This window comes from Nonomuraea sp. MG754425 (assembly GCF_021699195.1).
Taxonomy (GTDB): Bacteria; Actinomycetota; Actinomycetes; order Streptosporangiales; family Streptosporangiaceae; genus Nonomuraea.
In genome coordinates this window covers 1-54,989 of record NZ_SSXE01000029.1, presented here as the reverse complement: position 1 = coordinate 54,989, position 54,989 = coordinate 1, and the positions used below count along the sequence as shown (strand labels likewise).

The window sequence follows — 54,989 nt, the reverse complement described above, 5'->3', positions numbered from 1 at the left end:
GGCACTCATCGCCGGGCACTACGTCTTCGCCACCGACACCTTCCGCGACCTCAAGGAGGCCGCCCGGGACCGGGCGAGCAGGCTCGGCATCGACCTCGACGGCCGCCTGCGCGAAGCGGTGGCGGCGGCGATCGAGCACTACGTCGTGGCGATGCCCGACCTGCGCCCCGGCCAGACCATCGGCCTGGCCACCCCGGCCTGACGCCGGCCCGCACACCCCGTCGAAAGGATTTCCGCAGGTGAGCACCCAGCAAGAAATTCCTCCACTTCCGATCGGCTATGACGGTGTAGGCGAGGTGGAGGACCGGATCCTCGCCGACCTGACCGCCCGCCTGGACGGCTCGCTCGTCGAGGAGCTGACCGAAGGCGGCTCCCCGGCCCGGCTGCAGCGCGTCGAGCTGCCCGGCGGCGCCCACGTCATCAAGCTCCTGGTGGACCACCCCGGAGCCGTGGACGGCCACGACCTCGGCTCCTTCCATGTCAAGATCCGCCAGATCGAGAAGGTGCGCAGGGAGCGGGCCGTCCTGGGCGACGTCTACACCGAGTTGTCCCACGAGTTCTACGGCGACAACTGGGCGGCCTACACCATGCCGTTCTATCCCAACCACGACATCGCCCAGCCGCTGCGCGAGGACGAGGACCCGCGGCACAGGTACGTCCCGCAGGTGCGGACCATCCTGCTCGACCTCGTCGGGCGCGGCTACCTGAGCGAGCGCGTGCCCGCGCCGCCGGGCAACATCGCCGAGGTGCACGCCGACCGGCTGATCCGCCGGTTCCGGCTGCTGCGCGAGTACCTGCCGGCGGAGCTGACGGACGCCGAGCGGATCGTCGTCAACGGCGTGCCCTGCCGCAACCCGCTGCGCCTGGCCGAGACCATCGTGGCCGACCCCTCCCTGACGGCCGGCATCGACCCCGTGCACCTGCACTATCCCGTCCACGGGGACCTCAACACCCGCAACATCCTCGTGACGGACGAAGCCCGTCTGGCCGGCGGCGACGGCGGTTACCGCATCATCGACCCGCGGGGGACGCTGGACCCCTGGGACACCGCGTACGACCTGTCGAAGATCCTTTTCAGCTTCTCGGTCTGGGACGCGGGCCTGCGCAAGGGGTTCGCGCTCGGCTCCGTCCCCGGCGGCGAGTGGACGGTCGGGATCCGCGGCGGGAACTATCCGAACTACGTCACCGCCGCCCACGGCCTGTTGCCCCTGCTGCGCAGCCTGCCCGGCTTCGACGAGCTGACCGGGCAGGACCCGGGCTGGGAGAGCCGCTACCTGCTCGGCCATGCCTTCCACCTGCTGGCGGAGGCGGCGTGCCGGCTCTCCGACATCAAGAAACGCACCAACGAGAACGACAGTTTCCAGCTCAGCCCGATCGAGCTGGCCACCGGCCACTACCTGTACGGCGTGCTGTTCCTGGAGGACGCGGTGGCCCGGCTCCAGCGTGACGGGCGCGTCGACCATGACGCCGCCCTGGCCCACCTGACGTGACGCCGGTGGGCCGTGGCAGCGCGGCCACGGCCCACCCCCCAGACCGAAACGACGAAGGGAGCCGACATGAGTGAGGACCGTCTGGCCGACGCGGTGACAGGCGCGCGGGCGGTGCTGTTCGACCTCGATGGTGTCCTCGTGGACTCCTCGGCCGTCATCGACCGGGTGTGGCGGGCCTGGGCCGCGCGCCACGGCCTGGCCTGGGAGACGGTCGAGCCGCTGCTGCCCGGCCGCCGGGCGAGCGAGACCGTACGGCTGCTCGCCCCGTGGCTGGACGCGGCGGCCGAGGGAGCCGAGCTGGAGCGGATCCAGGCCGCCGACGAGGACGGCATCCGAGCCTGCCCCGGCGCGGTGCAGCTCACCGAGCAGCTCGGGCTGCCGTGGGCGATCGTCACCTCCGGCAGCCGCGCGACCGCGACGGCGCGGTTGCGCGTGACGGGGCTGCGCATCCCGGCGGTGCTGGTGACTGCCGACGACGTCCGGCACGGCAAGCCGGACCCGGAGGGTTATCGCCAGGCCGCGCTCAGGCTCGGCGTCGAACCGCGGCACTGCCTGGTGGTGGAGGACGCCGAGGTCGGCGTACGGGCGGCGCTGGCGGCCGGCGCGCCCGTGGCGGGCGTGGCCGGTAGCGGGCTGGGCTCGGCCGCCGGGCTGGTGGACCTGCTGATCGCCGGCCCGGCCGACCTCATCGGCCTGGTGGGCTCGGCTGCTCCTGGACCGCTTGTCGAAGAGAGCGCGTGACCGGCGGCACGTCGTCGCGCACCGCCTCTTCGAGGATCTCTCTGAGCACCTGCACGTAGGTGGCCCGCGCGGTCTCGACCGCCTCCCGGCCGGCGTCGGTGATCTGCGTGTAGACGCCGCGCCGGTCGTTGGGGCACACGTAGCGCTCCGTCAGCCCCAGTTTCTCCAGCCGGAGCACCAGGCGGCTGACGGAGCTCTGGTTGAGCGGGATCGCGTCGGCCAGGAACTGCTGGCGCAGGTGGCCTCCGTCGTCGGAGTAGGCCAGCGCCGCCAGCGCGTTGTACTCCGACAGCGACAGGCCGTGCTTGGCCTGCAGGGCGCGGCCGACGGCGTCGTCGGCGCGGGCCTGGAGGATGCGCTGCGCCTGCCAGTGCTGCTCCAGGGGCGTCGGGAGCTCGATATGCGGACTCGGCGCGGTGATCAGTGGCACGGCCGTCTCCTTGTTTCCGCACCGTTACAGCTAGGCGGCCACTTTATCATGCGTATACATTCCTTGCAGTTGCAAAACATGCATGGCGTTCTTATGCTTATACATAGATTCGAGTTTCCAGCCCATCACGCTTCGTGATCCGACCGCTGAGGCCCGCCATGGACACCCCCGCACCCGGCCCCACCGCGCTGCGCCGCATCGCCGCCGGCCCCGGAGAGCTCACCCTCGGGGTCGAGCTCCCCCTGGACAACGACTGGTCATCCGGCGGGCGGCGGGCCGCCGCCGTCGCCGGCCGGGCTCCCGGCGTACCGGACCTCACCCGGCACCACCAGCTCGCCCAGCTCGCCGACGGGCTCGGCTTCGCCGCGCTGTGGCTGCGCGACGTGCCCCTGTGGGACCCGTCCTTCGGCGACGCCGGGCAGGTCTTCGACCCCTTCCCGTACCTCGGGTACCTGGCGGCGGTCACCCGGCGCATCCAGCTCGGGACCGCGGCCGTCGCTCTGCCGCTGCGCCACCCCCTGCACGTGGCGAAGATGGCCGCCACCATCGACCGGCTCAGCCAGGGCCGGCTGATCCTCGGCATCGCCTCCGGCGACCGGCCGATCGAGTACCCCGTCTTCGGCGTGGACCACGAGCGCCGCGCGCAGGCCGTCCGCGACGGCGTCCAGATCATGCGCCGGGCCTGGGCCGAGGCCGGGACCGGCGGCGCCGACATCCAGGTGCTGCCCGCGCCCGCGAACGGCACGATCCCGCTGGTCATGGCAGGCAAGGGGCAGCAGACGCTCGACTGGCTGGCGGCCTGCCTCGACGGCCACTTCACCTACCACCGCCCCGGTCACGCCATGCGCCCGGTGGCCGAGCAGTGGCTGCGAGCCTGCGGCGGGGCGTACCGGCCGCTGCTGACCACCATGCTGGTCGACCTCCTCGACGACCCCGACGCCCCCGCCGAACCGATGCGGTTCGGCGCGCGGCTCGGCAGGCAGGCGTTGATCGACTACCTGGAGGAGCTGCGCGCCGCCCACGTGGCGCACGTCGCGCTCAACTTCCGCCCCAGCTCCCGGCCCGTCCAGGACGTGCTCCTCGAGATCGCCGGCCACGTGCTGCCGCGCTTCCCCTCACCGAGCCCGGTGGCGGCCGTCTGAGCCCGTCGTGCTCTCCGGCGGCCTCCGCCGCACCCCGCGAAACGTTCACGAAGGAGCATCCGAGATGCCATTGGCTCTGTTCGCGCTGATGATCAGCGCGTTCGGTATCGGCACCACCGAGTTCGTCGTCTCCGGCCTGCTGCCGGAGATCGGCCGCGACATGTCCGTCAGCCTCTCCACGGCCGGCCTGCTGATCTCCGGGTACGCGCTCGGCGTCGTGGTCGGCGGCCCGATCGCCACCGCGGCCGGCACGAAGCTGCCGCGCAAGGCCATGCTGCTGATCCTCATGCTGCTGTTCATCGCGGGCAACCTGCTCGCCGCCGTCGCCCCCGGCTACGGGATGCTCATGGCGGGCCGCATCCTGTCCGCGGTCTGTCACGGCGCGTTCTTCGGCATCGCCTCGGTCGTGGCGGCGGACCTGGTGGGGAGCGCCAAGCGCTCGCGGGCCATCTCCATGGTCTTCACCGGCCTGACCGTCGCCAACGTGGTCGGCTCGCCGCTGGGCACCTGGGTCGGCCAGGGCTACGGCTGGCGCGCCACGTTCGTCATGATCACTGCCATCGGCCTGGTCAGCCTGGCCGGCGTCGCCTTCCTGGTGCCCAGGCAGCCCCAGGCCGAAGGCGCCAGTCTCCGGCGCGAGCTGGCGGTGTTCGGCCGGTTGCAGGTGTGGCTCGCCTTCGGCACCGCGGCGATGAGCATCGGCGCGCTGTTCGCCGCCTACAGCTACGTCGCCCCGCTGATGACCGAGGTGGCCGGCTTCTCGCCCGGCTCGCTCACCCTGCTGCTGGTGCTGTTCGGCGTCGGGCTGGTCATCGGCAACCTGCTCGGCGGCCGGTACGCCGACCGCGCCCAGTTGCCCACCCTGTACGTCTCCATCGGCCTGCTGACGGTCGTCCTGGTCGCCTTCACGATGACCGCACACGCCCGGTTCCCCGCCGCGATCACGCTGATGCTGCTCGGCGGAGCCGGGTTCGCCACCGTTCCCGGGTTCATGACCCGGGCGATCGACAAGGCGGACGGGGCGCCCACCCTGGCCTCGGCCGCCGCCGCCTCGGGCGCGAACCTCGGCATCTCCATCGGGGCCTACCTCGGCGGGCTCACCATCGACGCGGGTCTCGGCTACACCTCGCCCGTCTGGGTCGGCGCCGGCATGGCCGCCCTGGCCCTGGTCATCACGGCCGCGTCGGGCGCGCTGGAGTCGCGCGACCGCCGCCGCCAGGGGGCGGCCCTCGCCCCGGCCGTACCGGCGCCGTGAACCCCGGGGCCGCCTCACGGGGCGGTCCCGGCTGAGCGTCAGTCGGTCGTGGCGGGCCGCCTGCACCGGTCGAGCGCCGCCGCGACCAGCTTGGCGACCTTGTCGGCGGTGGCGTACCCCCGGTCGCGGCCCTGCGAGGTGATCGACACCGAGACGTTCGCCAGGGTGAAGACGACCTTGGTGCTGTAGACCGGGGTGCCGCGCCAGACGATGCCCGTCCGGCCGGTCTGGCTGTAGGCGCCGTCGCCGATGTCCGGGCCCTCGCGGAGCTTGGTGCCGGGGGTGCGTTTGGGCTCGTCGCGCATGAACTTCACGGCCTGCTCGTGCATCATCGCGGCGGTGGACGCGCTCGGCGCCCGATACGCCATGATGGTCAGCACCGCGAAGTCGTCGCCGCGCCAGGAGCAGCTCGACTCCACCAGCCAGTGGCGCTTGGCCGACTGACCGACCAGCGAGCGGGCCTGCGCGGCGGTCAGCAGGTCGCACGCCTCGAACTCGCCGACGAGCGGCACCGCGCTCGGACTGCCGCTCGGACTGCCGCTGGGCGTGCCGACCGGCACGGACGGGGTGAAGGTGCTGCGGGGCGTCAGCGCGTAGCCGAGCAGCCGGGTGACGTTCGGGAAGAGCAACGGCACCACCACGACGCCCGCGGTCACGACCAGCACCACCGCCAGACCGGCGGCCAAGATGATCTTGGAGCGGCGGCGGCGCGGCCGGCTGTTGCGGGTGGTCGGCTCCGGCCGGCGGCCCGGCGCCGCCCATCCGGTGTTGACGACCTGGACGCCGCCCTCGGCGGCCGTCGCCGGGCCGCCTCCCTGGGCACCGGTCCGGTGCTCGCCCTGGGCGATGGCCGCCAGCAGGCCGCTCGCCTGGTCCGGCGGGCACCGGCGTCCCGGATCCTTGTCCAGGATCGCGGCCAGCACCGGCGCGAGCGGCCCCGCCAGCCGGAACGGGGCCGGTTCCTGCATCAGCACCGCCGCCAGCACGGCGGCCTCGTTGTGGCGGGAGAACGGCGGCGCGCCCTCGACCGCCGTGTAGAGCGTCGCGCCGAGCGACCACAGGTCGGCGGACGGGCCGTCGTTCTCGCCGCGCAGCCGCTCGGGGGCGATGTAGCCGGGCGAGCCGCTCAGCAGCCCGGTCTGGGTGAGCGCGACGTCACCGGCGATGGTCGCGATGCCGAAGTCGGTCAGCAGCACCCGGCCGTCGTCGGTGAGCATGACGTTGGCGGGTTTGACGTCGCGGTGCAGGATGCCCGACGCGTGCGCGGCCGACAGCGCCGCGATCATCCGCAGGCCGATCTCGGCGACCCGGCCGGGGGGCAGCGGGCCGTCGTCGCGGACGACCCGGTCGAGGGAGCGGCCCCGTACGAGCTCCATGACGATCCAGGGGCGGCCCTCGTCGAGCACCACGTCGTGGACGGTCACGATGGACGGGTGGTCGCGCAGCGCCGCCGCGGCCCGCGCCTCGCGCAGCGTACGGTCGGCCATCTCCGTCCGCTCCGCCTCGTCGAGCCCCGGCGGGAAGCGGACCTCCTTGATCGCGACCTCCTGGCGGAGCAGCTCGTCGGCGGCCCGCCAGACCGTGCCCATCCCGCCCTTGCCCAGCTCCGACAGCAGGCGGTAGCGCCCCGCGAGCAACGTCACCGCGTCGACTCCCCGATCAACCGTCGTCTCCTTGTCGCCGGTGCGTACGGGCAAATCAGATACTAAGCCGCAAGAGACAACAGCGTCACCGATTCATCACCAAAGGTCACCCCCAAAACGCGCCGAGGTCCCGCGCCCTGGCGGGCGCGGGACCTGAGCGGGAGGGGGTGGAGGGGGCTTACGGGGTGGATCCGGGCCGCGCGGCGGCGACCCTGCTCCATCCGTACTTTTCGTGTTGGCTCATGAGCGAAGAGTAAGCTCGCGGCCGGCCGGGAGTCACCAGGTCATGCGCTCTGGGTAGCGCACGTATTTGCAGGTCCGCGCGAGTGCTCAGGAAGAAGGCGCTCGCGGTGCGGCCGAGCCGGGGTCACTCCTTGAGGCTGCGGAGCATGGGGGGATGGAGCAGCTCGACGGGGCCCCGGCGGTAGAGCTTGGCGGGACGCCCCCCGTCGCGGGTCGTCGTGCCGCCCGTCTCCACCAGGAAGCCCTCCGCCTTGGTGACCTTGCGGTGGAAGTTGCGCGGGTCGAGCTGCCTGCCCCACACGATCTCGTACACCCGGCGCAGGTCGGCCACCGTGAACTCCGGCGCGCAGAACGCCGCGCCCAGCGGCGTGTACTCCAGCTTGGCCCTGGCCCGCTCGATGCCGTCGAGCATGATGCGCCGGTGGTCGAAGGCCATGACGGCCAGGGAGTCGATCGGCTGCCAGCTCATGTGGGCCTGCTCCGAGGCGGGCAGGTCGGGGGCCAGGCCCAGGTAGGCGACGCTGAGGACACGCTGGCGGGGGTCGCGGTCGGGGTAGCCGTACGTCTGGAGCTGCTCCAGGTGCACCGGCGCGCCCGGGAGACCGGCCCGTTCGGACAGGATGCGGTGGGCGGCGGCGGGGAGGTCCTCGTCGAGCTGGATGAAACCGCCGGACAGCGACCAGCGGCGCAGGAACGGCGGGTTGTCGCGGCGCCACACGAGGGCGCACAACGTCTGGTTGCGTACGGTGAGCACGACCAGGTCGACACTGACCGGGACGCTCGGAACCATGGGGGGCACGTTACACGCAGGAGGGGGCGGCCAGCGAACCACGCGCCGTGCCCGTCAGGTGACGACGCGCACGTGCAGCGGCGTCGTGGCCGACTGCCCCGCCGGCGTCTTGACGCCGATCCGCACCCACTCCCCCGGCGGCACCTGCGCCCAGTCGAACGGCACCCAGGCGGTCACCATGCCCTCGGGCAGCTCCTCGTCGATCGGGTCCTCGTCGAGCCAGCCCACGGCCGACACCACCATCTCCGTGCTCCCTCCCGACCAGGTGACGGTGACGGTGCCGTCCTTGAGGTGGTAGCCGCGCAGCTCCAGGCCGTCCTGGATGTCGCGGGCGCGGCGGATGGCGTCCACGGCGATCGGGCGCTTCCAGTCGCGCAGGATCTCCTTCTCCAGCGACGGCTCCCCGCAGGTCATGAAATCGCTCCACATGTAGGAGACGATCTTCTGCACGTACCGCCCGGCCATCGTGACCGCCTGGTCCAGGCGCTTCTTGTCGGTCTTGCCGCGCGTGCCCGACGGGGCGCAGGGCTGGTCGCCGGACGGCTCGAAAGCCTCCACGTTCGCCCACAGCTCCACGTGGAAGCCCTGGTCGATCAGCTCCTCGCGGGCCGTCGCCATCTCCCGGTAGTAGTCGCGGGTGGACCCGTGGTACGCCGTGTCGTACGACGCCTCCCCCACGGCGGAGCGCAGCCGCTCGTCCACCTCGCTCCTGCGCTCGTCCGGCCAGAACAGCCCGACCTTGCCCGTCCCCCGGCTGTCCTGCGGGGCGATGATCCCGACCCCGGTCTTCACCAGGGCCTTGAAGCCCTCGGCCACCTGCTTGGGCGTCTGCCCGAACGCGACCCGCTTGCGCGCGTCGAGGTAGGGGCTGATGAGGATGGGCTTGCCGAGTTCCTGCTCGACGATCGTGTGCTGGTCGGCGTACACCTCCAGCGTCGGGTTGCCAGCCAGCGTGTGCGACATCTGCACCTCGAACGGCTGGTAGACGCCACCCAGCGAGTCGCGGCCGGCGAAGCGCACGCCGTAGTCCTGGAGGATGCGCCGCGTCAGCGTGGTGAGCGTGCCGAGGTGCCGCTTCTCGGCCCGGATCTTCACCTTCGAGTCGCGCGGGGCGAGCGGCAGCGCGGGGAAGACCCGCATGCCGAACTGGTCGCCCAGGTCCAGCAGCTTCTTGAGGCTGTCCTGCGGCGAGCCGGCCACGAGGATCAGGTCGTACGACCTCGCCTTGCTGCTGAAGTCGCAGGTGGCGTCGTCGGAGCCGTCGGGCTGGGTGATGAGCCGGTAGTAGGTGCGCTTGCCGACCTCGATGGGGTGCTCCATCTGCGGGCAGCGGAACAGGTCCGGGCCGAACGACTCGTCGGTGCGGTAGGCGTACACGCGGCCGACGCGGTTGCCCGGGTTGGCCTCCCGCAGGTCGCGGAGGGCGGCGTCGTAGCAGGTCAGGCCGTCTTCCTCGCACGGCTCGTAGAGCGGGTCGGGCTCGCCGTCCTTGAGCACCTCGCCGGAGCCGGAGACGGTGCGGAACTGCAGGCCGTAGCCGATCCTGATGATCGTGTCGCCGCCGACGCGGTGGATCTCCTGGAGCTGCTTGCGCCAGGTGCAGGGGTTCGTCTTGGGGGTGATCCAGTAGCCGGTGACCGCGTACGGGGCCTTCTCGTCCGTGTCGAACGTTCCACACGGGTCGGTGAACTCGCTCACCATCGGCGTCGGGTCGGTGCGCGACGGCTTGGGCGCGGCCGACTTGGAGGCCACGGGATCGGGATCGCCGGACGGCAGGACGATGACCACGGCCGCGACCACGGCGACGATGGCAACGCCCACGACCAGGAAGAGCCAGCGCACGTTCAGGAACCTACTCCGCCTCGGTGATTACGGCTTGACCCCGGCCCAGGACTCCAACTGCGTGACGAACCGCTTGGCGGAGTTGGGCCAGTGGTGGTTCGCACGGGCCGCCGCGTAACCCCGCGCGCCCTGCGCCCGCCGCTCCCGTACGTCGTCGCGCAGGGTCAGCACGGCCTGCGCGACCGCCTTGGGATCCTCCCACGGCACCACGACGCCGCTGTCATACCGCTCGACCAGCTCGACCGCGCGCGGCGAGGGCGTCGTGATGACGGGGATGCCGTGCGCCATGTACTCGACGATCTTGGTGGGCATGGAGTGCCGGTAGTTCGGCTCGTCGTGCAGCAGTGACAGGCCGGCCAGCGCGCCGTCGAGCCGCTTGAGCGCCTCGTCGTTGGGCATGAAGTCGCGCCACTCCAGCAGCCCGTCGGTGACGGCCTGGTTGAGCATGGGCCGGCTCTGCGGGTCGGCGTACCCGATCAGCTCCACGGCGACCCGGTACGGCTGCAGCAGCTTGGCCACCTCGACCGCCTCGAACACGCCGCGGGCCCTGGACAGCCACCCGAGATAGACGATCCGGTCGTCCCCTGGCGGGCTGACGGAGTCGGGCACCCAGGTCTCGTTCGGCACGATCAGGTGGGCGTCCTTGAACCGGCCCGCGTACGCCGTCTCGGCCAGCAGCAGGTGCAGGTGCCGCTCGGCGGTGCCTTCGAGCACGCGGGCGAGGAAGCGCACCGGCGGGCGCAGCGGCGACGGCAGCCACGGCTTGAGCGAGAGCGTGGCCGGGGTGTCCTCGTGGACGTCCCACACCACGGGCGGCCGGTTGCGGACGCCCCACACCGCGAACAACAGCTCGGGGTCGTGGATGAGGACGAGGTCGACCTTGTGGCGCATGCGCTTGAACAGCCGCCGCGCGGCCCACACCGCGGACATCCGCTTGCGCTGGGCGGCCCGGGGCAGGTCCACTCCGTTGACCCACGGTCTGGGGACGACGCCGTGCGCGCTGAACGACGCGGCGTACGTGACCTCATGACCGGCATCCACAAGGGCACGAATCTGCCGATGCAGAATTCTCGCGTCCTCGGGGTTATGCACCACCGTCATGACGAGCACGTGCACTGCGCGCAGCCCTCCGTCGCTACAGCCGCTCGACGCGTTCACCCTCGGCGAGGACGCCGCGGGTGTCCAGCACGAGCGTGGCCTTCGCCTCGACCATGTCGAGGTCGAACGCGGCGTGCTGCTGAAGCAGCAGCGTCACGTCCGCGTTGATCACGGCCTCGGCCAGATCTTCCTCACGCGGCACCGGGGTGCCGTCCACCGCCCACTCCTTGACGTACGGGTCCGCGAAGGAGAGTTCCGCGCCCAGCTCCAGCAGCGCGCGCGCCACGGGAAGGGCCGGTGTCTCACGCTCGTCGGCGATATCCGGTTTGTAGGTGACGCCGAGCATAACCACTTTCGCGCCATTTACCGCCATCTTATGGCGATTGAGCAGACGCTGAACGCGGGCCACCACGTAGGACGGCATGCGCTCGTTGATCTCCTGCGCCAGCTCGACGAACCGGAACGGGTAACCGAGCTTGCGCACCGTGTACGACAGGTACGACGGGTCGACCGGAATGCAGTGCCCGCCGACGCCGGGACCGGGCAGGAACTTGTGGAAGCCGAACGGCTTGGTGGCCGCCGCGTCGATGGCCTCCCACAGGTCCACGCCGAGCTCGTCGCAGAAGATCGCCATCTCGTTGACGAGGGCGATGTTGACGTGGCGGTAGGTGTTCTCCAGCAGCTTGGCCATCTCGGCCTCGCGGGTGCCGCTGACCGGCACCACCTGCTCGATGAAGCGCCCGTAGAACGTCGTCGCGCGATCGCGGCAGGTCAGCGTGTAGCCGCCGACGACTTTGGGAGTGTTGCGCAGGCCGAACTTGGGGTTGCCCGGGTCGATCCGCTCCGGCGAGAAGGCCAGGTGGAAGTCCTCGCCCGCGGTCAGCCCGGAGGCTTCCAGCAGGGGCCTGGCCACCTCGTCGGTGGTGCCGGGCCACGTGGTGGACTCCAGCACGACGAGCGTGCCCTTGCTCAGGTTGCGCGCGACAGCCTTGGTGGCCCCTTCCACGGCGGACAGGTCCGGCCGGTGGTCCTCGTCGAGCGGGGTGGGGACGCAGATGACGATCGTGTTGCTCTTGGCCAGCACGGCCTCGTCGAGCGTGGCGCTGAACCCGTTGGCCAGCATGTGCTCGAGGTCGGCGTCGGTCAGGTCATCGATGTAGGACTGTCCGGCGTTGAGCGCGGCAACCTTGGCAGGATCCACGTCAAGGCCGACGACCCGCAGGCCAGCGCCCACAGCCTCCTTGGCGAGAGGCATGCCGACGTAGCCCAGGCCGATGACAGTCAAGTCGATTTCTGTCACAGCGGTGCCTTTGGGAGCCGGAAACAACACTTCATGGTGGCAAAGGCTATCTCAAGTCCACCTAGCTCACGCCTAATGCGACCGAACCCATCGTAAGTGACATCAAGATTCATGGTCATCATTCGGCAAGCGACCGGTATAGAGCTTGATAAGTCTCGGCCACGCGGCTCCAGGTCCGCTTCGCCGCCACTTCCGCCCGGCCCGCCTCGCCCATCTCGGCGCGCTTGGCGGGATCCTCCCTGAGCCCCGCGATCGCCCTGGCCAGCTCGGCCGGATCACCCGCGGGCACCAGCATCCCGGCCCCGTCGGAGCCGACCAGCTCGGACAGCGCGGGCAGGTCGCTGAGCACGACGGGCTTGCCGAGCGCCATCGCCTCGACCGGTTTCAGCGGCGTGACGAGCCGGCAGACCCGCAGATCCTCGCGCGGGCAGGCGAAGATGTCGATGGCGTCCTGGGCCTGCAGCGCCTCGTCGGGGCCGACCCGTCCGGGCAGGATCGCGTCGCCCAGCCCGAGCTCCTCCACCAGTTCCAGGAGGTTCGGACGCTCGGTGCCGTCGCCCACGATGAGCACGCGTACGGGGGTGCGCTCGTCACGCAGCAGCGCGGCGGCGCGCAGCAGGGTGGCGAAGCCCTCGTAGGCCACGATGCTGGACACCGAGCCGACCACGATCTCGTCGTCGGCGATGCCGTACTCGCGCCGGAACGAGGCTCCGTCGTACTGGGCCGTCAGCAGGGTGTCGTCCACCGCGTTGGGCGCCAGGCGGATCTTCTCCCTGGGCACGCCACGCTCGACGATCTCGGCGGCCATGGTCTCGGCCAGCGTGACGACGGCGTCGGCCTCGCGCATCAGGAACGCCTCGCGCTCGCGCTGGAGCACGTGCCGCTCGCTGCCGACGCGGATCGGGTCGCGGGAGGCCCAGGTCTCCTCCAGGAAGCCGCGCACCTCGTACACGAACGGGGTGCCCGTGCGGTCGCGGACGGCGTGCGCGATGGAGCCGTTGCGGTGGTCGGTGGCGGCGTGCAGGACCTGCGGGCGCAGCTCGGCCACCAGCTTGGTGACCCGGTCGGCGGCCCTGATGATGCGCCCCTGGGTCTCGAACGGCATCTCGCCGTGCGGCTCGGGCAGCAGCCGGTGGTAGGGAATGCCGTCGATCTCGTCGTACGGCGCGGCGTCCGCGTGCCCCTGCAACATCGGCCAGCCCCAGCTCGTGACCACGTGCGGGTCGATCCCGGCGGCCTTCTGGGAGCTGACGATGCGGTGGGTGCGGACGGTGTAGCCGGCCTGCGTGTACGGCAGGGCGTTGGTGACCAGGTGCAGGACGCGGTTCTGGACCCGCTCCAGGATGGCCACCTTGGTGCCCGGCGGGATCGGGTCGGGGCTGATCGCGGCCAGCTCACCCCGGTAGTAGGCGGCCCTGCGCTTGACGAACGGATACTTGGTGTGGGCCTCGAGCACGGCGGCGGCCTCGGCGACCCGGCCGGCGTCCCAGTGCTCCTTGGCCTCGTTCCAGGGGCCCTTGACCACGCGCATGCCGAACTTGCGCACCATGCGCCGGGCCCTGCGGGCGGCCGGCCAGGCCACGCTGCCGACGATCGGGCGCAGCTTGGGCGGCAACGTGTCGGCGGCGGCCTGGGCCACGCGGACGGGGTCGGATCTGACCTTCGTCATCACCACGCGGGAGACGATGATCGGGTGCTGGACGAAGCCCTTGAGAAGTCCACCGACGCCGGCACGGGCGGACTTCGCGGAAACCCCGGCACTTGTACGGGAGGAGTCTTGACGACTGGCGTCGGATGCCACGCAGGGACCGTACCATAGGCAACGTTTTTTCCCTTACGCTATGAAAGGCGAGGTCAATGAGGGAGAACCCCCTGGTCCTGCACGTTTTGGGCGCTCGTCCCAACTTCGTGAAAGCGGCCCCGGTGGTGCGGGCACTCGGCGAACTCGGCGTGCGGCAGGGCATCATCCACACCGGTCAGCACTATGACGCGCTGATGTCCGACGTGTTCTTCGCCGATCTCGGACTGCCCGAGCCGGTGGCGAATCTGGGCGTCGGCTCCGGCAGCCACGCCAAGCAGACCGCCGCCCTGCTCGTCGGCCTGGAGGAGGTCGTCGAGGAGCAGGCTCCCGACCTGGTCGTGGTGTACGGCGACGTCAACTCGACGCTGGCGGCGATCCTGGTCTGCGCCAAGCTCGGCGTGCCGACCGCGCACGTGGAGGCGGGGCTGCGCTCGTTCGACCGGGGCATGCCCGAGGAGGTCAACCGGGTCGTCACCGACGCGCTGGCCGACCTGCTCTTCGCCACCTCGCCGGAGGCGCTGGCGTTCCTGGCGAACGAGGGCGTGCCCGCGTCCAAGGTGCACCTGGTGGGCAACCCCATGATCGACAGCCTGTTCTCCGCGCTGCCGTCGCTCGACCCGGCCCCGGTCGTGGCCCGGCTCGGCCTGCCCGAGCGCTACGCGGTCGCCACCCTGCACCGTCCCGCGAACGTGGACACCCCCGAGGCCGCGCGGGAGCTGGTGGACGCGGTGCTGGAGGTCTCGCGGCAGGTGCCGGTCGTGGTGCCGATCCACCCGCGCGGCAAGGCGCGGCTGGCCGAGGCCGGTCTCGTGGACGACGGCACGATCCGCGTGATCGACCCGCTGGGTTATGTGGACTTCCTCTCACTCGTGCGCGGGGCCGCGCTGGTCGTCACGGACTCCGGCGGCGTCCAGGAGGAGACGACGATGCTGGGCGTCCCGTGCCTGACCGTCCGGCCCAACACCGAGCGGCCGATCACGATCACCCACGGCACGAACCGCCTGGTCACGCCCGCGCTGCTGCCGGCCGCCGCGGAGAAGGCGCTGGCCGACGGGGCGGCCACCCCGGCCGGTGAGCTGCCCGTGCTCTGGGACGGCAAGGCCGGGCCGCGCATCGCGACGGTGATCGCCTCCTGGCTCAAGGGGGACAACCTCGCGCCGGCGTCTCAGAGCAAACGCCCCGAATAACCGCCACAGCCGCCGTACTATGACATACCTCCGCTGAGCGATAGGCGTACCACCATGGCCGAAACCCCCGAACAGCCCGCTTACCAACGGCTCGGGCCCGTGAACTGGCTGCCCGAGGAGCGCAAGCTCGTCGAACGGTACGAAGCCGAGGTCAGGGAGCTGCGACGGCGGCTGGAGGTGGCCGAGGCCAAGGCCGCGTACGCCTCCTGGAAGCTGGAGGCCACGCAGGCCAAACGCACGTTCAAGCTGGGCGAGGCCCTGGGCTCGAAGAGCCCGGGGAAGATCGTCGAGGCGGTGCGGTCCAAGCAGCGGGCGCCCAAGCCGCCCGTCCCCGTCACCGAGGTGATCGAGACGGCCGGCAACCGGCCGCCGCTGGTCGAGGTGCCGCCCGCCAAATGGCCGAAGGGCCCGGTCACCCGTCCCGACCTGAAGGTCGCGGTGATCCTCGACGACTTCTCCCGCATGGCCTTCCGCTACGAGTGGGACCAGATCGAGTTCGGGCTCAAGGACTGGCCGGAGATCTTCGCCGAGAAGCGTCCCGACCTGCTGTTCTGCGAGTCGGCCTGGCACGGGAACCAGGGCCGCTGGCGCTACCAGATGACCGGCACGAACGCCCCCAAGGAGCCGCTGCGCGACCTGGTGGCCTGGTGCAGGAGCGAGGGCATCCCGACGGTCTTCTGGAACAAGGAGGACCCGCCGAACTTCGACTTCTTCATCGACACGGCCAAGCTCTTCGACTACGTGTTCACCTGCGACGGTGACATGCTGCCGAAATATCGGGAAACTCTGGGCCACGACCGGGTGGACGTGCTGCAGTTCGCCGCCCAGCCCCGCGTGCACAACCCGATCCAGCAGAACAAGGGCCGGCTGCACGACGTCGTCTTCGCCGGGATGTACTTCCGCGACAAGCACCCCGAGCGGCGCGAGCAGATGGAGACCGTGCTCGACCCGGTCAGGGAACTGGGGATGCACATCTTCGCCCGCAACGGCGAGGTGGACGAGAAGTACGCCTGGCCGGAGAAGTACCGCCCGCACATCGTGGGCGAACTGCCCTACGACCAGATGCTGGCCGCGTACCGGATGTACAAGGTCTTCCTCAACGTCAACTCGGTGCTCGACTCGCCGACCATGTGCGCGCGGCGCGTCTTCGAGCTGTCCGCCTGCGCGACGCCCGTGGTGTCGGGGTGGTCGCGGGCGATCGAGGAGACGTTCGGCGAGCTGATCCCCATCGCGCGTGAGCCGATCGAGTCGTACAACCAGGTCCTGCACCTGATCAACAGCCCGGAGCTGCGGGCCAGGATGGGGCACCTGGCGATGCGCGAGGTGTTCGACAAGCACCTGTTCTCGCACCGCGTCGACCAGATCCTCCAGGACCTCGGGCAGCAGGTGACGTCCCGGTCACGCTCGATCACGGTCGTGCTGCCCACCAACCGCGCCTCCCAGATCGAGCACGCGATCTCCTCGGTGGCCAAGCAGCGCCACCGGCCGCTGCAGCTCGTCATGGTGCTGCACGGGCTGGACATCGACCCCGTCGTGGTGGCGGACAAGGCTCGCATGGCGGGCGTCTCCGACGTCACCGTCCTGCCCGCCGACGCCTCGCTGTCGCTCGGCGCGTGCATGAACCTGGGCATCGCCGCCGCCGAGGGCGAGCTGATCGCCAAGATGGACGACGACAACCTCTACGGGGAGCACTACCTGTCGGACCTGGAGCGCTCCTTCGACTACTCCGACGCGGAGCTGACCGGGAAGGGCGCGCACTACGCGTACTTCGAGGGCAGCAACACCACGATGCTCCGGCTGCCGGGGCTCGAACACCGCTACTCGTGGCTGGTCCAGGGCGGGACGTTCCTCGGGAAGGCCGAACTGTTCCGGGCCTACCCGTTCGCCGACATCACGCGGGGCGAGGACACCCACCTCGTACGGCGGCTCAAGGAGGACGGGGTCAAGATCTACTCGGCGGACCGGTTCAACTTCGTCTACTGGCGCAGCGCCGACACCTCGATGCACACCTGGCAGGCCGACCACATCAAGCTGACCAGGAACGCCCAGTTCTCCTTCGTCGGCCGCCCGGACGACCACGTCCTGATCTGAGCCCGGGGGATCCTGACCGGCCCCGAGCCGGCCAGGCCGCCGCCCCCTGGCTCCCCGCGGACCAGCGGGGTCATGCCGTCGCGCGGACCAGGTTCTGGTCGGCGAGGTCGGCGAGCTCGTACAGGCCCTGCGGCTTGACCCGCTGCCCCACCACCAGCATGCTCATGATCAGGTTGCCCCGCCTGATCATGACCGAGCCGATCTGCGCGTTCTGCTTGTCGCCCGCCGCCGTGGTCAGGTAGGCCCGCGACTGGTCACCCTTGGCGGGCATGTCGAGGGTCTTCGTCGTGTACGTGATCTGCGTGCCGCCCACGTCGGCCGTGTAGTCGGCGCACTGCTGCGGCAGCGGCTCGGGGAAGGCGGCCGCCGGCAGCGACACCACCGCCTGCGTGATCGAGCCGCGGTCCGCGGAGAAGGCGACCACTGCGGCGGGCGACTCGGCGACCTCCGGCTTGGCGGCGTCGAGTTGGGCGGCCCCCGCGCACTCGGGGTGCTGCGCCTTGGCCTGGCGCAGCGCCTCCATCCCCTGCTTGGTGGACTTGAGCGAGCCGAACGCGCCCGTCTCCGGCCCGTACGCGACGGTCATGCCCTTGGGCGCCGGCAGCAGCGCGGCCCGCAGCTTGACGCTCGCGGCGGCCGTCTGGGCGGGCGGCGCGGAGGCCGCGGGCGACTTGGGCTCTTCGGCGGCCGAGCACCCGGCGAGGACCAGAGTGCTCAGAAACAGGCCGGGAATGACTTTGTGCATGGCCGCTCCATTTCACTACATCGACATTGACCAAAACGCTAGAGGAAGCCGGGAGCGAGACACCGAGTAACGTCGCTATTCACGGGATTAAGCGGCTTTACGAGTGATTCCCGATTCGCCGTCCGGCTACTACCTGGGCCGATGCGGACGACGGCGATGCGACCCGGCAAAGCGGCATTCGCGGTAACAGGGTGCGCAAAATGTTCCCCGGGACGCTGCGCGGTCCGATGCGGCATTTCTCCCCGCTGCTGATGATCGCGGCATGAGCTTGACTGCGCACGCGCTCGGCATGGACGCGCCCATTTCCCGCCGCGACTTCTTCGACGGCATCGCCGTGAGCTGCGTGGCGGCCGGCACGTCCGCCGGGCCCTGCGACCGGCCGGACGCGTTCACCGTCCGCGGGGACACCGGCGCGGCGCTCGGCGTGCCGCACGCCCTGCGTGACGGCCGGTTCTGGGAGTACGCGGGACCTCCCGTGCCCACCGGCGAGAGCTACGACCTGGTCGTGGTCGGCGGGGGACGCGGCGGGCGGAGCGCGGCGGCCGAGTGGCTGCGCCGCCGTCCGCGGGCCGGCGTGCTCGTCCTCGACAACCACGACGAACTCCCCGGCGACCCCGGCGGGCTGGACGGGCCGGAACCGTTCGACGCGGTGATGTGCGACCAGGAGAGCTTCGGCACGGACACGCTGGTCACGACCACGTCACCCGGCTGGATCGACCGGCTGCCGATCGCCGCGCGGGCGCGGCGCGACCTGAGCGCGCTGCACGACGACCCGCCCGACTGGTTCCCCGGGCTGCCGGCCGCGGCCAAGCAGGAGCGGCTTGCGGGGCTGACGTACTCGCAGTTCCTGCGCGAGGTGTGCGGCGCGCACCAGGACGTGGAGCGGTTCTCCCGCACGATGTCGTGTCCAGAGTGGGGCTACGACACGCGGGCGTTCGGCGCGATCGACGCCTGGGGCACCGGGTACCCGGGGTTCGGCGGGCTGGGGCTGAGCCGGGACGAGCCGTCCCGCTACAACTCCCCGACCGTGCGCCGGGGCTGGCACGGGCCCGCGCCGGCGACCGCCGTGCCGCCGGTGGACGGCCGGGCGCGGGTGCGCGCGGGCAGCCCCGTGGTGTCCGTACGGGACGGCGTCCGGTCCGCGACCGTGGGCTACTTCGACGGCGACCAGGTGCGCACCGTGGAGGCCGGGGCGGTGATCCTGGCCTGCTGGAGCGCGGTCGTGCCGTACCTCGTGCCGGACCTGCCGGCCGAGCGGGGGCGGGCGCTGCGGCGGGCGACGCGGGTGCCGCTGCTGCGGGCCACCGTACGGCTGCGCGACGCGGCGGCCTGGCGGCGGCTGGGCGTGCGGCGGGTGCGCTGGACGGGCGCGTACTGGAACGTGTGCGCGTTCGCGCCCCCGGACACGGTGCGGCTGCTGGCCACGCCGTGCCGCTCCGAGCTGGGGCCGGACGCGGGCTCGGCGGCGGGCCGGCGCGACCTGCTCGGCACGCCGTACGAGGCGCTGGAGCGCGGTGTCCGCGACCAGCTCGCCCGGCTGCTCGGCCCGGCCGGCTTCGACCCGGGCGGCGGCGTCGCGGCGATCACGGTGCACCGGTGGGGGCACGCGCTCGCGCCCGAGTACTGCCGGCCGTGGCACCCGTTCTACCCGGACGGTCCGCTCCCGGCGGACGCGGCGCGCGGCCGGTTCGGCCGGATCGCGATCGCGGGCTCCGACTCGGCGCCCGCCGCCGGGCCCGCCGCCCGTGGTGAGGCGGCCGTGCTGGCCGCGCACCGGGCGGTCGAGGAGTTCTTCGGGGAGGCGGGACGATGAAGCGGCTGTGGTGGCGGATCTTCGCGACGGGCCTCGTGCTGTGGCTGGCCACCGTGGTCGTGACCGCGTGGACCGGGAACTCCAACCTGGTGCCGACGGTGGTGCTGTTCGGCAGTTTCCTGGTGCCGGTGACGTTCGTGGTCTGGGCGTACGGGCGGGGGCGCTCGCCCGAGGTGACGGTCGAGCGGCTGTTCGTGGCGTTCGTGGTGGGCGGCGTGCTGGGCGTGCTCGGGGCGTCCCTGCTGGAGAGCTGGCTGATCCGGCCGTCGGTCATCATGTACCTGCTGGTCGGGCTGATCGAGGAGGGCGTCAAGCTGGCGGCCCTGATGTTCGTCACCCGGCACATGGTCCGGCGCGCGACCAGGGACGGCGTGGTGCTGGGCGCGACCGTCGGCTTCGGCTTCGCCGCCTTCGAGAGCGCCGGCTACGCCTTCAACGCCCTGTTCACCGCCGACGGCCTGTCGCTGGCCCAGCTCGTCGAGACCGAGGTGCTGCGCGGCATCCTGACCCCGGTCGGGCACGGCCTCTGGACCGCGATCGCGGGCGGCGCGCTGTTCCGCGCGGGCGGCCGGCTCACCGCGCCCGTGGTGCTGACCTACCTCGGGGTCTCGCTGCTGCACGCCATGTGGGACTCGATGAGCGCCATCGCGATCGCGATCACGCTCGTGCTGACCGGGCAGCCCTGGCAGTTCGAGCTGCTGCGCATCGGCCGGGTGCCGCACGTGACGGAGTGGCAGGTGCACGTGTACACGCTGGTGAACTGGGGTGGACTCATCGTGATCTCGCTGGTCGCGCTCGTGTGGCTGTGGGCGACCGTCGTGTCGGGGCGCCGCGACCGCAGGATCTTGTCCCAATAATCACGGTAATGAACGCCTTCCTCCCACTGCGCCGGAAGCATAATCGGTGCTAGTCTCCTGTGCGATCTTCCGGAGGTGTATTTACACAAGGTGTGGAAATGCCCCCGACTCGAGGTTGGGACATGGGCTCGCGAAACCGGTCAATTCGGTTCAAGATCTTCCTATTGCTGCTACTACCCCTCCTGTCTTTGAGCGCGCTATGGGGTTTCGTTCTCAACCTCACAATGGGCGACGCCCAGTCACTGCTCCGCGCGAGCACTCTCTACGACACGATCGGCGTCACCTCCACCGACCTGGGATTACAGCTTCAGGCTGAACGCGTGCGCTCCGCGGAGGCGCTCACTACGCGTGAACTCACCCAGGTGCTCGGCGGCCAGCGAGCCCGCACCGACCGGTCCGTCGCCGACTTCAGGCAGGCCGTCACCGACGCCGGCAACTCGGTCGGCGACGACCTGCGCCAGGCGCTCGGAGACCTCGACTCCGCACTCAACAGGCTGGGCTCGATCCGGTCGGACATCGACAGCGGCATCAGCTCCCGGCTGACCGGCCTGAACGAGTACAACCGCGTTCTCGACGCCATCTTCCAGCTCTACGACCACCTGATCTCCGTCTCCGACCTCGACATCTTCCAGCAGGCCTCCTCGCTCCAGGCCATCGGCATGGCCAGGGAGTACATCGCCAGGGAGCACGCCCTCGTCATCGGCGCCCTGGCCGACCGCCGGCTCACCGAGTCGGAGACCGCCGCCTTCACCGAGTACGCGGCCTCCAGGAAGTTCCTGCACTCGCGCGGCCTGGCCGGGCTCGACGTGACGCTGCGCAGGCCGTACGAGCAGGTCTTCGCCACCGAGCCGTACCTCACCTTCGCGACCATGGAGTCGCGGATCATCAAGACCGGCGCGCCCCCGCCCGACGCCCAGAGCTGGCACCAGGCCCTCGACAAGCTCGTCGCCCGCCTCGACGACCTGGGTAAGGGCTCCTCCGACACCCTCGCCGTCCGCACCTCGGAGGCCGCCACCGGCACCGTCGTGGAGATCGGCCTCGCGGGCGGCCTCGGCTTGATCGCCGTGCTCGCGTCGATCATCATCTCTGTACGCTTCGGTCGTCGCCTGGCGGCGGAACTGGGCGGGCTGCGCACGGCCGCGGTCGAGCTGTCGCAGGAGCGGCTGCCCGACATCGTGGCGCGGCTGCGCAGGGGTGAGGACGTCGACGTGCGGAAGGAGGTCAAGGCGATCAGGGTCAGCGGTTCCGCCGAGATCTCCGACGTGGCCGGCGCCTTCGGCTCCGTGCAGCGCACCGCCGTGACGGCCGCGGTCGGCCAGGCGGCGCTGCGGCGCGGGATCGGCCAGGTCTTCCTCAACCTCGCCCGGCGCAAGCAGGGCCTGCTGCACCGGCAGCTCGCGCTGCTCGACGGCATGCAGCGGCGTACGCACGACCCCGACAGGCTGGAGGAGCTCTTCCGCCTGGACCACCTGACCACCCGCATGCGCCGGCACGCCGAGAGCCTGATCGTGCTGTCCGGCGCCGCGCCGGGACGTGCCTGGCGCCGGCCCGTGCCCGTGATCGACATCGTCCGGGCCGCGGTCTCCGAGATCGAGGACTACACCAGGGTCGCCGTGGAGGCCATGCCGGACGGCGCCATCGAGGGCACCGCCGCGGCCGACGTCACCCACCTGGTCGCCGAACTGGTCGAGAACGCCACCATCTACTCCCCGCCCGACACCCTGGTCCAGGTGCGCGGCGACATGGTGAGCAACGGATACGCCATCGAGGTGGAGGACAAAGGGCTCGGGCTGCCGGCCTCCGAGTACGACCGCTTCAACGCGCTGCTCGCCTCCCCTCCCGAGTTCGACCTGGCCGACAGCGACCGGCTGGGCCTGTTCGTGGTCGCCACGCTGGCCGCGCGGCACGGGATCAAGGTGCTGCTGCGCCGCTCGCCCTTCGGCGGCACCACGGCCATCCTGCTGGTGCCGCGCTCACTGGTGGCCGAACGGGCCGCGCCGGAGCCGCCCGCCGGTGACGGCAAGGCCGCGCTGCCGAGCCGTACGCGGAAGAAGGCCCTCGCGGTCGTCACCTCGGGCACCCACCACGCGGGGCTGCCCAGGCGGGTGCGGCAGGCCAACCTGGTGCCGCAGCTCAAGGAAGCGCCGCCGGAGCCTGTGCCCGCGCCCGAGCCCGCGCCCGTGTCCGGCCCGGAGCAGGCCGCGGAACGCTCTCCCGACGAGGTACGCGACCTGTTCTCGGCATTCCAGCGGGGAACCAAACGCGCCAGAGAAGAAGCCTCTGAGGAGGGGCACGTGAGTAAGGGGGATGCATGAGTGCGCCGACCACCAACACCGGTGAGCTGAACTGGCTGCTGGACGACCTCGCCACGAGAGTGGCCGCGGTGCGCCAGGCGGTCATCCTGTCGACCGACGGCCTGGCCGTGGGCCATTCCAAGGGACTGGCCCGTGAGGACGCCGAGCACCTGTCGGCGGTGGCCGCCGGTTTCCAGAGCCTGGCCAGAGGCACCGGCCGCCACTTCGGCGGCGGTGACGTGCGCCAGACGATCGTGGAGATGGAGTCGGCGTTCCTGTTCGTGACGGCGGCCGGCCAGGGCACCTGCCTGGCCGTGATCGCCGACGCGAGCGTGGACGTCGGCCAGATCGCCTACGAGATGGCGATGCTGGTCAAGCGGGTGGGCCAGCACATCAGCACCAACCCGCGCGCTGGAGCGTCATGAGCGATGGCCCGCAGTGGTTCGATGAGGAGGCCGGGCCGGTCGTCCGGCCTTATGCGCTCATTCGCGGTCGTACGCGCTCCTCGGGAGACGCGTTCGACCTCGTGGCCACCGTCCGCACCATCGGCGGTGGTCCCGGTGGCGGGCCCAATGGTGGACCGGGCGGCGTCGGGCCGGAACAGCAGCTCATCCTGCGGGCGGCACGTGACCCGATCTCGGTGGCCGACCTGGCCGTCGAGCTCGACCTGCCCGTCGGCGTCGTCCGGGTGCTGCTGGGTGACATGCGTGACCACGGCCTCATCTCGGTGACGTCACCCTCTGCCGGAGGGGCGCGGTCGAATGAGCGCATTCTCAAGGAAGTGATCAATGGACTCCGTGCTCTCTGAGGACCCCGTCGCGCTCAAGATCCTGATCGCCGGCGGGTTCGGCGTCGGCAAGACCACCCTGGTCGGGTCGATCAGCGAGATCAAGCCGCTGCGCACGGAGGAGGTGCTCTCCGACCGCGGGATCGGCGTCGACGACATCGACGGGGTCGAGGCCAAGACGACCACGACCGTGGCGATGGACTTCGGCCGCATCACGATCCGCGACGGGCTGGTCGTCTACCTGTTCGGCACCCCCGGGCAGGAGCGCTTCTGGTTCATGTGGGACGAGCTGAGCCACGGCGCACTGGGCGCGGTCGTGATCGCCGACACCCGGCGGCTGACCGACTGCTTCCCCTCGGTCGACTACTTCGAGCAGCGCGGCACGCCGTTCGTGGTGGCCGTCAACTGCTTCGAAGGCGCGGCCCGGCACACCGTGGACGACGTGCGCATCGCGCTCGACCTGGACGACGACGTGCCGGTCATGCTCTGCGACGTGCGCCGCAGGAACTCGGCCAAGGAGATCATGGTCACGCTGGTCGAGCACTCCCTGCGGACGCTCACCTCGGCCAACTGACCCCCCGGGTCAGAGCGCCCGGAGACCGTTGATCACCTCGCGGAGCAGGCTCTCCGACGGGGTGACGGCCTTGTCACGTGGCGGGCGCACCGTGACCAGGTCGTGCTCCAGCAGGTCCCCCAGCAGCACCCGTACGACACCGACGGGCAGGCCCACGTCGGAGGCGATCTCCACGAGGGGCCTGCCCTGCCCCGTCACGCAGGCCAGCAGGCGCCGGTGCTGAGCGCCCAACTCGGCCTTGGACGGGACGGGCGTCCCCGTCGAGACGACGATCGCCAGCAGGTCGACCTCCGAGGAGGCGGACCGCGTGCGTCCGCGTGCGACCGCGTACGGCCGCACGACGGGCCCGGCCTCCTCGTCAACCCACTCGTGCTCGCGGCTCACGATTGAGATCCCCCATCCTGATCGTTGTCCTGCCGCCCGCGCTGCCAGCCGGACTGGAGCGAGGAGAGCAGGGCCCTGGTCTCCTCCGGTGTACGCTCCTCGACCGGTGGCGTGGCGGCGGGCGACGCCTCCTTCAGCCGCTGCGGCTGCCCCGTCTGCCGTTGCCGCTGCGGCAGCCCCGGGTCGCGCCGGCGGCGCGGCAACTGCTGCGGCGGCTCGTCCTGCGGCTGGGCCTGCTGCGGGAGCGCCGGGCTCGGCACGTTGCCGGCGGCGACCCCGCTCCGTTTGCTGGTGCGGACCCGGCGCGGCAGCTCGCCGGGCCCCGTGGGCTCCGTCCTGACCACCGAGACCGGCTCGAACTCCACCGGCGGCACGGGCGTCGCCAACTGCTCGACCAGCGTGGCCGGCACGAGCACGATGGCCGTGGTCCCCCCGTACGGCGACGGCTTGAGCGTGACCTTGACGCCGTGCCGGGCCGCGAGCATGCCGGCCACCGCGAACCCGAGCCGCTGCGTCTGCGCGGGGTCGAACTCCGGCGGGCTGGCCAGCCGCTCGTTGATGGCCCTACGGGTGGCGTCGTCCAGGCCCAGGCCGCGGTCCTCGATCTCGACGGCGAAGCCCCTGCCGACCATCTCCCCGTGCACGGAGACCTCGTTGCAGGGCGAGGAGTAGGTGGTGGCGTTCTCGATCAGCTCGGCGAACAGGTGCATGAGGTCGGCCGCCGCCGTGCCGGAGACGCCGCACTCGGGCATCGGGTAGACCCGGACCCGGGTGTACTCCTCGACCTGGGCGGCGGCGCCGCTGAGCACGTCCTCCATCGGGATGGCGCCGCGCCACCTGCGGCCCGCCGAGCCGCCCGAGAGCAGCACGAGGCCCTCCGCGTGGCGGCGCATGCGGGTGGTCAGGTGGTCGAGCCGGAACAGGCGCTCCAGCGCCTCCGGCTCCTCGGTCTGGCGCTGCATCTCGTCCAGCAGCCGGAGCTGGCGCTGCAGCAGCGACTGGCTGCGCCTGGCCAGGTTCCGCAGCGCCTCGGAGACACCCTCGCGCAGCCTGGCCTGCTCGACGGCGGCGTCCACGGCGGTGTGCTGCACGCTGTCGAACGCCGCCGCGAGGTCGCGGACCTCGCTGGTCGACTTCTGGCCGACCGTGATGGGCGGGGCCTCGGCCGCGATGTCCACGCGCTCGCCCTTGCGCAGCTTGGTCACGACGTCGGGCAGCCTGATCTCCGCCAGGTCCAGCGCGGTACGGCGCAGCGCCCCCAGCTCGCGGGTGAGCCGGCGGCCGATCCTGATCGAGATGACGATCGAGGCGACGACCGCGATCAGGCCGAGCGCGCCCGCGACGGCGGCCCGCACGATGACGGCCACGCCCGCGGGCTCCATCCTGGCCAGCAGCTTGTCGCCGGTGCTCCAGACGGCGTCGCGGTACTCCTTCTGCACCTGGTCCGAGATGCCCCGCCAGAGGTCCACGTCGAGCGCCCGGCCGCTGATGTAGGACTCGAGGAGGTTCTCCATCGTGACGTAGCGGGGGGAGTAGTACAGCTTCTCGAACGGGCTGCGCAGTTCGGTGTCGAGGTTGGCCAGCGCCTTGGGGAACAGGTGGGCCCGGGTGCCGTTGATGGCGGCCAGCAGGTGCATGTCGTGCATGCTCGCCCGGCCGTTGGAGGCGACCACCAGGGCATGCTCACGGGCGAGCAGCTCGCGTACTTCGTCGGCGGCGATGAGGCCCTGGGCCTGCAGGGAGAGCTGCAGGTCGGTGCTCACCGTCAGCCGGGAGTACAGCAGGTGGATCTCGTCGGAGATCCGCGCGTACTCGGTGACCAGGTTTCCGGGGGTGAGCTGGCGGTTGTCCACCTTGCGGCGGATGTCCGTCAGCCGGTCGATGGTCTCGAAGACCGTCTGGAGCTGGGTCCGCGCGTCCTGCGAGAGCGCCGACTGGGTGTCCTCCGCCATGCCGCGCTGACGCAGGGTCCGGTTGTTGTTGTCGACCTTGGCCCGCGCCTTGGCCAGCGCGTCCTCGTCCTCGCTCGTCCCGGCGATGAGCTGGGCGGAGATCAGGCGTTCGGTCTGGAGGTTGCCGACCAGTCCGTCGGCGTTGTTGATGATGCCGGTCCAGATGGTCTCGACCTTGAGCAGGTTGAGAGCCTCGCCTGACGTGGTGCTCGCGGCGAAGCCCCAGAGCGTGATCAGGGAGACCAACGGGATGACGAGCAGGGTCGAGATCTTGAATCTGATGGATCTGCCCGATGCCATGACACCTGCTCCCGGATAGAAGATCGCGGGAGAGACTAGCACCGATACAGATGGTTTTAAGATCGACTAGCGATAAATCTGTGGTATGTCGGGAAATTTACGGCCTTCGTGACAACGGGCCACCACGTCAGGCGTACCAGCCAGGCCGCCAGCACCGCCAGCAACGCCACCTCCGTGCCCAGCAGCACCCGCTCGACGAGGCCGATCAGCACCCGCTCGCCCGGCATGGCCACGTACGTGATCGCCAGCAGCCCGAAACCGCCCGCCAGGGCCACCCACTCCACCACCCGCGCCACGGGCTTCCACGACGCGTCCGAGGACAATCTGGGGACCAGCAGCGCGCCGGCGGCCGGCAGACTCACGAAGGCGGCGACGGAGACGTACCGGTGGACCATGGCCGCCGTGTCGAGGTCGTGGCCGATGGGCGTGGTCGGGACCAGCGCCGCCACCACGAGGGCGACCGACCACACCGCCAGCAGCCACTGCGGGGCTCCCCTGACGGGCGCCCCGGCCGACCGCAGCCCCGCCAGCAACGCCAGGGAACCGATCCCGAGCACCGCCATGGCGACCTCCGTCATGCCCCCGCGGTCCGACACGGCGTACTCGCTGACGGTGACGTTCAGGGGGTCGAGGTAAGGGTCGGGGCCGAACTGGCCCGCCACCACGGCGACGACCGAGAACAGGATCGAGGCGCAGGCGATCCAGGGGTAGAGCCTCTTCACTGCGGTCATGGCTTCACTCTCGCGCCGGGACGCGGGCCGGCGCATCCGGCGCGGCCCCCTACCCGACCCTGACCCACCCCTGAGTCCGGCCCTCGCGGCGGCCGGGCCGACGCCCTTCCGGCCCGTGCCCTCTCGTGGCGGCCGGGACGATGCCCGGCGGGCGGCGTCGCGTCGGGGAACGCCCCCGAGCGGCGCTCGCCCGGCGCGGGTCAATCCAGGATGTGGCCGGTCGCGCGGGCGTAGCGCTCGCGGATCGACGGCACCGCCGCCCCCTCGTACGAGGCCGTCTCCGACGACTGCCAGTCGGGCGTGCCCACCAGCGTCGCCGCCTGGAAGGCCGCCCCGTCGGCGACGTACTCGGCGGGCGGCGGCACCGTGATCCGGACGCCGAAGATCGTCGGGGCGATCCGGCGGACCGCCTCCGAGCGGGCCGCGCCGCCGATCAGCAGCACCCGCTCCGGCCGCATGGCCAGCGCGTCGAGCGCGTCGGCGAGACCGCAGAGCATGCCCTCGACGGCGGCCCTGGCCAGGTGGGCCGGGGTCGAGGTGGCGAGGGTGAGGCCGTGCACGGAGCCGGTCGCGGTGGGACGGTTGGGGGTGCGCTCGCCTTCGAGGTAGGGCACCAGGGTGAGGCCGTCGGCCCCGGGCGGCGCCTGGAGGGCGAGGGAGCCGAACTCGTCCAGCGAGACCCCGAGGACGCGGGCGGCGGCGTCCATGACGCGGGCGGCGTTGAGCGTGCACACCAGCGGCAGGAAGCGCCCCGTCGCGTCGGCGAACCCGGCGACCGCGCCCGTGGGGTCGGCGCTGGGCGTCTCCGCCACCGCGAACACCGTGCCGGACGTGCCCAGCGACACCACGACGTCGCCCGGCCTGGCGCCCACGCCCAGCGCGGCGGCCATGTTGTCGCCCGTGCCGGGCGCGATCAGCACCGCGCCCGGGCCGCCGGCGACGGCCGCGCCCACCTCCTCGACCGGCCCCAGCACCCTGGGCAGCAGCGGGACCGCCCCGAAGGCGGCCTTGAGCAGGTCGGTACGGTACGCGCCCGTCGCGGGCGACCAGTAGCCGGTGCCCGAGGCGTCACCCCGGTCGGTGGCCAGGTGGGACAGCGGCGCCAGCGGTGCGTCCGCCCAGGCGTCGGGCGAGAAGGGCACGCCGGAGGCCAGCGCCCCCGACAGCCGCCATGTGAGCCAGTCGTGCGGCAGGCAGACGGCGGCCGTGCGGCGGGCGTTGTCCGGCTCGTGCTCGGCCAGCCAGCGCAGCTTGGTCACCGTGAACGACGCCACGGGCACCGCGCCGACCGCGTCGGCCCACGCCTGCGGCCCGCCGAGTTCGGCGGTCAGGTCGGTGGCCGCCTGCGCGGAGCGGGTGTCGTTCCACAGCAGCGCGTCGCGTACGACGTTGCCTGACTCGTCGAGGCAGACCATGCCGTGCTGCTGCCCGCCCACGCTGACGGCGGCGACGTCGTGCAGCCCGCCGGCCTCCTCGACGGCCCGCAGTAACGCGGCCCACCAGTGGGAGGGGTGCACCTCGGTGCCCGCGGGGTGGGTGGCGCGGCCCTGCCGCACCAGTGCTCCCGTCTGCGCGTCTCGAATGACGACCTTGCAACTCTGCGTGGAGGAATCGACCCCAGCGACCAGCGTCACCCACGAACTCCTAACAAGTGCTCCAGCGCAAGCTGGTTCAGATGGGAGAAATGGTATCCGCGCGCCGCGGCTGCCCCAGGACCGTATCCCGTGGGCTCCCGGCGGGGGCCGAGCGGCCCGCCGGGGCGGATCACGCGCCCGCGGCCCCGCTCGTCCATGGTCCGATGCTCCCCCGGCGGTCGCCCGTCCACAAGCGGTGGCTACAACCCGGAGGGATCGCGCCCCACGCTGATCTCCTCGGCGATCTTCCTGATCTCGGTCACCTCGAGGCCGGGGGCCTTGGGCAGATGACGCAGCAAGGCGTCCATGACCACGGGGACGGGCTGGCCGGCGAACCGGCCCGCGATCCCGTGAACCGCCCGGAACAGCGCCTCTTCGGTGTCGTACATCAGCCTCTCCTCGGTCGGGTACCGGGAGAACGCTACGGCCTCGGCACGACAGTTTTCTCGCTACCCCGCCCCGCGTGTCGGTTCGTCCTCATCTGGCCGTCGCGAGATATATGCGCGTTCAACTAAATTGGAACGTGAGGCCCGGAACCCTGTCGAAAGGGGCACACCATGCCGGTCCAACGGCTCAACCACGCGGTCCTCTACGTCCGCGACGTGGAGCGCAGTGTCGCCTTCTACCAGGAGGCCCTCGGTTTCGAGATCGTCATGAGCATGCGGGGCGCCGCCTTCCTCCAGGCCCCGGGCTCGTCCAACGATCACGACCTGGGCCTGTTCCAGATCGGCGCGCAGGCCGCCCCTTCGGGAGCCGGCCGCACGTCCGTCGGCCTGTACCACCTGGCGTGGGAGGTCGACACCCTGGACGAGCTGGAGCGCGTACAGGCCAAGCTGGCCGAGCTGGACGCGCTCGTCGGCGCCTCCGACCACAGCACCACCAAGGCGCTGTACGCACGCGACCCCGACGGGCTGGAGTTCGAGGTGTCGTGGCTGGTCCCGGCCGCGCTGCTGACCGAGGAGATCATCGCCGGACGCACCGCGATCCGCCCGCTCGACCTGAACGCCGACAAGCGGCGGTTCGGCGCCCGGACCCGAGGCGGCGTGGGCGTGTCCGTCCCCGCTTGACGTACCTTGGGGGTATCGGCCCTTTCACGGAGAAACGGTCATGCCAAGCGATCCTGATCATGTGCTCGACGCCATCGACGGCGTCGTCGAGGAGTGGGAGACGCTGAGCGCGGACGCCATGCGCTGGTCGCCTCCCGAGAGCAAGAGCCCCGACCTCATGACCGAGGTGGGCGAGATCTTCGGTCCGCTCGTCAACGCCTTCTCCGAGGCGCTGCGGCCGATCGGCGACGCCTTCGAGCGCGCGCTGCGGGCGCTGGACGAGGAGGACGATCACTGACCCCCCGGTGTACCGCCGGGCCGGGTCAGTCGGCGGCGCGGCGACGGCGGGCCCGGCGCGGGTACGCCTTGGCCGTCTCGGCCAGCCGCGCGGCGTGCTCGGCCTGCCTGCGCCAGTGCCCGTAGGCGTCGCCGCGCTGGGCCAGCCGGTCGAGTTCGCTCATGGTGGCCAGCGGGATGAACGCCGGCTCCGCGTCGCGCCACGGCGTGCCCGGCAGCGGCATGAACGTGTGCGTGTGGATGCGCGCGCCCAGGTCGGCGAGGTCGGCGGCGAGCCGGAGCGACTGCGCCTGGTCCTCCTCCGACTCCCCCGGCATGCCGAAGATGAAGTCGACGTTGGGCCGGAAGCCGTGCTCGGCCAGAAGACCCGCCGGTTCCGCGGCAGTTCCTCCTTGACCCCGGCCAGCAGTTCCTCCACCGCCCCGAGGTCGGGGTCGGGCCCCTGCGAGCCGTACGAGAGCGAGGTGGGCCTGGTGCGCAGCGCGACGCCGTCGGCGTCCTTGATCGCCAGCCCGGGGACCGAGGCGAGCGGCGCGTCGTCCTGGAGCGCCCGGCGCTACGTGTCGCCGGGAAAGCGGCAGACGGCCTTCTCCGGCAGGAACGCGTGCAACTGTTCGAAATAGCCGTTCAGCCGGTCCATCATCTGGCGGGCCGCCGCGGTCTCGTAGGCGGTCCGGGGGTCCAGGCGCCGGTCCTCTATCGCCTGACGCTCCGTCTCGTTGACGAAGCGGCCGAGCTCGCCGGCGTAGAAGTCTTCGCGGTTGGCCACCGCGATCGCGTCACGGGGTTGGGTGACCCACCTGTCGCTGTACTCGTAGTAGTACTCGTGTTCCTGCCGGATGCACGTGGCGGAGTCGACCCCGGTCCACGCCAGCGGATTGGCGTAGGGCAGGGGGCAGTCGCAGCCGTTGCCTTCGGACTCGTGATCCCAGATGGGGTCCGCCCACCCCTCGAAGCCGCCGATGAGGGTGTCGGCGAAGGCCGGGTAGACCTCTTCGCCGAACCAGCGCGTGCCCTCCCCGACCGTTCCCACGGCAGCCGCCAGTTCGATGACCGCTTTCCTGAGCACGCCAAGCTCGCGAACCGCCTCCTTGGCGGCCTCTCCACCCCAGGCATCGGCCAGATCCTGGCCCTTCGCGGTGATGGCGGAGACGGTCTCCACCAAGGTGTCCGCGATCGAAGTGAGCTCCCTTCCGTACAGTCCCGCTGCCTCGCCCTCGATGTACTTCAGGCGTCTCCAGTATTCGTTGGTCGGGCCGATCCCATAGGCGTCCCTGTCGCACCGCATCTCAAGAAGGGCGCCGTCCGGGCTGATAGCGCCCTTGTACCAGGCCGTCAGGTTGGTCATGTCACGTCACTCGCCATCGCTCTTGTATGCCTCGAGATCGCTCAGGGCCGAGGCGGCCTCCGCCAGTTCGTACTCCTCGACGCTCTGGGCCAGTTTGATGATGCAGGAGGAGTACGACCGGAAAAACTGCTCGAGTGACCGCTCCATGAAAGCGTGGAAGTGGTTGATGGTACCGGCGTCACCGGTGTTCCAGATGAGCAGGGGCTGGTCGTACGCCAGGTCGACTCCGGGATGGAACTGGCCGAAGGAGGGCGGGCGCAGGAGCGGGATGGGCATGGGGCCCTCTTCCGGCGTTATGGGGGCGCCCGTCTCCGACCTCGGCAGCACCCGCAGCGCGGTATAGGACTCCAGGTCGGTCAGCAACGCGCGGGCGGCGTCCCGCACCGCGGCACGATCGACCTCCAGGACGTCCCCTGCCTCCGGCCACGTGGTCGGCCCACCGTCCAGGGCCCACTCGCGCCACTCCGGCATCTCCGTGTCGGGGGTCGCGTCGAGATTCTGGCCGTCCACTCGATATCCGGGAGACCACGAACGTCCGGGCCCCCATACCTGTCGCGGCGCGGAATCCTCGAAGGCGGGTTCGGTCATTCACTACTCCAGCAGGTGTGCGGGCCGAGCCCCGTGGCGGTACCCCGGCGGCGTGGCGGAATAGTGATCTTCACTGCTAGCGCGTCGCTAGCGCGCGATTAGCGCCGCCTGTCACACCCGCGAGTGCGGGCCGTCCGGCCCGGACCGCGGGCGGGCGGTCCGGGCCGGACGGTGCGCGATCTGACCTCGGCCAGTTCGGCGGCCATGGCCTCGGCGTCGGGCGAGTAGAACGACCAGAGCACGAGCACGCGGTCGGCGTCGCTGCCCTGGATGTGCCCGGCGGTCTCCTCCGGGGTTGTGCCGAGCCGCAGCTCGTGCTCGACCCCCGAACTCTGGAGGGCGGCGAACAGCGCGTGCACGCCGTACGTCACCGCCTTGCGTTATCGGACCACCACGCACACTGCCAGTGCCACGCCCGCAGCGTAGCCCAGGGCGGACGCATCGCGCCGCCGAAGCCCGACAGCACTGTTACATTGGCCCGGTGATCGGACTCGGCGCCCTGATGCGGCACGTGCACGAGCTGATGGACGGCGCCATCGCCGACCTCTACGCCGAGCACGGCCTGCCCGACTACCGTCCCCGCTACTCGCCCGTCGTGCGCACGCTGGTGGAGCAGGGCCCGCTGCCCATCCGCGATCTGGCCGCGGCCATCGGCGTGACGCACTCGGCCGCCAGCCAGACCGTGGTCCAGATGCGCCGCAGCGGGTTCGTCACCATGGAGAAGGGCTCCGACGCCCGGCACCGCATCGTCCATCTCACCGGCCGGGCCCGCGCCGCGCTCCCCCTGATCGAGGCCGAGTGGGCGGCCACCGAGCGGGCCGTGCGCGAGCTGGACGCCGAGTTGCCCGTGCCGCTGGAGCAGCTCATGACGGCCACGCTGGACGCGCTGCGCCGCCGCGATTTCCGCGCGCGCATCGGGGACGTCAGCGCCTAGACTCGCTCACATGATCTGGCGACATTGATCCATCACCACGGGCCGGCGCGGGGCGCGCGGGCCTCCGAGCGGACATGCACTCGGAGCCCCTGTTCGTCCCCTCGGAAGGCCCTTCATGCTTGTCGTGTCGCTGTACGCCTACGCGTTCCTCAGCGAGTTCATCCTGCTCTACCCGGTGTACACGTTGCTGTTCACCGACACCGGGCTCTCCGTGGCCCAGACCTCGTCGCTGTTCGTCATCTGGTCGGTGACGGGCATGGTGCTGGAGGTGCCCTCCGGCGCCTGGGCCGACACCGTCTCCCGGCGCCTGCTGCTCTGCCTCGGCCCGCTGCTGACCGGCCTCGGCTTCGCGGCGTGGGTGCTCTTCCCGTCCTACTGGGTGTTCGCGGCCGGGTTCGTGTTGTGGGGGGCCGGGGAGGCGCTGGTCTCCGGCTCGTACGAGGCGCTCGCGTACGAGGAGATGGGACGGCGCGGCATGTCCCGCCGGTACGCGGGCGTCATGGGCCGCGCCAGTGCGCTCGGCCTGGCCGGCAGCGCGGGGGCGATCGGCCTGGCCGCGCCGGTGTTCGCGACCGGCGGATACCCCGTCGTGGGGGCGGCCAGCGTGCTGGCCTGCGTCCTGTGCGCGGCCGTCGCCCTGACGCTCCCCGAGCACCGCACGCCGGGCGCCTCCCGTGAGGTGCGCTACCTGACGATCCTGCGGGAGGGGATCGGGCTGGCCCGCGCCGACCGCGGCGTGCTGCGTGCCATGCTGACGGTCGCGTTCGTGACGGCGATCTGGGGCGCGCTGGAGGAGTACGTGCCGTTCCTCGGGGCCGAGACGGGCGTGGCCAAGGCCACGATCCCGCTGCTGATCCTGCTGGTCTGGGTCGGCGCCACGGCGGGCGGCCTGCTGGCCGGGGCCGCCGAACGCCTGCCGGCCCGCGGGTACGGCCTGCTGCTCGGCCTGGCGGCGCTGCTCATGGGCGCGGGCGCGCTGAGCGGGCACCCGGCCGGGTTCGTGGCGATCGCCCTGGCGGTCGGGGCGTTCCAGCTCGCCCAGGTGCTGGCCGACGTGCGGTTGCAGGAGCGGATCAGCGGGCCGGCCCGCGCCACCGCGACCTCGGTGGCCGGCCTCGGGACGAACGTGGTGACACTCGGCGTCTACGCCGCGTACGGGGCGGCGTCGCCGTACGTGTCGCACGGGGTGGCCTTCGCGCTGCTGACGCTGCCGTACCTGGCCGTGGCCGTGCTGACGGCCCGGCAGGCCGGCCGGTGACGACGCGGCCTTGTCCGCCTGCCCGTCTTAAAGGCGGCAATTTTCACATTCAGGTCAAGGACCAAAAAGCCCCCATAACACCGAAATAAGTCACGTTTGGTATCTAAGCAGGCGCTGAAGCAGCCGTTAGCTTGACAGCACCCCCACACGAGGAGTGCACATGTTGAGTAAACGCTGTGCGCTGGTAGGCGGCGCCATCCTCGCCGTCTGCCTGGCCACCCCCCTCAGCGCAGCAGCCGCCACACCGGCGCCACAAGCCGCCACTCCCCCCGCACCCCCCGCAGTGATCGACGCGCTCGAGCGCGACCTCGGCCTCTCCGAGGCCCAGGTCATCGCTCGGCTGGCCAACGAGGAGCGCGCCGCCGCCACCGAAGCGAGCCTCACCACCGCATTGGGCGGCTCCTTCGGCGGCGCATGGCTGAACGCCGACGCCTCCAAGCTCATGGTCGCCACCACCGACGCGGCGACCACGGCGACCATCCAGGCGCAGGGCGCCCAGCCCGTCGTGGTCCAGCGTTCGCTGGACCAGCTCAACGGCATCGTCGGGCAGCTCGACCAGGCGCCCAAGCGGGCCAAGGCCGGTGCCGCGCTGTGGTACGTCGACGTGGCGACCAACACCGTCTCCATCCAGGCGCCCACGGTCGAGGCCGCCGAGGCGCTCGCCGCGGCGGCGGGCGTGGACAGGTCCGCGGTCACCGTGTCGGCGACGGCCGAGCGTCCGACGACGTTCATCAACATCGTCGGCGGCGCGGCCTACTACATCGGCTCCAGCCGGTGCAGCGTCGGCTTCTCCGTCACCCGCGGCACCACCCCCGGCTTCGTCACCGCCGGACACTGCGGCCGGGCCGGCTCCGCCACCAGCAGCCCGACCGGCACCTTCCAGGGCTCGTCGTTCCCGGGCAACGACTACGCCTGGGTCGCCGCCCCCGGCAACACCACGACGCCGTACGTGCGCGGCTCCGGCGGCGCGAACGTGACCGTGCGCGGCTCCACCCAGGCCGCCGTCGGCTCGTCCATCTGCCGCTCCGGCTCGACCACCGGCTGGCGCTGCGGCACCATCCAGCAGCACAACGCCTCCGTCACCTACCCGCAGGGCACCGTCTCCGGCCTGACCCGCACCAGCGCGTGCGCCGAGCCCGGCGACTCCGGCGGCTCGTTCATCTCGGGCAGCCAGGCCCAGGGCATGACGTCCGGCGGCTCGGGCAACTGCAGCGTCGGCGGCACCACGTACCACCAGCCGGTCAACGAGGCCCTGAGCGTGTACGGCCTCACGCTCCGCGTCGGCTGAGCAACTCCTCCAGACCGCGCGGCGCGCCCCTTCCCCAGGGCGCGCCGCGCGCTTTTGCGCCGCCACCGATGACTTTCGCCGCCGCGCCCGGTCCGTATGCCGACATCCCCCACCAGAACCGCCCCCGCAGAAGGGAAGTCGCCATGAAGCGGCCCGTCCTCGGCAGCCTGCTGCTGTCCAGCACCGACCCCGACCGACTGAGCACCTGGTACGCCTCCGTGCTCGACCCGGAACACGACGCCGGCGTCAACGGCTACCGGGTGCTGAATTTCGGCGGGTTCTACCTGTTCATCGACACCCGCGCGGACGTCGGCGCGCAGAACCCCGAACCCGGCCGGGTGATACTCAACTTCGACGTCGAGGACGCCCGCGCGGTCGCGGCCCGCATGGAGCGGGAGGGCACGAAATGGCTGGCCGAGATCGAGGACCGCGACGGCAGCCTGTTCGCCACCGCGATCGACCCGGACGGCAACTACGTCCAGATCATCCAGCTCAGTGAGGCGCACCGGCAGGACATGTGACGCCGCCCGGCGCGGCCCGCTCTCAGAGACGGCCGAACAGGTGGTTGGCCGGCGACTCGGGATCGTCCCCGTAGAAGAACTCACCCACCGCGCGGTGATACTCGGCCCTGGACAACCCGCGCGAGGCGTCGAGGTCGAGCTGCTCGAACACCTCGGCGCACTCGTCGGCCGGAGCGCGTCCCGTCGTCGCGAAGATGTGGGTGAACTCGGCGAGGCTGATCACGCCGTCACGGTCGGCGTCGGCCAGCTCGAAGTACCGGTCGGCGATCGGCGCGAGCTGCTCGGGATAGTGGACGCGGTCGGCGAAGGTCTCGGTGAACGCCCGTGTCATCTCCTCCAGCGTCACCTTGTCGTCCTGGTCGGTGTCGGCCGGGGCGACGACGAAGCTCCAGAACCGGTGCATCAGTTCGTTGATCGCGTGCGCCTGCGGCGAGTCCGGGGCGAGCCCTCGCGCCTCGGCGTACCGCTCGCTCATCAGCACGGTGTCCTGCCGCGTGACGGCCCCGTCACCGTCCACGTCCGCGGCGCGGAACCACCGCTCGTACTTCCGTTCCCGCAGCTCACTCATGCCGCAAAGGTAACCGCGCCCGCCGTCGCCCAACAGGCGGTCATCACGTGGCGCACCCGATACATCACCCTCCGGTCCCGGGGGGTTCGTACTTTCATCGCCGGACCGAAAGCGCCCACCAGCCCGTCGCGACCGCCACCGCGACGGGAGCGATCAACGGCGCCACGGGCGGCCACAACCGCAGGCTCACCGCCGCCAGCACGGCACCCGCCGCGACCGACGACACCACCCCCAACGGCCGCGCCACACCACCGCCCCTCCCCTCGCCCGGGACCGGATTCCACGAGCCGACCACGTGCCCCGCCAGCCCGGTCACCGTCCCCGTCAGGTACGTCGTGGACAACCCCGACCCGCCCGCCCACCGCGTCACCGCGCTCTGCAGCCCCATCGCCACCGCCGAGGCCGCGATGAGCGCCAGCCGCGGCGCCTGCACCGCCCAGCCCACGGCCACCCCGGCCAGCAGTGCCAGCTCCACCCCCAGCGCGACGGCGGGCCGCCGCGCCACGCCGTCGCCGGAGGCCCGTCCGACCAGCCCGAAACCCACCGCGAGCCCGGCACAGAACCCCGCGAACGCCAGCCCGGACCCCACCACGTGCGCCGTCCGCCCGAGCCCCAGCGCCAGGCCGAGCAGCACGATGTTGCCGGTCATGTTGGCGGTGAACACCTCGCCGAACGCCAGAAAGCTCAGCGCGTCCACGGCCCCCGCCGCGAGCGCCAGAGCGAGCACCGAGAACCGCGCCATACGCATGCTCTACGTACTCTATCGACCACCCACCGCGACGCCCGCCTGGTTGCCGCGCGGCGTGGCGGTCCTGAACATGCGGGGCCGGTCAGTAGCTGGGGACGTAACAGACGACTTCCTTCGGCAGGTAAGCGTGCAGCGTTTTCAGGCAGTCGTTCATCTTGGACATGCTCTGCCGCGCCTCGTGGCCAGGTAGATGTGGAAAGGATCCAACTGCCGATCCTCGATCGCCTGGCGTTCCCTCTCGTTGACCCGCCCTGGTCCCTCAAGGCTCGACGCAACAGGTCAGGATCACATCCACCCGCGCTCATGTGGTCGAGGAGCGGTTCGTAACGATCGGCCCGGCCCCGCAGGAGTTCCGTCGCAAGCTGTAGCTCCAGACGAACCGCAGGCACTCGGTACGAGCCACACGCGACCCACACAAAGTGCTCCCACGGGCCACGTCCGACGCATTCCATCCCGTCCGAGTCGACCTGTCGCTCAACCGTACTGATCTCCACCTCGACCCCGCGCACTACGGCGTCGAATCGCGGCACGTCCGCCGCCCTCCTCGTGATCGCTGCGCGTACGCCGCCCTCATGGACCGAGGGACGCTCGTCCAACTCCTGGACCACGCAGGGGAAGCGGGCCGTGCATGCCGTCGGGCGCTCATGGCTGGAGCGTCCTTCGATATCTGGCCGGACCCGGTCGAAACACTTCCCCTGACCAAGATCTACCGGCGTCGCGCCCATCTCAGCCACCGGATGAACCGCATGTATCAGATCGAGTCGATCGACTTCGATGCCGACTATGCGCGCGAGAACGGTAGGGAGTATCGGAATTTCAGCGACTCACCCGTTCGGGTCTTCCTGTGACGTTGGCGGCAGTCCCGACACCTCCTCAACCGCCTGAATAATGATCTCCGGTTGCTCAAGTGGAATCTGGTGGCCGGCGCGCTCGGCGACCATCACCCGCCCGTACGGGGACTGGCCGGCCAGAGTGTGATGGTCGGCGTTCAGATGCTCCAGGTGCGCTTTGGGCATCCGTGGCCGCCTGCCTGCCGTGATCACACGGATGGGCACAGGCGGCAACCCGCTCTCCTGACGCGCCTGGGCGACCTCGCGCATGGCGTCCTGCATCCCGGTCAGGGTGACGGCCAGTTCGCGCAGTGGCCGCGCGTGGGTGCCGCCGAACATCGCACGCAGACCCAGCAACCGTGGAGCCAGGACGAACGACAGGTCGCGTACGAGCGCCGAGCCCGGCGGGGTTCCGCCGGCGGTCGGATCCACGAAGACCAGCCCCGACACGTCACCGGGATGGCGGGCGGCATAGAGCTGGGTGACGAGCCCGCCGTAGGACCAGCCCACGAATACCGCCGGCAGTTCGAGGTGCAGGGCGCGAAGAAGCCGGCGCAGGTCATCGGCCATCTCGGTGACGGTACGGGCCTGCGATCCACCGGAGCGGCCGACGCCGGCCCGATCGTAGGTCACCACAGTGACACGCTCGGCCAACGCGCGCTCCAGTTCCTCCCCCCAGGCGCCCACGCCCTGGCCTGAGCCGCCGCAGTCGAGAACCACTGTGGGGCCTCTCCCCCGAACCTGTGCCCACAGCGCGTGATCACCTACATCGACCATCACGGGCGTCGGTACGTCGTTGTCTCCGGGTTTCTCATCCCTTCCCATGGCGTCAACTTAGATTGACCAGCATGCCGGCGTCAACTATTGTTGACGATTGAGTCCGGCGGCGAACCGGACTCCGCCAGGGGAGATCCATCCCGCGTACGTTGAACCCGACGTCGCTGTACTGCCGTGCAGGCAAGAAGAGCGGTACCCGTCAGGGCCAGCAGGGCACCGGCCGCCATCGCACGGAGGTTCATCAAGTCCGCACGGGCGGCGGCCTCGGCATGCTCCCTCAGCATCTCCGGCGTCGGGTCCTGATAGGGCAAATAGGTGCCCGCGGCCCTCATGCAACTGGCAACCGGTAGCAGGAGCCCGACGCAGATGACGAAGACCCCGATCTTCCTTCCGATGATCGCCACGGGGCCAGGCTAACGAGTCGCCGCTGACAGCTCTTGGGAACTGCATCGATCACGACCCACTGCGGCGCTGAACCGGCGTCCACATCCGCGTCGCACAGGAGGCCCTCGGTCACCGCGCAACGAGGACCAAGTGCCCTGGAACACTCCCTGACCGGCAACTGCAACCCTGATGCCCACAGAGATCAAAAAAGGCCCTCTCCCCAAAGCTGGGGAGAGGGCCTTTCACCTGCGGAGGATCGGGGATTTGAACCCCGGATGGGCGGTAAACCCAAACCGCATTAGCAGTGCGGCGCCATAGACCTGACTAGGCGAATCCTCCAGGAGCCTGCGCGGCTCAGGACAGAGTACCGGCCTTCTGGCGAGGCGGCAAAGCGATTGCCCTCCCAGTCTTCACCAAGAGTTATCAACAGGCTGTGGGTAACTCCCTGTGGATGAAGCCCGCCCAGAGCTGAGACGGGCTTCACCCCTGTGGACAACCTATCGGGGAAGGTCAGGCGGCCGGGTTCGCCTCGCCCTCGATCTCGATCTTGACCTTCTTGCCCACCAGCACGCCGCCGGTCTCCAGGGCCTGGTTCCAGGTCAGGCCGAACTCCTCGCGGTCGAACTCCGTGGCGATCGAGAAGCCCCAGACGGCCTGGCCCCAGGGGTTCGTGCCGGAGCCGCCGTACTCGACCTTGAGCTCGACTTCCTTGGTGACGTCGCGGACGGTCAGGTCGCCGGCGACGGTGAACTCGTCACCGGAGTGGCCGACCACGCGCGTGCTCCTGAAGGTGATCTGCGGGAACTTCTCGACACCGAGGAAGTCGTCGCTGCGGAGGTGTCCGTCGCGGTCCGGCATGCCGGTGGTGATGCTCTCGGCCTGGATCGTGAGCTCGGCGGAGGACTCCAGCGGGTTGTCCGCGATCGTGACCGAGCCGCTGAAGGTGCCGAAGTGGCCGCGGACCTTGCTGACCATCATGTGCTTGACGACGAAGCCGATGGTGGTGTGGGCCACGTCGAGGTTGTAGGTGCCGGCGGCCGGGATGGTCAGGGACTCCCAGGTGCGGGTGGTCATCGGGGTTCTCCTCAGAGGTTCGGTGTCGCTTGGATGTCTGCGGCAACAACTGTCTACATGAGGAATATTCCGCGCGTCAACTAACGTCCGATAAGGTATGAGCGTGACGAACTTCGACGACTCCAGGCTGACGGCCATCGGACTGCTGACCGAGGTGCACTCCGGGTTGATGAGCCGGTTCCAGCCGGTGCTGAGCGCCGCGGGGTTGTCGGAGATCGACTTCGAGACCGTCATCCGGCTGGCTCGCTCCCCAGGGCAACGGCTGCGGATGAGCGACCTGGCCGCGCAGACCCAGTTGTCCACCAGCGGGGTGACCCGGGTGGTCGATCGGCTCGAACGCGAGGGGCTGGTCACGCGGGAGTCCTGCGCCAGCGACCGCCGGGCCTCCTACGCCGCGCTCACCGACGTGGGGCGCGAGCGGCTGGAGTCGGTGCTGCCCGAGCATCTCCGGGACATCGAGGAGTGCTTCACCGGGCTGCTCGGCGAGGGCGAACTGGAGGCTTTCCTGCGCAGCCTGCGCAAGATCAGGGACGTCGTACGCCCGTGCGCCACCGCGGGGGCCGCCGAAGCCGCGCGTCCCTGCCCAGGAGAGCACCAGAGCGCCGCGCGGCGTCCCTAACCCGAGAGCCCCAGGGCGGTCCTGAGTTTGGCCATCGCCCGCGACACCGTGCTCTTGACCGTGCCGACGCTGATCCCGAGCGTCCTGGCGATCTCCGGCTCACTCATGTCCTCGTAGTACCGCAGCACGATCGCGGCCCGCATGCGCTCGGGAAGCTCGCGCAGCGCCTGTTCGAGCGCCTCGTGCACCTCCGTCCCGGTCGCCGGTTCCACGGTGACGGGCTCGGGCAGTTCGTCCGACGGGTACTCCTCCAGCTTGCGCCGCCGCCACTGCGAGATGTTGATGTTCACCATGGCCCGCCGCACGTAACCGTCGAGCGCGCCCCGGTCCTCGATGCGGTCCCACGCCTGGTAGGTCTTGGTCAGCGCGCTCTGCAGCAGGTCCTCCGCGTCCAGGGGATGGCCGGTGAGCTGGTGGGCCGTGCGCAGCAGGGCTGGGCCGCGCGCCATGACGTACTCGCGGAACTCGTCTTCCCAGCCGGTGGTCTGCATCGTGGCCAGAATCGCAGCCTGATGCCCTATTCAGCCTGAACCTCAATTCAGGTTTCGGCCCGCCGAGGATAAAGGTCCGTCTAGGTCGGTGGTGGTTTGTACGCCGACGTAGGTGAAGGCACTTCCCCAGGGATGCGTATTTTGCTCCCGTCTGGGCCACTACGGCGTAAGCCGCCCTCAAGTCGTGTGAATCTAGTACCCGACGAGGGAGGGCGGATGGGCTTATCGAACGTCGATCGCCGCCGGGTGCTCGCCGCGGCCGCGCTCGGCCGGGACACCGGCCCTCCTGGGCCCGATCCGGGCGACGGCGATCCGCTGCGGGCCGTCGCCGGCGAGGTTCTGGACGTCAGCCCCCACCTGATCACCATCGAGACCCCCGGCGGGGCCGAGGAGCGGCTCGTGATCGCCCCCTGGGCCACCGCCTGGCACGGCGCGGACGTCGCCCCCGCCGACCTGCCCGCCGGCGCCATGGTGCTGATGCGCGCCCTGCGCGACGGCCGCGTGGTCGAGCGGATCTGGGCCGACACCACCCGCATCACAGGCACGATCCTGTCCGTCCAGGGCCGCAAGGACCTCACGGTCGAGCTCGACTGCGGGCCGCACCGCGGCCACCGCACGGTCGTCGTGCCCTACCGCTCGTCCGGACGGCTGCAGGTGCGCCATCCCAAGTTCGAGCCCGGTTACCTGTTCGACGCGATCGGCGTCCGGCGCGACGGGGCGAGTCACGCCCTGCTGCCCGCGACCTCGCAACCGCCGTATCCGGCGCGGTCGGTGCCGCCCCCGCCGCCGGCGTACGCGGGGTTACAGTCGCGCGTCGCCGGCACGGCCACCTGGTCGGACACGTTCGACGAGGAGGAGCGGGGCGCGGCCTACCCCATGCTGGAGCGCGCCGACACCGGCTGCGCCGAGGCGGGCGTGTCGTGCGCGGGTCTGCCGTACCTGTCGGTGGGGTCGTTGCTGCAGGTCAGGAACGTGTGCGCGAACCGCTCCGCGAACGTCCCGGTGGTCGCGTGCGGGTGCCTGGCGGGGCGCTTCTGCGACCGGTGCGTGGAGTGCGACACCTCGCCACGCGGGCGGATCGCGGAGTTGTCGCCGTCCTCGTACGTGGAACTCGGCGGCGACCTGGTCAAAGGATGCTTCAACGCGCAGATCGGATTGGGGTGACGCTCGTGCTGGAATCGCAGCTCCCGCTTCTGATCGTCATGCTCGCCCTGGGCACGGTGGCGAAGGTGATCACCGTCGGCTCCGGGGGCGAGCCCGGATCGTTGTCCAGGCTGGGGCCCGCGGTGCTGATGCCGGGACGCCTCCAGGCCCCGGCCCTGCTGGTGTGCGCGGCCGGTGAGCTGGTGCTGGCCACGGGGCTGTCGCTGACCACGCATCCGCTGTTCCGGTGGGGCACGGTCGCGTTCTTCGCGCTGTCCACGTACGTGCTGACCGAATTGCGCAGGCGGCGGCCCGACGCGGGCTGCGGCTGCTTCGGCGAGGTGAGCTCCGCGCCGGTCGGGCTGCGCTCGGTCGGCCGGACAGTGGCGCTGACCGGCATGGCGGCGCTGTCGGTGTGGTCGCCGGCGCCCGGCTGGGAGGCGGTGCTCGCGCCGTCGTGGCTGACGGCCGCCGGCCTGGCGCTGCTCGTGGCGCTCTCGCCGGAGGTGGAGGAGCTGATCGATCGGGTACGGTACCGCGCCCCCTGCGAGCAGCGCCGCGGCCCGGCCGAGTCGGTCACCCTGGCGCGGCTGCGGTCGAGCGGCACCTGGCGGGCCCACGCGGGCGAGCTGGCCTCGACCGAGCCGTACGACTCCTGGCGGGAGCTGTGCTGGCGCTTCTTCGCCTTCCGCAACCACGACGCCGACGACGTCGTCTTCGCCGTCTACCTGAGCGGGCGGCGGCCGGCGGTGCGGATGGCCGTGGTCAGCGCGGCGGACAGCGGATCTCTGCCGGAATATACGCCGGTATCGGCCTGATGCTAGACAGCCGTATACGACTCTCGACAGGCATGGCGATACAGCTCTATTGGGCTGTCTAGCTTCCCCACTAGACAGCCCAATAGAGGTCTAGGGGCGTCGCTCAGATCGGCTGAGCGCGCAGGAATCTCCCGAAATGCGGCACCGTGAACGCGATCAGGCCGCGCTCGGCGCTGTAGATGAGCCCTTTCTTGATCAGGCTGTCGCGGGCGGGCGACAGGCTGGACGGCTTGCGCCCGAGGGCGTCGGCCACCTCGGAAGTCGGCACCGGCTCGTCGCCGATCTGCGCCATGGCGTGCATGTAGTCGCGCTCGGCCGGGGTGGCCCGCTCGTAGCGGCTGCCGAAGAACCCGACCGCGAGCTCTTCCTCGGCCTCCGGCGAGGAGACCTTGACGTCGTCGAGTGTGATCGGGCTGCGCGGCGCGAGGTCCCAGGCGACCTTGCCGTAGGCCTGCACGAAGTAGGGGTAGCCGTCGGCCGCCTCGTAGAGCGCGTCGAGCGCCTCCCGGGTGAACTCCACCTCCTCCTCGCGCGCCGGCAGGATCAGCGCGAGGTCGGCCGCCTCCCGGTCGAGCTTGTCGATGCGCGCGTAGCGGAACAGCCGCTCGGAATAGCTCTTGCTGGCCGACAGCACGCTCGGCAGATGCGGCAGCCCGGCGCCCACCACGATCAGCGGCCCGCCCGTCTGCGACAGCTCGTGACAGGCGGCGCAGAGCGCGGAGACGTCGGCGGGCTGGACGTCCTGCATCTCGTCGATGAACAGGGCGATGCCCACCGCCAGGTCGGTGGCCACGCTCGCGGCGTCGACGAACAGCTCGGTGAGGTCGATCTCCAGGTCGCCAGAGTCGGCGCGCCCGCGGCTGGCCGGCACCTCGATCCCGGGCGACCAGTGGGAGGTGCCCTTGGCCGCGGCCGGATCGCGCATCGCGAACGCCTTCAGCACGCCGAGGAACTCCTCGATGCGCTCGGGCGCGCGGTGCCGCGGGGCCAGCTCGCGGATGGCCATGTGCAGGGCGGCGGCCACGGGCCGCCTGATCGACTGGTCGGGCCGGGCCTCGATCTTGCCCGTGCCCCACAGCCGCTGCATGGCCATGGACTTGAAGGTGTTGAGCAGAACGGTCTTACCCACTCCGCGCAGGCCGGTCACGACCATGCTGCGCTCGGGACGGCCGCGGGCCACCCGCTCCAGCACGACCTCGAACTGCTGCAGTTCGCGATCGCGCCCGGCGAGCTCCGGCGGGCGCTGCCCGGCGCCTGGAGCGTAGGGGTTTCGCACAGGGTCCACGCTCTCGGACTTTATTGCCGGATATAGCGGCCGTCTTAGATTTGGGAAGAAAGTGCTACGGCGTGTCCGAGCACGGGCGGGCGCGAGCATCGTCATCGGACACACCCCCTCTCACCAGGCCGAACCTCTGTTCGATTGCGATACCCAGAACTGTAGCGCGGACTCGAACACTCATGCGATGGTTTCAGGTAAAAGATCTTTGCAACAGCCCGGGGCCCCTGCTGCGTCTGGGATATGTGGAGTTCGAAGATTTCGTACGGGCGCGGGGCTCGGCCCTGCTCCGATACGGCTACGTGCTCACCGGCAACGCCGACGACGCGGCTGACCTGGTCCAGGAGGCGTTGCTCAAGCTGAGCGACTCCTGGAGGCGCGTACGCAACAAGGACAACCCCGAGGCGTACGTCCGCACCGTCATGGCCAGGCAGCACATCAGTTGGTGGCGCAGGCGGCGCAGGGAGCAGGTGACGGCCGACGTGCCCGAGGGCGCGTACACCGAGGAGTACTCCTGCGGCGAGTTGTGGCGGGAACTGGCCACGCTGCCACGCAGGCAGCGGGTCGTCCTCGTGCTGCGGTACTACGAGGACCTGTCCGACAAGGAGATCGCCGGCATCCTCGGCATCTCCCGGGGGACCGTGCGCAGCCAGGCGTTCCGCGGGTTGAACGCGCTGCGCGTCAAGCCTTCCGTACGCGAGAGGGAGCGGGCATGAGGACCGAGGAGGAACTGGCCGTCGAACTGCGGGCGGCGGGCGAGCGCGCCCCCGGAGAGACCGACCTGCTGGCGGGCGTGGCGCTGCGCAGGCGGCGCAGGACCCGGCGCAGGGTGCGGACGCTGGCGGCGGCGCTCGCCGTGGTGGTGCTGGGCGTGGGCGTCAGGAGCGTGGTGCTGTCCGGTGGCGGCGCGGGCGACGTGGCCTCGACGCCGACGCCCGCGCCACCCGTCCCCCGGCCGGTGCCGGTGGAGCGGTTGTGGCCGGGGGCCCTGTCCACCCTGCCCGTGTCCGGCCCGGACGGCGCCCGCTACCAGCCGATCACCGCCGTCAGCCCGACGGAGATCCTGTTCGCCGCGCTGGAACCGGGCAAGAAGGGCGCGGGACGGCTGGAGGTGTTCGACACGGCGGCCGGCCGGATCCGGCTGGTCACCGAGGTGCCCGGAGCACGGCGGATCATGATGCCGTCCGCGTCCGCCGACGGCGAGAACGTGATCTGGCTGCACTCCGGCAGGTCCCTGCGAGAGATCTGGACGGCCCCGCTGGGGGGCGGCGCGGGCAGGCTGGTGACCACGCTGCGCGGCGCGCGTACCGACATCGACCGGATCACGGTCAACGACGGCTGGGCCATCTGGTCCGAACGGCGCGGCGGCGTGTGGCGCGTCCCGCTGACCGGCGGCACGCCCGCGCGCGTCCCCGCCGGGGACGGCCTGCACCTGCTGAGGTGGCCGTGGGCCGGCGACGTCCCCCCGGTGCGCGAGTCCGACGAACGCGACCAGCGTGTCCTGGTCGATCTCAGCTCGGGTGCGTCCACCGGCATCGTCGCGCGGCCGGGGACGACACGCCTGCGCTGCGGACCGCGCTGGTGCCTGGGCCACGACGCGCGGGGCACGTTCGTGCAGCGGATCGACGGCAGCCGGCAGCGCCGCATCGGCGGCGACCCCAACCGGCCGGTGGGGGCGCCCGTGCTCGACCGCTTCGTACCGTTCGAGTCCGGCGTCTACGACGTGGAGACCGGCACGATGGCCACGATCGAGGACGACCGTCAGGTGGTGCACGGCCTGTCGGGTGAGGCCGGTTCGGTCGTCTACTGGGTGGTCGGGGGCACGTACAGGATGCTGAACTTGGCAGCCGTCCCGTCGGCGCAATAGCGTTCGGGGCCATGCGGACCTTCGCGAATGTACAGGAACTCAAGGCGGCCGTCGGCGAGACGTTCGGCCCCACCGAGTGGCGCACGGTCACTCAGGAACAGGTCAACACCTTCGCCGACGCCACCGACGACCATCAGTGGATCCACGTGGACGCGGAGCGGGCCAAGGAGGGGCCGTTCGGCGGCACGATCGCCCATGGGTACCTGACGTTGTCGCTGCTGCCGTCGTTCATGTTCTCCCTGGTCAAGGTGGAGGGCATCGCCATGGGGGTGAACTTCGGCCTCAACAAGGTGCGCTTCCCCAGGCCGGTGCCGGTCGGCGCGCGGATCCGGGCCGTCGGCGAGCTGATCGACGTCAAGGGCACCCCCGCCGGTCACCTGTCCAACCTGAAGATGACGATCGAGATCGAGGGCGAGAAGCGGCCGGCGTGCGTCGCCGAGACCCTCAGCCTGTACGTCCCCGCCGAGTGATCCCTTTCCGCGTGCAACAGTTGCCCGCCTGACGCGATCCCTGGGTTCGTGGAGGATTTCGACGAGTTCGTCCGGACCCGGGGCGACGCGCTACTCCGATACGGCTACGTGCTGGCCGGCAACGCCGAGGACGCCGCCGACCTGGCCCAGGAGGCGCTGGCCCGCCTGGGTGACGCCTGGCCCCGCGTGCGCAAGAAGCACGACCCCGAGGGCTACGTCCGTACGACCATGGTCCGGTTGCACATCAGGTCGTGGCGCCGCCGGCGCCGGGAGGACCTGGTGGCCGCCGTGCCCGAGCGCGGCGCGCACGACCGCTACGGTGACGCCGACCTCTGGTCCGAACTCCAGGAACTGCCCCGCAAACAGCGGGCCGTCCTCGTGCTGCGCTACTACGAGGACCTGCCGGACCACGAGATCGCCGAGATCCTCGGGGTTTCACGTGGAACGGTACGCAGCCAGGCCGCCCGCGCCCTGGACAAGCTCCGGATCAAGCGAGAGGCGCGGGTGCCGCGATGAGAAGCGAACATGACCTGGTGCGGACGCTGCGAACGGCCGCCGAGCAGGCCGGACACCCGGACCTGGCGACCGGTGTGAGCCGGCGGCGGCGCGCCCGGCGGGCCAGACAGCGGGCGCTGGTGGCGGCCGTGGCGGTGGCCGTGCTCGCCGTGACAGGCGGCACGACGGCGGTGCTGGGAGGCGGGCAGCGGCACGCGGAGCCCGCGACGACCCCGATGCCGACGGACCCGGCCCAGCTCAAGCCCGTCGCCGAGGTGTGGCCGCAGGCCGTGGTCAAGGTGCCGGCCAAGGACGCGAAGGGGCGGCCGACGTACCCGGTGACCGGGCTGAGCGCGACCGAGGTGCTGCTGATCGCGGAGCCGGGGACGCTGGAGGTGTACGACTCGGCCGCCCGCGAACTCCGCGTGCTCGGCGAACTCCCGTCCCCGAAACCGCTGCAGTTGGAGGCGGGCCCACGGCACATCGCGTGGACCGACCGGAACGCCGACCTGTGGATCATGCCCAGGGCGGGCGGCGCGGCCAGGAAGGCCGGGCGGGCCACGGAGGTCCCCGCCCGGATCGGCGTCACCGGCGACTCCCTCGTCTGGTCGCTCCGGCAGGGCGGCGTCTACCGGCTGCCGCTCACCGGCGGCACGCCGAGCCGCCTGCCCGGCACCGACGGGCTGCACCTCACCACCTGGCCCTGGGCCCAGCGGTACGACGCCGCCGGGAACGTGACCAGGATCGTCGATCTCGAAGCCGGCCGGGCCACGAACGTGACGCCACCCGCCGGCGTCGAGACGCTGCAGTGCCATCCGCAGTGGTGCGCGGGGCTGCAGGACGCCCACCTCGTCGTCCAGCGGGTGGACGGGTCGGAGCGTCGGCGGCTGCCGGACATGATGCAGCAGAAGGGCCTCGGCTGGCTGCTCGGCGACCGGTACGCGCTCTTCCGCGTCCACGAACCCGACCTGGACCGGCCCGGGGTGCCACTCGCCGTGGTGTACGACCTGGCCACCGGGACGACGGCGGCGATCGGCGAGCGGACGCCCGGCGTCGAGGGCGGCGACGTGTACGGCCCCCGTCCCGCCGCCCCGCCGGCCGACCTGCTCTACTGGGACGCCGACGCGACCTTCCACCAGGTCTGCAGGGACCGGATGTGCATGATCGAGCCACGCGGCGGCGGCCAGGAGCACACGGTGCTCAACCTGAACGCGGTCAGAGAATGATCGCGGCGAGGGCGACCAGCCCGATGAGTCCGAGGTAGGCCAGCACGAGCCGGGTGTCCCGGAGGAAACACTTGCTCCGGGTCAGCCCGGCCCGCCGGGCCCGCCAGTAGCCGGCGAACCCGAGCACCGCGAACCCCAGCACCGCCCACGGCCCCAGCAGCCAGGCCAGCAGCGCGACGGTCGCGTACACGCACAGGCGCAGCGGGTCGTACGGCTGCCGTGCCGTGCCCTCGTCCGTCATCGGGCCACCGCCGACAGCCGCTGCCTGGACAGTTGCGGCCACGCCTGCACGGCGCAGAACGGCGCGCACTGGTCCTGCTCGGCCCGCGTGCCCACGTGCACGCAGCACTGCGTGAGCCGCTCCTCGATCATGGTCGAGATGTCCATGAACGGCTTCACCGTGACCCGCACGACCCGCTCGCCCAGCATCCCGCGCAGCTTCCTGCGCCGGCCGGGCAGCGCCGACGACGCGAGCGTGAGCAGGGTGGAGACGCCGAGGTCGCAGTTCTCGCAGATCGTCCGCCACAGGTCGCCGACCTGCGGGTGCGACAGCGACGACTGCTCCGACAGCAGCCCGAGCAGCGACTCCTGGACGGCCTGGCGCAGCTCGCGCGGGATCTCGGAGTCGGCGATGCGGTTGGAGACCAGGCCCAGGTTCTCCTTCAGCCGGTCGTGGCCGATCAACGCGGTGAGCGAACGCCACTGGCGGGCGTCGTCGCGGATGAGGTAACCGACCGAGCAGCAGTGGGGGTGGGAGCAGGGCAGGGCGGTCAGGTCGCGCCAGGTCACCAGGCCGTCGGTCTGCGGGCCGAGGCGTTTGAGCACGCCGGTGTGGGTGAGGCGGTCGTTCGGGTCGATGGCGTCCGACCTGCCGGAGCCGAACTGGGGCTGCAGTGACACGCCGCCGACGTACGGGGTGTCGAGCGCGAGGCGGACGACGTCGCCGATCTCGCCGTCGTTCACGCCCAGCGCGGCGGTCATGACGAGGGTGGTGAAGATCTCCCGCTCGGACAGGCGCTCCACGGCCTGCGCCTTGACGCGGGTCAGGTCGCCGCCCCGGTGGTGCCTGGAGGCGTCGGCCGACGTGCCGTCGTACTGGAGGTAGACCTCGACGCGTTCCCGGTGCTCGGTGAGCAGGTCGAGCAGGGAGTCGTCCTTCGCGACGAGCACGCCGTTGGTGTTGATCAGGATGCGGGTGACCGGGCGGGCGCTCAGCTCGGCGAGCAGGGTCTTGAGCTCGGGGTGCAGCGTCGGCTCGCCGCCGCTCAGCATGAGGACGTCGAGCTTGCCGTTCTCCCTGACCAGGCGCTGGTCGACGTTGGCGAGGATGTCCCGGACCGGGACGATGCCGGTCAGGTCGGGCGAGCTGTCGGCGAAGCAGGTGGGGCAGCGCAGGTTGCAGGTCTCGGCGATGTCCTCGAGCAGGATGCAGGTGTGCTGGGTCTGCAGCTCGGGCAGGCCGTGGAGGTAGGCGGACGGGATCGGGGCGAAGTTGCCGGGAGTGTCGGGTACGTGCTGCTTGGTCGGGGCGGTCCACTCCTCCAGGTACGCCAGGATCTCCGGGTCCTCGTCGTACAACGTCCGGATGAGGCCGTGCTCCCGGCAGCCGCGCTCCAGCCACACCCGGCCGTCGCGCTCGGCGAGGTAGCCGCTCAGCCGCTCGACCTTGTCCAGGTCGTACCGGCCGTGGCAACTCGGGCAGAACGCGTTGACGTACCTGAGGACACGGTCGCCCCGCAGGCCCATCCCTGCACTCATGTCATGACCTTCCGCTCGAACAGGGGTCGATAGTAGCCGCGCCGCCAGCCGTACCCGAGCCTCAGGGTGAGCAGCAGCAGGCCCGGGATCAGGAACCACTGCGGCCTGGTCAGGTCGAGCCACACCGTCTCGTTGGCCCTGGTGAACTCCACGAGGAAGCGGAAGGCGGCGTACCCCGCCAGGTACAGCGTGAACAGCTCGCCCGGCTGCGTGATCCGCCGGCGCGCCCAGAGCAGCGCGGCGAACGCGACGAGCTGGAAGATGATCTCGTAGACGAACGACGGGTGCATGGCCTGCCCCGTCAGGCAGCCCGGACACTCGGGCGTCGTGGGCGGCGCGTGCATCCCCCACGGCAGGTCGGTCGGCCGGCCGGGCGCCTCCGTCAGGTGGCAGCCGATCCTGCCCACCGCCATCCCGAGCGCCACCGCCGGCGCGAACAGGTCACCGGTGCGCTCCTTGTAGCCGATGACCCGCTTGGCCACCAGCACTCCGACGTACGCGCCGGTCAGGCCGCCCAGGATGCTGCGGGAGCCGTACAGCCACAGGGCCTCCAGGTCCAGCGCCTCCATCCAGCCCGCCAGCCGCATCCCGATCGCGCCGCCGACCAGCGCTCCCGCGACCGCGATCAGCGACTGCTCGTTGAGCGCGCCCCGGCTGCGGGCTTCCCGGACGAAGACGACGGCGGCCACCAGCACGCCCAGTCCGACGAATATCTCGTGGAATGTCACGTTCTTCAGCGCTCGTCTCAGCCGTACAGGCTCGGGTTGATGCCGGTGCACAGGCCCGCCGACAGGATCGACCACAGCGCCCAGCCGATCATGAGGCCGAGACCCGTCCCTCTGCTCCAGGGGTTGCGGACGAAGCACAGGCCGATGCCCGCGCCCAGGCCGGCGAGCGCCAGGACGACCGCGCCGATGATCAGGTAGGGGGTGGAGTTGTCGGGGGAGCTCAGGGCGGCGAAGAACGCGAAGAAGCCGACCACCGCGTTGATGACGCTGTAGATGGCCAGGCCGGCGAAGAACATGCCGATGAGCACGCCCGTCTGGGGCTGGGGCTGGGGTGCTGGGTTAGGAGCCCCGAACGACGGCGCCCCTTGGGGCGGGCCTTGAGGTGGGCCTTGAGGTGGGCCCTGAGGTGGGCCCTGAGGTGGGCCCTGAGGTGGGCCCTGAGGTGGGCCCTGAGGTGGGCCTTGGGGCGGCGGTCCTTGCGGCGGGCCGCCCTGGGGGCGTCCATCGGCCGGAGGCAGGAAGGACGGCCGGCCACCCGGTTCCTCCGGAGCCCGCGCACCGGCAGGGGGCGGAACCGCCACCGGCTGCCCGGTCGGCGGCGGCAGGAACTCCGGACCGCTCACCGGCTGGGGCCCCGGCTCGCCACGTGGCCTGGGCGGCTCGGGCACCGACTCTCCGGACGGGGGCGGCAGGAACTCCGGCTCCGCGTCGGGTGCCGCCCACGACCCGGGCCTGTCGTCAGGCTCCTCCGGCGGCAGTGGTGGTGTTGCACTCATCGGTCTGGTCTACCCCCTAGTCGGGTTCAGACTAGGCACTATCACTTGTCATCGGGTCAAAACCCTCACCTCGGCGAACGAACCCCCAGGTCGAGGACGGCCCTTGAACTCCTACTCGGCGTGGCGATCCGAGTAGTAGATCGCCGCCTGCACCCGGCTCTTCAAGCCCAGCTTGTTCAGCACCCGGCTGACGTGCGTCTTGGTCGTCGCCTCCGCCATGTCCAGTTCCCTGGCGATCTCGGCGTTGGACAACCCCCGTCCGACGCAGGCCAGCACCTCCTTCTCCCGAGGCGTCAACCCGTCCGGACCCGCCGACTCGACCTCCGTGCCCCGGCGCACCGGCGCCTGCTCGGCGAAGGCCGCGATCAGCCGCCGCGTGACCCCCGGCGAGATGAGCCCGTCGCCCCTGGCCACCAGCCGAACCGCCTCGACCAGCGCCTCGGCCTCGGCGTTCTTCAGCAGGAACCCGGCCGCCCCGGCCCGCAGCGCCCCGAACACGTACTCATCGACGTCGAACGTGGTGAGGATCAGCACGTCAGACACCCCGGCCAGTTCCCTGGTGGCGGAGATCCCGTCGAGCCGGGGCATCCGCACGTCCATCAGGACGACGTCCGGCCGCAGTTCCCTGGCCATGGCCACGGCCTGTTCCCCGTCACCGGCCTCCCCCACGACCTCGATGTCAGCCGCCCCGCCCAGGATCAGCACGATGCCGGCCCGGACCGCCGCGTGATCGTCAGCCACCAGCACCCTGATGCTCACCGCTTACCTCCACCCGTCCTGCTGATCCTGACGTACCACCGCACGGCCCGGACGCTCCCCTCAGGCACCGCCGATCCCCGACCCCGTCACGTCCACGGCGGTGGGCAGGACCGCCGTCACCCGCCACTCACCGCGCCCTTCGCCGCGCCCCTCGCCATGCCCTTCGCCGCCGCTCACCTGCTCCGCCGTCCAGACCTCCCCGGCGTCGAAGAACCCTCCGACCAGCGAGGCCCGCTCCCGCATGCCGATGAGCCCGGCCCCCGCTCCCGGCAGTGCGATGTCGTCCCGCCCTCCGAGCCCGTTCTCGACGCTGACGCGAACGCGCTCGTGCTCGTACACGACGGCGACCTGCACGGGGGACGCGCCGTGCTTGAGCGCGTTGGTCAGCGCCTCCTGCAGGATCCGGTACCCGGCGAGATCGACGGCCGCGGGCAACTCCCGGGGCTCCCCCTCGACCCGCGCCTCCACGGCCAGCCCGGCCTGCCGTACCCGCTCGACCAGGGTCTCCGCGTCGGCCAGCCGAGGCCGGGTGGCCTCGCCCTCCGTCTCGTCGCCTTCCTGCCGCAGCAGCCCGATCATGGCCCGCATCTCCGCCATCCCCTTGACGCTGTTCTCCCGTACGGACTCCATCACCTTCCTGACGGTGTCCCGGTCCAGATCCTTACGTGACAGCGCGGCGGTGGACTGGATGGCGATGGCGCTGAAGTGATTGGCGATCATGTCGTGCAGTTCCCGCGCCATCCGCGTACGCTCCCCGGTCACGGCAGCCTGCCGGTCCAGCTCGGCGAGCCGCGCCACCTGCTCGGCGCGCGCCCGCTCGGCGGCGGCCCGGTCACGCTGCTCCCGTACGACCGCCGCGGTGCCGACGGGCGTGATGAGCACCAGCCCGGCCTGCACCCCCATCACGGCCAGCGCCCGCCAATCCCTGGCGAGGAACCCGGCCAGCGCCCCGGCGATGACCGCCAGCACCGCCGTGACCCCCAGCAGGACCCGGGCGAGCCGGGCGGGCCCGTAGAGGGCGGCGGCGTACAGGTTGTCGGTGAAGATCAACACCGTCCCCAGCGACGGGCCCACGAACCCGTCGATCACGATCCCGGCCACCCCCAGCCCCAGACAGACCAGCGGAGCCCGCCGCCGTAGCACGACACCTACACAGGTGATGGCCAGCGGCACCCCCAGCACCCACACAGGCACGCCACGATCGAGATACGCCCGCCCCGCGATCAGCAACACCCCCACCGCGAAGGCGAGCACGGCAGCCGACACCACCCGCTTCATGCCTTCATCCCACCACCTCCCGCCCATGTCGCCCTCCTGCGAAAGTCGGCCCGTGCCCTACACCCTTCGATGTATCCACAGTGTCGTACAGCTCAGGGGATGCCTCCGAACCCGGCGGCGGCCCGCCCACGGACCAGGCTTTCCACAACCACGCACCCACTGCCACCAGGGCCCCTTCCCAGCACCGAAGGTACGTGGGATTCGCAAGCCGAAACTCCGCGTAGACGTCCTGGAAGCAAGCACACGCTCCAGCAGCACCGCCTCCGGCCGCCGAACGAGGGCCCGGCGCCGGCGCATGAACGTCCCGGCTCAGAACCGCCTCCCGGCGGAGGCCACACCACCCGACCGCACCCCGACCGGCCGCCCACCATCGAGACCCTGCAGGCCGAACGACCACTCCACCAAGTTCCAGGCCCAGTACGGCTCCGTACAACGCCGACTCACCGACCCGACCCTCATGATCGAGCACCTGACCAAGAAACTGGACACCTGAACCCCAC

At 71.1% G+C, this 54,989-nt stretch carries 59 protein-coding genes and 1 tRNA gene (1 of these 60 running past the window's edge); 29 read left to right on the top strand and 31 right to left on the bottom strand.

Going from position 1 to position 54,989, the window contains the following annotated elements:
- The 3 genes from FAF44_RS13180 to FAF44_RS13170 form a co-directional block, all read left to right on the top strand.
- Positions 1–202 carry the 3' end of a class II D-tagatose-bisphosphate aldolase, non-catalytic subunit gene (locus FAF44_RS13180; RefSeq protein ID WP_237103397.1) on the top strand. Its footprint begins 974 nt before the window's first position, so 202 of the gene's 1,176 nt are visible here — the last part of the coding sequence; the start codon falls outside the window, past its left edge; it ends in the stop codon at positions 200–202.
- Positions 203–239: 37 nt separating this feature from the next.
- Entirely contained in the window at positions 240–1,490 is a 1,251-nt protein-coding gene (locus FAF44_RS13175) for a hypothetical protein (RefSeq protein WP_237103396.1), read from the top strand.
- Between the two features lie 66 nt (positions 1,491–1,556).
- On the top strand, positions 1,557–2,231 hold the full coding sequence (locus FAF44_RS13170; RefSeq protein WP_237103395.1) for an HAD-IA family hydrolase: 675 nt from the start codon (positions 1,557–1,559) through the stop codon (positions 2,229–2,231).
- Here FAF44_RS13170 and FAF44_RS13165 read toward each other — a convergent pair.
- On the bottom strand, positions 2,176–2,661 hold the full coding sequence (locus FAF44_RS13165) for a MarR family winged helix-turn-helix transcriptional regulator (protein WP_237103394.1): 486 nt from the start codon (positions 2,659–2,661) through the stop codon (positions 2,176–2,178). The genes FAF44_RS13170 and FAF44_RS13165 overlap by 56 nt on opposite strands.
- Before the next feature lie 134 nt (positions 2,662–2,795).
- Here FAF44_RS13165 and FAF44_RS13160 point away from each other — a divergent pair, with 134 nt between their 5' ends.
- Together FAF44_RS13160 and FAF44_RS13155 are read left to right on the top strand one after the other, a co-directional pair.
- Entirely contained in the window at positions 2,796–3,803 is a 1,008-nt protein-coding gene (locus FAF44_RS13160; protein ID WP_237103393.1) for an LLM class oxidoreductase, read from the top strand.
- Positions 3,804–3,867: 64 nt separating this feature from the next.
- A complete protein-coding gene (locus FAF44_RS13155; protein ID WP_237103392.1) occupies positions 3,868–5,058 on the top strand; it encodes an MFS transporter in 1,191 nt (396 codons plus the stop codon).
- Between the two features lie 38 nt (positions 5,059–5,096).
- On the opposite strand, the gene FAF44_RS13150 is transcribed toward FAF44_RS13155, so the two are convergent.
- From FAF44_RS13150 to FAF44_RS13125, 6 genes are all read right to left on the bottom strand, one after another.
- The gene (locus tag FAF44_RS13150; RefSeq protein ID WP_237103391.1) at positions 5,097–6,701 is read right to left on the bottom strand and encodes a serine/threonine-protein kinase; all 1,605 of its coding nucleotides are present in this window, start codon (positions 6,699–6,701) and stop codon (positions 5,097–5,099) included.
- A gap of 367 nt (positions 6,702–7,068) precedes the next feature.
- The gene (locus tag FAF44_RS13145; protein ID WP_237103390.1) at positions 7,069–7,734 is read right to left on the bottom strand and encodes an NUDIX domain-containing protein; all 666 of its coding nucleotides are present in this window, start codon (positions 7,732–7,734) and stop codon (positions 7,069–7,071) included.
- 54 nt (positions 7,735–7,788) lie between these two features.
- Positions 7,789–9,576: a DUF4434 domain-containing protein gene (locus FAF44_RS13140; RefSeq protein WP_237103389.1), complete on the bottom strand. Its 1,788-nt coding sequence runs from the start codon at positions 9,574–9,576 to the stop codon at positions 7,789–7,791.
- Between the two features lie 27 nt (positions 9,577–9,603).
- Complete coding sequence (locus tag FAF44_RS13135) at positions 9,604–10,692, bottom strand: glycosyltransferase (protein ID WP_237103388.1); 1,089 nt, start codon at positions 10,690–10,692, stop codon at positions 9,604–9,606.
- A gap of 19 nt (positions 10,693–10,711) precedes the next feature.
- Positions 10,712–11,959: a nucleotide sugar dehydrogenase gene (locus FAF44_RS13130; RefSeq protein WP_272894442.1), complete on the bottom strand. Its 1,248-nt coding sequence runs from the start codon at positions 11,957–11,959 to the stop codon at positions 10,712–10,714.
- Between the two features lie 133 nt (positions 11,960–12,092).
- Positions 12,093–13,643, bottom strand: a complete 1,551-nt coding sequence (locus FAF44_RS13125) for a glycosyltransferase family 4 protein (RefSeq protein ID WP_237103404.1) — start codon at positions 13,641–13,643, stop codon at positions 12,093–12,095.
- A 188-nt stretch (positions 13,644–13,831) separates the two neighbouring features.
- Between FAF44_RS13125 and wecB the strand changes: the two genes are divergently transcribed.
- Both wecB and FAF44_RS13115 read left to right on the top strand, forming a co-directional pair.
- Positions 13,832–14,962, top strand: a complete 1,131-nt coding sequence (wecB, locus tag FAF44_RS13120; protein ID WP_237103387.1) for a non-hydrolyzing UDP-N-acetylglucosamine 2-epimerase — start codon at positions 13,832–13,834, stop codon at positions 14,960–14,962.
- 54 nt (positions 14,963–15,016) lie between these two features.
- Positions 15,017–17,053, top strand: coding sequence for a glycosyltransferase (locus tag FAF44_RS13115; RefSeq protein ID WP_237103386.1), 2,037 nt, complete (start codon positions 15,017–15,019; stop codon positions 17,051–17,053).
- 70 nt (positions 17,054–17,123) lie between these two features.
- On the opposite strand, the gene FAF44_RS13110 is transcribed toward FAF44_RS13115, so the two are convergent.
- Positions 17,124–17,798: a hypothetical protein gene (locus tag FAF44_RS13110; RefSeq protein ID WP_237103385.1), complete on the bottom strand. Its 675-nt coding sequence runs from the start codon at positions 17,796–17,798 to the stop codon at positions 17,124–17,126.
- Positions 17,799–18,060: 262 nt separating this feature from the next.
- Between FAF44_RS13110 and FAF44_RS13105 the strand changes: the two genes are divergently transcribed.
- The 6 genes from FAF44_RS13105 to FAF44_RS13080 all read left to right on the top strand — a co-directional run bounded on the left by FAF44_RS13105 (position 18,061) and on the right by FAF44_RS13080 (position 24,123).
- Complete coding sequence (locus FAF44_RS13105) at positions 18,061–19,611, top strand: FAD-dependent oxidoreductase (RefSeq protein ID WP_237103384.1); 1,551 nt, start codon at positions 18,061–18,063, stop codon at positions 19,609–19,611.
- The gene (locus FAF44_RS13100) at positions 19,608–20,468 is read left to right on the top strand and encodes a PrsW family intramembrane metalloprotease (protein WP_237103383.1); all 861 of its coding nucleotides are present in this window, start codon (positions 19,608–19,610) and stop codon (positions 20,466–20,468) included. Before FAF44_RS13105 ends, FAF44_RS13100 begins: the two co-directional genes overlap by 4 nt.
- 224 nt (positions 20,469–20,692) lie before the next feature.
- Positions 20,693–22,783 carry a nitrate- and nitrite sensing domain-containing protein gene (locus FAF44_RS13095; protein WP_237103382.1) on the top strand — a complete coding sequence of 697 codons (2,091 nt, stop codon included), beginning with the start codon at positions 20,693–20,695 and terminating at the stop codon, positions 22,781–22,783.
- Entirely contained in the window at positions 22,780–23,187 is a 408-nt protein-coding gene (locus FAF44_RS13090; RefSeq protein WP_237103381.1) for a roadblock/LC7 domain-containing protein, read from the top strand. The genes FAF44_RS13095 and FAF44_RS13090 overlap by 4 nt, the downstream gene beginning before the upstream one ends.
- On the top strand, positions 23,184–23,570 hold the full coding sequence (locus FAF44_RS13085) for a DUF742 domain-containing protein (protein ID WP_237103380.1): 387 nt from the start codon (positions 23,184–23,186) through the stop codon (positions 23,568–23,570). Before FAF44_RS13090 ends, FAF44_RS13085 begins: the two co-directional genes overlap by 4 nt.
- Positions 23,551–24,123 carry an ATP/GTP-binding protein gene (locus tag FAF44_RS13080; protein ID WP_237103379.1) on the top strand — a complete coding sequence of 191 codons (573 nt, stop codon included), beginning with the start codon at positions 23,551–23,553 and terminating at the stop codon, positions 24,121–24,123. The genes FAF44_RS13085 and FAF44_RS13080 overlap by 20 nt, the downstream gene beginning before the upstream one ends.
- A 9-nt stretch (positions 24,124–24,132) precedes the next feature.
- On the opposite strand, the gene FAF44_RS13075 is transcribed toward FAF44_RS13080, so the two are convergent.
- The 5 genes from FAF44_RS13075 to FAF44_RS13055 form a co-directional block, all read right to left on the bottom strand.
- Entirely contained in the window at positions 24,133–24,507 is a 375-nt protein-coding gene (locus FAF44_RS13075) for a DUF742 domain-containing protein (RefSeq protein ID WP_237103378.1), read from the bottom strand.
- Entirely contained in the window at positions 24,504–26,759 is a 2,256-nt protein-coding gene (locus tag FAF44_RS13070) for a nitrate- and nitrite sensing domain-containing protein (RefSeq protein ID WP_237103377.1), read from the bottom strand. Before FAF44_RS13070 ends, FAF44_RS13075 begins: the two co-directional genes overlap by 4 nt.
- 56 nt (positions 26,760–26,815) lie before the next feature.
- The gene (locus tag FAF44_RS13065; RefSeq protein ID WP_237103376.1) at positions 26,816–27,490 is read right to left on the bottom strand and encodes a DUF998 domain-containing protein; all 675 of its coding nucleotides are present in this window, start codon (positions 27,488–27,490) and stop codon (positions 26,816–26,818) included.
- Positions 27,491–27,690: 200 nt separating this feature from the next.
- Positions 27,691–29,124 carry a xylulokinase gene (locus FAF44_RS13060; protein ID WP_237103375.1) on the bottom strand — a complete coding sequence of 478 codons (1,434 nt, stop codon included), beginning with the start codon at positions 29,122–29,124 and terminating at the stop codon, positions 27,691–27,693.
- A 200-nt stretch (positions 29,125–29,324) separates the two neighbouring features.
- A complete protein-coding gene (locus tag FAF44_RS13055; RefSeq protein ID WP_237103374.1) occupies positions 29,325–29,513 on the bottom strand; it encodes a hypothetical protein in 189 nt (62 codons plus the stop codon).
- Positions 29,514–29,681: 168 nt separating this feature from the next.
- On the opposite strand from FAF44_RS13055, the gene FAF44_RS13050 reads away from it, so the two are divergent.
- Both FAF44_RS13050 and FAF44_RS13045 read left to right on the top strand, forming a co-directional pair.
- Positions 29,682–30,191, top strand: a complete 510-nt coding sequence (locus tag FAF44_RS13050) for a VOC family protein (protein WP_237103373.1) — start codon at positions 29,682–29,684, stop codon at positions 30,189–30,191.
- 40 nt (positions 30,192–30,231) lie between these two features.
- Positions 30,232–30,468: a hypothetical protein gene (locus FAF44_RS13045; protein ID WP_237103372.1), complete on the top strand. Its 237-nt coding sequence runs from the start codon at positions 30,232–30,234 to the stop codon at positions 30,466–30,468.
- A gap of 25 nt (positions 30,469–30,493) precedes the next feature.
- Here the strand turns inward: FAF44_RS13045 and FAF44_RS13040 are convergent, their stop codons facing one another.
- The 4 genes from FAF44_RS13040 to FAF44_RS13025 all read right to left on the bottom strand — a co-directional run bounded on the left by FAF44_RS13040 (position 30,494) and on the right by FAF44_RS13025 (position 32,774).
- Entirely contained in the window at positions 30,494–30,784 is a 291-nt protein-coding gene (locus FAF44_RS13040; RefSeq protein ID WP_237103371.1) for a hypothetical protein, read from the bottom strand.
- 239 nt (positions 30,785–31,023) lie between these two features.
- The gene (locus tag FAF44_RS13035; RefSeq protein WP_237103370.1) at positions 31,024–31,815 is read right to left on the bottom strand and encodes a hypothetical protein; all 792 of its coding nucleotides are present in this window, start codon (positions 31,813–31,815) and stop codon (positions 31,024–31,026) included.
- 6 nt (positions 31,816–31,821) lie between these two features.
- On the bottom strand, positions 31,822–32,325 hold the full coding sequence (locus FAF44_RS13030; protein ID WP_237103369.1) for a hypothetical protein: 504 nt from the start codon (positions 32,323–32,325) through the stop codon (positions 31,822–31,824).
- 176 nt (positions 32,326–32,501) lie between these two features.
- The gene (locus FAF44_RS13025; RefSeq protein WP_237103368.1) at positions 32,502–32,774 is read right to left on the bottom strand and encodes a hypothetical protein; all 273 of its coding nucleotides are present in this window, start codon (positions 32,772–32,774) and stop codon (positions 32,502–32,504) included.
- A gap of 110 nt (positions 32,775–32,884) precedes the next feature.
- Here FAF44_RS13025 and FAF44_RS13020 point away from each other — a divergent pair, with 110 nt between their 5' ends.
- The 4 genes from FAF44_RS13020 to FAF44_RS13005 all read left to right on the top strand — a co-directional run bounded on the left by FAF44_RS13020 (position 32,885) and on the right by FAF44_RS13005 (position 36,404).
- Positions 32,885–33,337 (top strand): MarR family winged helix-turn-helix transcriptional regulator, encoded by a 453-nt coding sequence (locus FAF44_RS13020; RefSeq protein ID WP_237103367.1) that lies wholly within the window; start codon positions 32,885–32,887, stop codon positions 33,335–33,337.
- Positions 33,338–33,452: 115 nt separating this feature from the next.
- Entirely contained in the window at positions 33,453–34,595 is a 1,143-nt protein-coding gene (locus FAF44_RS13015) for an MFS transporter (RefSeq protein ID WP_237103366.1), read from the top strand.
- 283 nt (positions 34,596–34,878) lie between these two features.
- Positions 34,879–35,883, top strand: coding sequence for a S1 family peptidase (locus FAF44_RS13010; RefSeq protein WP_237103365.1), 1,005 nt, complete (start codon positions 34,879–34,881; stop codon positions 35,881–35,883).
- A gap of 143 nt (positions 35,884–36,026) precedes the next feature.
- Positions 36,027–36,404 carry a VOC family protein gene (locus FAF44_RS13005; protein ID WP_237103364.1) on the top strand — a complete coding sequence of 126 codons (378 nt, stop codon included), beginning with the start codon at positions 36,027–36,029 and terminating at the stop codon, positions 36,402–36,404.
- 22 nt (positions 36,405–36,426) lie between these two features.
- Here the strand turns inward: FAF44_RS13005 and FAF44_RS13000 are convergent, their stop codons facing one another.
- A complete protein-coding gene (locus tag FAF44_RS13000; protein ID WP_237103363.1) occupies positions 36,427–36,972 on the bottom strand; it encodes an EF-hand domain-containing protein in 546 nt (181 codons plus the stop codon).
- A 94-nt stretch (positions 36,973–37,066) separates the two neighbouring features.
- Positions 37,067–37,720 (bottom strand): DUF1275 family protein, encoded by a 654-nt coding sequence (locus tag FAF44_RS12995; RefSeq protein WP_237103362.1) that lies wholly within the window; start codon positions 37,718–37,720, stop codon positions 37,067–37,069.
- 572 nt (positions 37,721–38,292) lie between these two features.
- Between FAF44_RS12995 and FAF44_RS12990 the strand changes: the two genes are divergently transcribed.
- Positions 38,293–38,568, top strand: coding sequence for a hypothetical protein (locus FAF44_RS12990; protein WP_237103361.1), 276 nt, complete (start codon positions 38,293–38,295; stop codon positions 38,566–38,568).
- On the opposite strand, the gene FAF44_RS12985 is transcribed toward FAF44_RS12990, so the two are convergent.
- The 4 genes from FAF44_RS12985 to FAF44_RS12970 all read right to left on the bottom strand — a co-directional run bounded on the left by FAF44_RS12985 (position 38,545) and on the right by FAF44_RS12970 (position 40,785).
- Positions 38,545–39,375 (bottom strand): alpha/beta fold hydrolase, encoded by an 831-nt coding sequence (locus FAF44_RS12985; RefSeq protein WP_237103360.1) that lies wholly within the window; start codon positions 39,373–39,375, stop codon positions 38,545–38,547. The genes FAF44_RS12990 and FAF44_RS12985 overlap by 24 nt on opposite strands.
- 32 nt (positions 39,376–39,407) lie before the next feature.
- Positions 39,408–39,731, bottom strand: a complete 324-nt coding sequence (locus tag FAF44_RS12980; protein ID WP_237103359.1) for a hypothetical protein — start codon at positions 39,729–39,731, stop codon at positions 39,408–39,410.
- Between the two features lie 229 nt (positions 39,732–39,960).
- Positions 39,961–40,050: transfer RNA gene (locus FAF44_RS12975), tRNA-Ser, on the bottom strand.
- Between the two features lie 171 nt (positions 40,051–40,221).
- On the bottom strand, positions 40,222–40,785 hold the full coding sequence (locus FAF44_RS12970; protein WP_237103358.1) for a YceI family protein: 564 nt from the start codon (positions 40,783–40,785) through the stop codon (positions 40,222–40,224).
- A gap of 97 nt (positions 40,786–40,882) precedes the next feature.
- On the opposite strand from FAF44_RS12970, the gene FAF44_RS12965 reads away from it, so the two are divergent.
- Entirely contained in the window at positions 40,883–41,404 is a 522-nt protein-coding gene (locus tag FAF44_RS12965; protein WP_237103357.1) for a MarR family winged helix-turn-helix transcriptional regulator, read from the top strand.
- On the opposite strand, the gene FAF44_RS12960 is transcribed toward FAF44_RS12965, so the two are convergent.
- Entirely contained in the window at positions 41,401–41,895 is a 495-nt protein-coding gene (locus FAF44_RS12960; protein WP_237103356.1) for a SigE family RNA polymerase sigma factor, read from the bottom strand. The two genes, FAF44_RS12965 and FAF44_RS12960, sit on opposite strands and share 4 nt — an antisense overlap.
- Before the next feature lie 216 nt (positions 41,896–42,111).
- On the opposite strand from FAF44_RS12960, the gene FAF44_RS12955 reads away from it, so the two are divergent.
- Positions 42,112–43,059 carry a hypothetical protein gene (locus FAF44_RS12955; RefSeq protein ID WP_237103355.1) on the top strand — a complete coding sequence of 316 codons (948 nt, stop codon included), beginning with the start codon at positions 42,112–42,114 and terminating at the stop codon, positions 43,057–43,059.
- A 5-nt stretch (positions 43,060–43,064) separates the two neighbouring features.
- Positions 43,065–43,856 (top strand): MauE/DoxX family redox-associated membrane protein, encoded by a 792-nt coding sequence (locus FAF44_RS12950; protein WP_237103354.1) that lies wholly within the window; start codon positions 43,065–43,067, stop codon positions 43,854–43,856.
- 103 nt (positions 43,857–43,959) lie between these two features.
- On the opposite strand, the gene FAF44_RS12945 is transcribed toward FAF44_RS12950, so the two are convergent.
- Complete coding sequence (locus FAF44_RS12945; RefSeq protein ID WP_237103353.1) at positions 43,960–45,141, bottom strand: ATP-binding protein; 1,182 nt, start codon at positions 45,139–45,141, stop codon at positions 43,960–43,962.
- 236 nt (positions 45,142–45,377) lie between these two features.
- Here FAF44_RS12945 and FAF44_RS12940 point away from each other — a divergent pair, with 236 nt between their 5' ends.
- The 5 genes from FAF44_RS12940 to FAF44_RS12920 are packed head-to-tail and all read left to right on the top strand — an operon-like array spanning position 45,378 to position 49,190.
- Positions 45,378–45,848 (top strand): SigE family RNA polymerase sigma factor, encoded by a 471-nt coding sequence (locus FAF44_RS12940; RefSeq protein WP_237103352.1) that lies wholly within the window; start codon positions 45,378–45,380, stop codon positions 45,846–45,848.
- Entirely contained in the window at positions 45,845–46,999 is a 1,155-nt protein-coding gene (locus tag FAF44_RS12935; protein WP_237103351.1) for a hypothetical protein, read from the top strand. The genes FAF44_RS12940 and FAF44_RS12935 overlap by 4 nt, the downstream gene beginning before the upstream one ends.
- Before the next feature lie 11 nt (positions 47,000–47,010).
- Positions 47,011–47,469, top strand: a complete 459-nt coding sequence (locus tag FAF44_RS12930; protein WP_237103350.1) for a MaoC family dehydratase — start codon at positions 47,011–47,013, stop codon at positions 47,467–47,469.
- 48 nt (positions 47,470–47,517) lie between these two features.
- Entirely contained in the window at positions 47,518–47,985 is a 468-nt protein-coding gene (locus FAF44_RS12925; protein WP_237103349.1) for a SigE family RNA polymerase sigma factor, read from the top strand.
- Positions 47,982–49,190 (top strand): hypothetical protein, encoded by a 1,209-nt coding sequence (locus FAF44_RS12920; protein ID WP_237103348.1) that lies wholly within the window; start codon positions 47,982–47,984, stop codon positions 49,188–49,190. Before FAF44_RS12925 ends, FAF44_RS12920 begins: the two co-directional genes overlap by 4 nt.
- Here the strand turns inward: FAF44_RS12920 and FAF44_RS12915 are convergent.
- From FAF44_RS12915 to FAF44_RS12890, 6 genes are all read right to left on the bottom strand, one after another.
- Positions 49,180–49,431 (bottom strand): hypothetical protein, encoded by a 252-nt coding sequence (locus tag FAF44_RS12915; protein ID WP_237103347.1) that lies wholly within the window; start codon positions 49,429–49,431, stop codon positions 49,180–49,182. The genes FAF44_RS12920 and FAF44_RS12915 overlap by 11 nt on opposite strands.
- The gene (locus FAF44_RS12910; RefSeq protein WP_237103346.1) at positions 49,428–50,948 is read right to left on the bottom strand and encodes a radical SAM protein; all 1,521 of its coding nucleotides are present in this window, start codon (positions 50,946–50,948) and stop codon (positions 49,428–49,430) included. The genes FAF44_RS12915 and FAF44_RS12910 overlap by 4 nt, the downstream gene beginning before the upstream one ends.
- Positions 50,945–51,676, bottom strand: coding sequence for a prolipoprotein diacylglyceryl transferase (locus tag FAF44_RS12905; RefSeq protein ID WP_237103345.1), 732 nt, complete (start codon positions 51,674–51,676; stop codon positions 50,945–50,947). The genes FAF44_RS12910 and FAF44_RS12905 overlap by 4 nt, the downstream gene beginning before the upstream one ends.
- Before the next feature lie 17 nt (positions 51,677–51,693).
- A complete protein-coding gene (locus FAF44_RS12900; protein ID WP_237103344.1) occupies positions 51,694–51,972 on the bottom strand; it encodes a DUF1129 domain-containing protein in 279 nt (92 codons plus the stop codon).
- A 591-nt stretch (positions 51,973–52,563) separates the two neighbouring features.
- Positions 52,564–53,211 (bottom strand): response regulator transcription factor, encoded by a 648-nt coding sequence (locus FAF44_RS12895; protein WP_237103343.1) that lies wholly within the window; start codon positions 53,209–53,211, stop codon positions 52,564–52,566.
- A 60-nt stretch (positions 53,212–53,271) separates the two neighbouring features.
- Complete coding sequence (locus FAF44_RS12890; RefSeq protein WP_237103342.1) at positions 53,272–54,489, bottom strand: sensor histidine kinase; 1,218 nt, start codon at positions 54,487–54,489, stop codon at positions 53,272–53,274.
- Positions 54,490–54,784: 295 nt separating this feature from the next.
- Between FAF44_RS12890 and FAF44_RS12885 the strand changes: the two genes are divergently transcribed.
- Complete coding sequence (locus FAF44_RS12885) at positions 54,785–54,982, top strand: hypothetical protein (protein ID WP_237103341.1); 198 nt, start codon at positions 54,785–54,787, stop codon at positions 54,980–54,982.
- Positions 54,983–54,989 lie beyond the last annotated feature (7 nt).

Coding starts and splice junctions, on each gene's coding strand:
- FAF44_RS12995 (WP_237103362.1), bottom strand. CDS start 37,720: ATGCGTATGGCGCGGTTCTCGGTGCTCGCTCTGGCGCTCGCGGCGGGG.
- FAF44_RS13045 (WP_237103372.1), top strand. CDS start 30,232: ATGCCAAGCGATCCTGATCATGTGCTCGACGCCATCGACGGCGTCGTC.
- FAF44_RS13115 (WP_237103386.1), top strand. CDS start 15,017: ATGGCCGAAACCCCCGAACAGCCCGCTTACCAACGGCTCGGGCCCGTG.
- FAF44_RS13065 (WP_237103376.1), bottom strand. CDS start 27,490: ATGACCGCAGTGAAGAGGCTCTACCCCTGGATCGCCTGCGCCTCGATC.
- FAF44_RS13070 (WP_237103377.1), bottom strand. CDS start 26,759: ATGGCATCGGGCAGATCCATCAGATTCAAGATCTCGACCCTGCTCGTC.
- FAF44_RS13055 (WP_237103374.1), bottom strand. CDS start 29,513: ATGTACGACACCGAAGAGGCGCTGTTCCGGGCGGTTCACGGGATCGCG.
- FAF44_RS13095 (WP_237103382.1), top strand. CDS start 20,693: ATGGGCGACGCCCAGTCACTGCTCCGCGCGAGCACTCTCTACGACACG.
- FAF44_RS13145 (WP_237103390.1), bottom strand. CDS start 7,734: ATGGTTCCGAGCGTCCCGGTCAGTGTCGACCTGGTCGTGCTCACCGTA.
- FAF44_RS12890 (WP_237103342.1), bottom strand. CDS start 54,489: ATGAAGCGGGTGGTGTCGGCTGCCGTGCTCGCCTTCGCGGTGGGGGTG.
- FAF44_RS13155 (WP_237103392.1), top strand. CDS start 3,868: ATGCCATTGGCTCTGTTCGCGCTGATGATCAGCGCGTTCGGTATCGGC.
- FAF44_RS12920 (WP_237103348.1), top strand. CDS start 47,982: ATGAGAAGCGAACATGACCTGGTGCGGACGCTGCGAACGGCCGCCGAG.
- FAF44_RS12900 (WP_237103344.1), bottom strand. CDS start 51,972: ATGTTCTTCGCCGGCCTGGCCATCTACAGCGTCATCAACGCGGTGGTC.
- FAF44_RS12885 (WP_237103341.1), top strand. CDS start 54,785: ATGAACGTCCCGGCTCAGAACCGCCTCCCGGCGGAGGCCACACCACCC.
- FAF44_RS13110 (WP_237103385.1), bottom strand. CDS start 17,798: ATGCACAAAGTCATTCCCGGCCTGTTTCTGAGCACTCTGGTCCTCGCC.
- FAF44_RS13085 (WP_237103380.1), top strand. CDS start 23,184: ATGAGCGATGGCCCGCAGTGGTTCGATGAGGAGGCCGGGCCGGTCGTC.
- FAF44_RS12965 (WP_237103357.1), top strand. CDS start 40,883: ATGAGCGTGACGAACTTCGACGACTCCAGGCTGACGGCCATCGGACTG.
- FAF44_RS12970 (WP_237103358.1), bottom strand. CDS start 40,785: ATGACCACCCGCACCTGGGAGTCCCTGACCATCCCGGCCGCCGGCACC.
- FAF44_RS12935 (WP_237103351.1), top strand. CDS start 45,845: ATGAGGACCGAGGAGGAACTGGCCGTCGAACTGCGGGCGGCGGGCGAG.
- FAF44_RS12930 (WP_237103350.1), top strand. CDS start 47,011: ATGCGGACCTTCGCGAATGTACAGGAACTCAAGGCGGCCGTCGGCGAG.
- FAF44_RS13035 (WP_237103370.1), bottom strand. CDS start 31,815: ATGACCAACCTGACGGCCTGGTACAAGGGCGCTATCAGCCCGGACGGC.
- FAF44_RS13170 (WP_237103395.1), top strand. CDS start 1,557: ATGAGTGAGGACCGTCTGGCCGACGCGGTGACAGGCGCGCGGGCGGTG.
- FAF44_RS13105 (WP_237103384.1), top strand. CDS start 18,061: ATGAGCTTGACTGCGCACGCGCTCGGCATGGACGCGCCCATTTCCCGC.
- FAF44_RS12990 (WP_237103361.1), top strand. CDS start 38,293: ATGGACCGAGGGACGCTCGTCCAACTCCTGGACCACGCAGGGGAAGCG.
- FAF44_RS12960 (WP_237103356.1), bottom strand. CDS start 41,895: ATGCAGACCACCGGCTGGGAAGACGAGTTCCGCGAGTACGTCATGGCG.
- FAF44_RS13040 (WP_237103371.1), bottom strand. CDS start 30,784: ATGCCGGGGGAGTCGGAGGAGGACCAGGCGCAGTCGCTCCGGCTCGCC.
- FAF44_RS12915 (WP_237103347.1), bottom strand. CDS start 49,431: ATGACGGACGAGGGCACGGCACGGCAGCCGTACGACCCGCTGCGCCTG.
- FAF44_RS12910 (WP_237103346.1), bottom strand. CDS start 50,948: ATGAGTGCAGGGATGGGCCTGCGGGGCGACCGTGTCCTCAGGTACGTC.
- FAF44_RS13005 (WP_237103364.1), top strand. CDS start 36,027: ATGAAGCGGCCCGTCCTCGGCAGCCTGCTGCTGTCCAGCACCGACCCC.
- FAF44_RS13100 (WP_237103383.1), top strand. CDS start 19,608: ATGAAGCGGCTGTGGTGGCGGATCTTCGCGACGGGCCTCGTGCTGTGG.
- FAF44_RS13080 (WP_237103379.1), top strand. CDS start 23,551: ATGGACTCCGTGCTCTCTGAGGACCCCGTCGCGCTCAAGATCCTGATC.
- FAF44_RS12955 (WP_237103355.1), top strand. CDS start 42,112: ATGGGCTTATCGAACGTCGATCGCCGCCGGGTGCTCGCCGCGGCCGCG.
- FAF44_RS13015 (WP_237103366.1), top strand. CDS start 33,453: ATGCTTGTCGTGTCGCTGTACGCCTACGCGTTCCTCAGCGAGTTCATC.
- FAF44_RS13000 (WP_237103363.1), bottom strand. CDS start 36,972: ATGAGTGAGCTGCGGGAACGGAAGTACGAGCGGTGGTTCCGCGCCGCG.
- FAF44_RS12985 (WP_237103360.1), bottom strand. CDS start 39,375: ATGGGAAGGGATGAGAAACCCGGAGACAACGACGTACCGACGCCCGTG.
- FAF44_RS13050 (WP_237103373.1), top strand. CDS start 29,682: ATGCCGGTCCAACGGCTCAACCACGCGGTCCTCTACGTCCGCGACGTG.
- FAF44_RS13125 (WP_237103404.1), bottom strand. CDS start 13,643: ATGACGAAGGTCAGATCCGACCCCGTCCGCGTGGCCCAGGCCGCCGCC.
- FAF44_RS13090 (WP_237103381.1), top strand. CDS start 22,780: ATGAGTGCGCCGACCACCAACACCGGTGAGCTGAACTGGCTGCTGGAC.
- wecB (WP_237103387.1), top strand. CDS start 13,832: ATGAGGGAGAACCCCCTGGTCCTGCACGTTTTGGGCGCTCGTCCCAAC.